The 56292-nt window shown below is 65.0% G+C and carries 55 protein-coding genes (2 of these 55 only partly in view); 28 read left to right on the top strand and 27 right to left on the bottom strand.

Going from position 1 to position 56292, the window contains the following annotated elements:
* The 4 genes in view from RB623_RS14940 to RB623_RS14925 are tightly spaced (at most 8 nt apart) and all read right to left on the bottom strand, a layout consistent with a single transcriptional unit that may run on beyond the window.
* On the bottom strand, positions 1-1004 hold the 5' portion of the coding sequence (locus RB623_RS14940; RefSeq protein ID WP_308057659.1) for a mandelate racemase/muconate lactonizing enzyme family protein. Its footprint begins 160 nt before the window's first position; the window shows 1004 of its 1164 coding nt (coding positions 1-1004); its start codon is at positions 1002-1004; its stop codon lies off the left edge, out of view.
* An 8-nt stretch (positions 1005-1012) separates the two neighbouring features.
* Entirely contained in the window at positions 1013-2002 is a 990-nt protein-coding gene (locus RB623_RS14935) for a transketolase C-terminal domain-containing protein (protein WP_308057658.1), read from the bottom strand.
* Positions 1999-2847: a transketolase gene (locus tag RB623_RS14930; protein ID WP_308057657.1), complete on the bottom strand. Its 849-nt coding sequence runs from the start codon at positions 2845-2847 to the stop codon at positions 1999-2001. Before RB623_RS14930 ends, RB623_RS14935 begins: the two co-directional genes overlap by 4 nt.
* Before the next feature lie 7 nt (positions 2848-2854).
* Positions 2855-3649 (bottom strand): SDR family oxidoreductase, encoded by a 795-nt coding sequence (locus tag RB623_RS14925; RefSeq protein ID WP_308057656.1) that lies wholly within the window; start codon positions 3647-3649, stop codon positions 2855-2857.
* Positions 3650-4101: 452 nt separating this feature from the next.
* On the opposite strand from RB623_RS14925, the gene RB623_RS14920 reads away from it, so the two are divergent.
* The 5 genes from RB623_RS14920 (at position 4102) to RB623_RS14900 (ending at position 9616) form a co-directional block, all read left to right on the top strand.
* On the top strand, positions 4102-5166 hold the full coding sequence (locus RB623_RS14920; protein ID WP_308057655.1) for a substrate-binding domain-containing protein: 1065 nt from the start codon (positions 4102-4104) through the stop codon (positions 5164-5166).
* Between the two features lie 79 nt (positions 5167-5245).
* The gene (locus RB623_RS14915) at positions 5246-6745 is read left to right on the top strand and encodes a sugar ABC transporter ATP-binding protein (protein WP_308057654.1); all 1500 of its coding nucleotides are present in this window, start codon (positions 5246-5248) and stop codon (positions 6743-6745) included.
* Complete coding sequence (locus tag RB623_RS14910) at positions 6745-7752, top strand: ABC transporter permease (protein ID WP_308057653.1); 1008 nt, start codon at positions 6745-6747, stop codon at positions 7750-7752. The genes RB623_RS14915 and RB623_RS14910 overlap by 1 nt, the downstream gene beginning before the upstream one ends.
* A complete protein-coding gene (locus RB623_RS14905; protein WP_308057652.1) occupies positions 7749-8723 on the top strand; it encodes an ABC transporter permease in 975 nt (324 codons plus the stop codon). The genes RB623_RS14910 and RB623_RS14905 overlap by 4 nt, the downstream gene beginning before the upstream one ends.
* Before the next feature lie 11 nt (positions 8724-8734).
* On the top strand, positions 8735-9616 hold the full coding sequence (locus RB623_RS14900) for an SMP-30/gluconolactonase/LRE family protein (RefSeq protein ID WP_308057651.1): 882 nt from the start codon (positions 8735-8737) through the stop codon (positions 9614-9616).
* A gap of 69 nt (positions 9617-9685) precedes the next feature.
* On the opposite strand, the gene RB623_RS14895 is transcribed toward RB623_RS14900, so the two are convergent.
* From RB623_RS14895 to RB623_RS14850, 10 genes are all read right to left on the bottom strand, one after another.
* Entirely contained in the window at positions 9686-10831 is a 1146-nt protein-coding gene (locus RB623_RS14895) for an extracellular solute-binding protein (protein ID WP_308057650.1), read from the bottom strand.
* Between the two features lie 47 nt (positions 10832-10878).
* Positions 10879-11742 carry an ABC transporter permease subunit gene (locus tag RB623_RS14890; protein ID WP_308057649.1) on the bottom strand — a complete coding sequence of 288 codons (864 nt, stop codon included), beginning with the start codon at positions 11740-11742 and terminating at the stop codon, positions 10879-10881.
* The gene (locus tag RB623_RS14885; RefSeq protein WP_308057733.1) at positions 11739-12587 is read right to left on the bottom strand and encodes an ABC transporter permease; all 849 of its coding nucleotides are present in this window, start codon (positions 12585-12587) and stop codon (positions 11739-11741) included. The genes RB623_RS14890 and RB623_RS14885 overlap by 4 nt, the downstream gene beginning before the upstream one ends.
* 5 nt (positions 12588-12592) lie before the next feature.
* The gene (locus RB623_RS14880) at positions 12593-13630 is read right to left on the bottom strand and encodes an ABC transporter ATP-binding protein (RefSeq protein WP_308057648.1); all 1038 of its coding nucleotides are present in this window, start codon (positions 13628-13630) and stop codon (positions 12593-12595) included.
* Between the two features lie 214 nt (positions 13631-13844).
* The gene (locus RB623_RS14875; RefSeq protein WP_308057647.1) at positions 13845-15395 is read right to left on the bottom strand and encodes an alkaline phosphatase family protein; all 1551 of its coding nucleotides are present in this window, start codon (positions 15393-15395) and stop codon (positions 13845-13847) included.
* Between the two features lie 104 nt (positions 15396-15499).
* Positions 15500-16801, bottom strand: coding sequence for an iron-containing alcohol dehydrogenase (locus RB623_RS14870; RefSeq protein ID WP_308057646.1), 1302 nt, complete (start codon positions 16799-16801; stop codon positions 15500-15502).
* Between the two features lie 15 nt (positions 16802-16816).
* On the bottom strand, positions 16817-17488 hold the full coding sequence (locus tag RB623_RS14865) for a class II aldolase/adducin family protein (RefSeq protein WP_308057645.1): 672 nt from the start codon (positions 17486-17488) through the stop codon (positions 16817-16819).
* Positions 17489-17751: 263 nt separating this feature from the next.
* Entirely contained in the window at positions 17752-19191 is a 1440-nt protein-coding gene (locus RB623_RS14860; protein WP_308057644.1) for an FGGY family carbohydrate kinase, read from the bottom strand.
* Positions 19188-20429 carry an FAD-dependent oxidoreductase gene (locus tag RB623_RS14855; protein ID WP_308057643.1) on the bottom strand — a complete coding sequence of 414 codons (1242 nt, stop codon included), beginning with the start codon at positions 20427-20429 and terminating at the stop codon, positions 19188-19190. The genes RB623_RS14860 and RB623_RS14855 overlap by 4 nt, the downstream gene beginning before the upstream one ends.
* On the bottom strand, positions 20426-21859 hold the full coding sequence (locus RB623_RS14850; RefSeq protein WP_308057642.1) for an NAD(P)/FAD-dependent oxidoreductase: 1434 nt from the start codon (positions 21857-21859) through the stop codon (positions 20426-20428). The genes RB623_RS14855 and RB623_RS14850 overlap by 4 nt, the downstream gene beginning before the upstream one ends.
* An 80-nt stretch (positions 21860-21939) precedes the next feature.
* On the opposite strand from RB623_RS14850, the gene RB623_RS14845 reads away from it, so the two are divergent.
* The 6 genes from RB623_RS14845 (at position 21940) to RB623_RS14820 (ending at position 29190) form a co-directional block, all read left to right on the top strand.
* The gene (locus RB623_RS14845; protein ID WP_308057641.1) at positions 21940-22725 is read left to right on the top strand and encodes a DeoR/GlpR family DNA-binding transcription regulator; all 786 of its coding nucleotides are present in this window, start codon (positions 21940-21942) and stop codon (positions 22723-22725) included.
* Between the two features lie 144 nt (positions 22726-22869).
* Entirely contained in the window at positions 22870-24867 is a 1998-nt protein-coding gene (locus RB623_RS14840) for an ABC transporter substrate-binding protein (protein ID WP_308057640.1), read from the top strand.
* Between the two features lie 69 nt (positions 24868-24936).
* Positions 24937-25920, top strand: coding sequence for an ABC transporter permease (locus RB623_RS14835; RefSeq protein WP_308057638.1), 984 nt, complete (start codon positions 24937-24939; stop codon positions 25918-25920).
* Positions 25921-25925: 5 nt separating this feature from the next.
* Positions 25926-27065 (top strand): ABC transporter permease, encoded by a 1140-nt coding sequence (locus tag RB623_RS14830; RefSeq protein WP_308057637.1) that lies wholly within the window; start codon positions 25926-25928, stop codon positions 27063-27065.
* A complete protein-coding gene (locus RB623_RS14825) occupies positions 27062-28084 on the top strand; it encodes an ABC transporter ATP-binding protein (RefSeq protein WP_308057636.1) in 1023 nt (340 codons plus the stop codon). Before RB623_RS14830 ends, RB623_RS14825 begins: the two co-directional genes overlap by 4 nt.
* Entirely contained in the window at positions 28081-29190 is a 1110-nt protein-coding gene (locus RB623_RS14820; protein WP_308057635.1) for an oligopeptide/dipeptide ABC transporter ATP-binding protein, read from the top strand. Before RB623_RS14825 ends, RB623_RS14820 begins: the two co-directional genes overlap by 4 nt.
* 334 nt (positions 29191-29524) lie before the next feature.
* Here RB623_RS14820 and RB623_RS14815 read toward each other — a convergent pair whose 3' ends face one another.
* From RB623_RS14815 to RB623_RS14800, 4 genes are read right to left on the bottom strand one after another with little or no spacing between them, the layout of a single operon-like run.
* Positions 29525-30307 (bottom strand): DeoR/GlpR family DNA-binding transcription regulator, encoded by a 783-nt coding sequence (locus tag RB623_RS14815; RefSeq protein WP_308057634.1) that lies wholly within the window; start codon positions 30305-30307, stop codon positions 29525-29527.
* Between the two features lie 2 nt (positions 30308-30309).
* On the bottom strand, positions 30310-31107 hold the full coding sequence (locus tag RB623_RS14810; RefSeq protein ID WP_308057633.1) for an HAD-IIB family hydrolase: 798 nt from the start codon (positions 31105-31107) through the stop codon (positions 30310-30312).
* A gap of 1 nt (position 31108) precedes the next feature.
* A complete protein-coding gene (locus tag RB623_RS14805) occupies positions 31109-32572 on the bottom strand; it encodes an FGGY family carbohydrate kinase (RefSeq protein ID WP_308057632.1) in 1464 nt (487 codons plus the stop codon).
* 2 nt (positions 32573-32574) lie between these two features.
* Complete coding sequence (locus tag RB623_RS14800) at positions 32575-33255, bottom strand: 4-hydroxythreonine-4-phosphate dehydrogenase (protein ID WP_308057631.1); 681 nt, start codon at positions 33253-33255, stop codon at positions 32575-32577.
* A 164-nt stretch (positions 33256-33419) separates the two neighbouring features.
* Between RB623_RS14800 and RB623_RS14795 the strand changes: the two genes are divergently transcribed.
* The 5 genes from RB623_RS14795 (at position 33420) to RB623_RS14775 (ending at position 38029) form a co-directional block, all read left to right on the top strand.
* Positions 33420-34790 (top strand): sugar ABC transporter substrate-binding protein, encoded by a 1371-nt coding sequence (locus RB623_RS14795; protein ID WP_308057630.1) that lies wholly within the window; start codon positions 33420-33422, stop codon positions 34788-34790.
* A gap of 256 nt (positions 34791-35046) precedes the next feature.
* Positions 35047-35976, top strand: coding sequence for a sugar ABC transporter permease (locus tag RB623_RS14790; protein ID WP_308057629.1), 930 nt, complete (start codon positions 35047-35049; stop codon positions 35974-35976).
* Positions 35976-36806 (top strand): carbohydrate ABC transporter permease, encoded by an 831-nt coding sequence (locus tag RB623_RS14785; protein ID WP_308057628.1) that lies wholly within the window; start codon positions 35976-35978, stop codon positions 36804-36806. The genes RB623_RS14790 and RB623_RS14785 overlap by 1 nt, the downstream gene beginning before the upstream one ends.
* Positions 36807-36812: 6 nt before the next feature.
* On the top strand, positions 36813-37865 hold the full coding sequence (locus RB623_RS14780) for an ABC transporter ATP-binding protein (protein WP_308057627.1): 1053 nt from the start codon (positions 36813-36815) through the stop codon (positions 37863-37865).
* Complete coding sequence (locus tag RB623_RS14775) at positions 37865-38029, top strand: hypothetical protein (protein ID WP_308057626.1); 165 nt, start codon at positions 37865-37867, stop codon at positions 38027-38029. The genes RB623_RS14780 and RB623_RS14775 overlap by 1 nt, the downstream gene beginning before the upstream one ends.
* A 281-nt stretch (positions 38030-38310) precedes the next feature.
* On the opposite strand, the gene RB623_RS14770 is transcribed toward RB623_RS14775, so the two are convergent.
* From RB623_RS14770 to RB623_RS14730, 9 genes are all read right to left on the bottom strand, one after another.
* Positions 38311-39198, bottom strand: a complete 888-nt coding sequence (locus RB623_RS14770; RefSeq protein WP_308057625.1) for an amidohydrolase — start codon at positions 39196-39198, stop codon at positions 38311-38313.
* A gap of 2 nt (positions 39199-39200) precedes the next feature.
* Positions 39201-40340, bottom strand: a complete 1140-nt coding sequence (locus RB623_RS14765; protein ID WP_308057624.1) for a VWA domain-containing protein — start codon at positions 40338-40340, stop codon at positions 39201-39203.
* Positions 40341-40345: 5 nt separating this feature from the next.
* On the bottom strand, positions 40346-41224 hold the full coding sequence (locus RB623_RS14760) for a MoxR family ATPase (protein WP_308057623.1): 879 nt from the start codon (positions 41222-41224) through the stop codon (positions 40346-40348).
* 16 nt (positions 41225-41240) lie between these two features.
* A complete protein-coding gene (locus RB623_RS14755) occupies positions 41241-42245 on the bottom strand; it encodes a molybdopterin cofactor-binding domain-containing protein (RefSeq protein WP_308057622.1) in 1005 nt (334 codons plus the stop codon).
* Positions 42246-42248: 3 nt separating this feature from the next.
* Complete coding sequence (locus RB623_RS14750) at positions 42249-43613, bottom strand: xanthine dehydrogenase family protein molybdopterin-binding subunit (protein ID WP_308057621.1); 1365 nt, start codon at positions 43611-43613, stop codon at positions 42249-42251.
* Between the two features lie 13 nt (positions 43614-43626).
* Positions 43627-44109: a 2Fe-2S iron-sulfur cluster-binding protein gene (locus tag RB623_RS14745; RefSeq protein WP_308057620.1), complete on the bottom strand. Its 483-nt coding sequence runs from the start codon at positions 44107-44109 to the stop codon at positions 43627-43629.
* 81 nt (positions 44110-44190) lie between these two features.
* On the bottom strand, positions 44191-44988 hold the full coding sequence (locus tag RB623_RS14740) for an FAD binding domain-containing protein (RefSeq protein WP_308057619.1): 798 nt from the start codon (positions 44986-44988) through the stop codon (positions 44191-44193).
* Between the two features lie 30 nt (positions 44989-45018).
* Positions 45019-45462 carry an SRPBCC family protein gene (locus RB623_RS14735; RefSeq protein WP_308057617.1) on the bottom strand — a complete coding sequence of 148 codons (444 nt, stop codon included), beginning with the start codon at positions 45460-45462 and terminating at the stop codon, positions 45019-45021.
* Positions 45463-45582: 120 nt separating this feature from the next.
* The gene (locus RB623_RS14730) at positions 45583-46404 is read right to left on the bottom strand and encodes an AraC family transcriptional regulator (RefSeq protein ID WP_308057616.1); all 822 of its coding nucleotides are present in this window, start codon (positions 46402-46404) and stop codon (positions 45583-45585) included.
* Positions 46405-46710: 306 nt separating this feature from the next.
* Between RB623_RS14730 and RB623_RS14725 the strand changes: the two genes are divergently transcribed.
* The 12 genes from RB623_RS14725 to dhaK form a co-directional block, all read left to right on the top strand.
* On the top strand, positions 46711-48042 hold the full coding sequence (locus RB623_RS14725; RefSeq protein ID WP_308057615.1) for an ABC transporter substrate-binding protein: 1332 nt from the start codon (positions 46711-46713) through the stop codon (positions 48040-48042).
* A 128-nt stretch (positions 48043-48170) separates the two neighbouring features.
* Entirely contained in the window at positions 48171-49103 is a 933-nt protein-coding gene (locus RB623_RS14720) for a carbohydrate ABC transporter permease (RefSeq protein ID WP_374121680.1), read from the top strand.
* Complete coding sequence (locus RB623_RS14715; protein WP_308057613.1) at positions 49100-50047, top strand: carbohydrate ABC transporter permease; 948 nt, start codon at positions 49100-49102, stop codon at positions 50045-50047. Before RB623_RS14720 ends, RB623_RS14715 begins: the two co-directional genes overlap by 4 nt.
* Entirely contained in the window at positions 50044-50250 is a 207-nt protein-coding gene (locus RB623_RS14710; protein WP_308057612.1) for a hypothetical protein, read from the top strand. Before RB623_RS14715 ends, RB623_RS14710 begins: the two co-directional genes overlap by 4 nt.
* Positions 50251-50254: 4 nt before the next feature.
* On the top strand, positions 50255-51352 hold the full coding sequence (locus tag RB623_RS14705; RefSeq protein ID WP_308057611.1) for an ABC transporter ATP-binding protein: 1098 nt from the start codon (positions 50255-50257) through the stop codon (positions 51350-51352).
* Positions 51345-52358 carry an ABC transporter ATP-binding protein gene (locus tag RB623_RS14700; protein WP_308057610.1) on the top strand — a complete coding sequence of 338 codons (1014 nt, stop codon included), beginning with the start codon at positions 51345-51347 and terminating at the stop codon, positions 52356-52358. The genes RB623_RS14705 and RB623_RS14700 overlap by 8 nt, the downstream gene beginning before the upstream one ends.
* 14 nt (positions 52359-52372) lie before the next feature.
* Entirely contained in the window at positions 52373-52972 is a 600-nt protein-coding gene (dhaL, locus tag RB623_RS14695; RefSeq protein WP_308057609.1) for a dihydroxyacetone kinase subunit DhaL, read from the top strand.
* Positions 52972-53361: a dihydroxyacetone kinase phosphoryl donor subunit DhaM gene (gene dhaM / locus RB623_RS14690; protein ID WP_308057608.1), complete on the top strand. Its 390-nt coding sequence runs from the start codon at positions 52972-52974 to the stop codon at positions 53359-53361. Before dhaL ends, dhaM begins: the two co-directional genes overlap by 1 nt.
* 17 nt (positions 53362-53378) lie before the next feature.
* Entirely contained in the window at positions 53379-53681 is a 303-nt protein-coding gene (locus RB623_RS14685) for an HPr family phosphocarrier protein (RefSeq protein WP_308057607.1), read from the top strand.
* A complete protein-coding gene (gene ptsP, locus RB623_RS14680) occupies positions 53665-55257 on the top strand; it encodes a phosphoenolpyruvate--protein phosphotransferase (protein ID WP_308057606.1) in 1593 nt (530 codons plus the stop codon). The genes RB623_RS14685 and ptsP overlap by 17 nt, the downstream gene beginning before the upstream one ends.
* Positions 55258-55259: 2 nt before the next feature.
* Positions 55260-55688 (top strand): hypothetical protein, encoded by a 429-nt coding sequence (locus RB623_RS14675; protein WP_308057605.1) that lies wholly within the window; start codon positions 55260-55262, stop codon positions 55686-55688.
* Positions 55689-55737: 49 nt separating this feature from the next.
* A protein-coding gene (gene dhaK / locus RB623_RS14670; protein ID WP_308057604.1) for a dihydroxyacetone kinase subunit DhaK crosses the window boundary here: on the top strand, positions 55738-56292 show its 5' portion. 432 nt of this gene lie beyond the right edge of the window; the window shows 555 of its 987 coding nt (coding positions 1-555); its start codon is at positions 55738-55740; the stop codon falls past the right edge of the window.

Genomic DNA, 56292 nt, shown 5'->3' with positions numbered 1-56292 from the left:
GTCGGATGCCAGGTCACCAGGTCGCGCGTCCACGGGTCGTTGAAGGCGTCGAAATGTTCCTGGATCAGGAAATTCGGAACCGCCGCGGCCAGTTGCAGGCAGACGGCCGTCGCCACCGGACCGCCGCTCTGGTGCGGCGCGATGTGACTGCCATGGGCGAAGGCCAGGTTCGCGACCTGCATCGACGGCCCGATGCCGCCGAGTGACATCGGCTCCGGCTGGAAAATGTTCACGCCGCCGCCGGCGGCCAGGCTGTAGAACTGGCCGACCGTGTCGTACATCTCGCCGGTCGCCACCGGGATCGGCGAGCGATGCGCCACCGCGTGAACCGTCTCCTGCCGGTCGCGCGAGGTCGGCTCCTCCCACCAGTAGATGTCGAGGTCGGCGAATTTCTGCGCCGCCTGCAAGGCGGCGATCTCGGTGAAACGCGCATGCACGTCGATCAGGATGCGCGTGTCCGCAGGCAGTTTGTCGCGCAGCGTCCGGCATATCTCATAGGAAAGATCCAGCTCTTCCCGCGAGATGAAACCCTGCGCCGTGCCGAACGGGTCGAGCTTGAACGCCTTGAACCCCTTCGCCAGCACGACCTTCGCTGCTTCGAGAAAAGTTTCGGGGGTGCGCTCGGTGCGATACCAGCCATTGGCGTAACCCAGAACCGTGTCGCGCACCTGCCCGCCCAGCAACTGGTGGACCGGCACGCCGAGGTTCTTGCCCAGAATGTCCCAGCAGGCGACCTCGATCGCCGCGATCACCGTGCGGTGGATGTGGCCGCCGTCGAGCGAGACGCTGTCCAGCATGCGCTTCGCCAGCGCGTGGATGCGGCGCGGGTCCTGGCCGATCGCCAGATGTTTCAGTTCATGCACGCCGGCTTCCGTCGTCTTGATGAAGCCGTTGAGCGTGCCCTCGCCGATGCCGTGGATGCCCTTGTCGGTGTGCACCTTAACGAACAGCCAGTTCTTCCAGCCGGCGCCGACGGTAAAGGTTTCGATCTCGGTGATTTTCATATCGAACCCTACAGCAATCCGGTGATGGTCGCGACCATCGCCTCCGTCGTCAGCCCGTAACGCGCCTGCAAAGTCGGCACCGAACCGCATTCGATAAACCGGTCCGGCAGGCCGATCCGCGTCACTTTTCGCGACACACCCGCATCGAACAGCGTCTCGACCACTAGGCTACCTAAACCGCCGACAACGACATGGTTTTCCGCCGTCACCACATGGCCGACGCCGGCCGCGAAGTCCGCGACCGCGTCTGCGTCGAAGGGTTTAATAGTCGGCACATGAAGCACGCCGACCGACACGCCGCGGCCTGCCAACCCCTCGGCGGCGTCGAGCGCGCGCTCGGTCATGAAACCGGTCGAGACTATGCCGACATCCGTGCCCTCGCGCAGCTTTCGCGCCTTGCCGATCTCGAACTTTTGGCCCGGCTCCAGCACCACCGGCACGACGCCGCGCAGCAGGCGCATATAGACCGGACCGGGATGGTCGGCGATCGCCTCGGTCGCGGCCTCGATCTCCACCGCATCGCAGGGATCGATGACCGTGAGGCCGGGGATCATGCGCATCAGCGCCAGATCCTCGATGGCCTGGTGGGTGCCGCCGTAGCCAGTGGTCAGGCCCGGCAGGCCGGCGATGATTTTTACGTTCAGATTCGAATGGGCGAGCGCGATGGCGATGAAATCGAAAGCGCGCCGGCTGGCGAAGACGCCATAGGTCGTGGCGAAAGGCGTCAGCCCGGTGCGCGCCAGGCCGGCCGCGACCGCGACCAGGTTCTGCTCGGCCATACCGACATTGAAGAAGCGTTGCGGGAACGCGTCGCGAAACGGCAGGATGTCCGTGTATTTGCCGAGATCGGCGGTGAGGCCGACGATCTCCGGCCGCGCCGCGCCCAGCCGCGCCAGCGCACGGCCGAACGGCGCCTCGACCGTCGGACGCTCGCGCGCCACCGCCTCGTTCTCGCCCATGGCGAGCGTGCGGCCCGCCTCCATCGGTCTGCCGCTCATGCCGTTCCTCCCTCGCTTTTCTCGAAGGCTGCGATGATGCCGTCCCATTCGGACACGTCGACGCGGAAGAAGTGCGATTTCTCGCTGATCTCGATGCGCGGCACGCCCTTGCCGGGCAGCGTGCGCAGCACGATCGCCTTGGGTTTGCCGTTCTTTTCGCGCGCACCAGCGAGCGCGGCGACGACCGCCTGCATGTCGTTGCCGTCGATCTCGACCGTTTCCCAGCCGAAGGCGCGCCATTTGTCGGCGACCGGCTCCATGTCGAGCACCACCGGACCATCGGCCTGGATGCCGTTGCAGTCGATCAGGGCGACGAGGCGGTCCAGCCGGAAATGGCTGGCCGACATCGCCGCCTCCCAGGTCGAGCCTTCCTGCATCTCGCCGTCCGACAGTTCGACGAAGACACGTGCGTCCGACCGGTGGACGCCGAGGCCGAGCGCCTGGCCGACCCCCTGCCCCAGCCCGTGGCCGAGCGAGCCGCCGATCATTTCGACGCCGGGCGTGGTGTCCAGCGTCGACATCTCCAGCCGGCTGTCGTCGGCGCCATAAGTCGGCAGTTCCTCGACCGGGATGATGCCGGCCTCGGCGAGTGCCGCCCACAGCGCAATGGAATAGTGGCCGGTCGACAGGAGAAAACGGTCGCGGTCGGCCCAGCCGAGGTTTTCGGGATCGTAGCGCAGTTCATGAAAATAGAGCGCCGCCAGCAGATCGGCGATGCCGAGGCCCTGGCCGATGTAACCGGCGCCCTGGCCACGCGCCATGGTCAGCATGTGGCGGCGCAGGTTTGTCGCCTTGCGCCGGAGCACGGCGACATCGGCCTCGCCGGAGGGAGAATTCCGCAGCATTTTTTCGTCAGTCCTTGTCCAGGCCGCCGGACATGTTCAGCCGTTCGGCGGTCATGTAAGCGGGGGCATCGAGCGCCAGCCAGACCACCGCCTCGGCGACTTCCGCGATCTCGGCGCGGCGGCCGAGCGGGATGCGCCGCGTGCGCTCGTCGAGGAAGGCCTGGATGTCGTCGCGGCCGTTGACACGGGCGAGGTCGATCTCGGTCGAGCGCTGCATCTCGGTGTCCATCATGCCGGGCGCAACACTGTTGACCAGCACGCCATAGGGCGCCAGCGCCACGGCGGCGGCGCGGGTGATGGAATCGACGCCGGCCTTGCTGGCGGTGTAGGCCGCATAGTCCGGCAGTGCCATGCGCGAGCCCGGCGAGGTGATGTTGACGATGCGGCCAGAACGCTGGTCGCGCATGACGCGCCCCGCCGCCTTGCAGGCCATGGCGAGCGCGGTGACGTTGAGCGCCAGCGTGCGGGTCCAGGCCTTGTGGGTGGCTTCCAGGAACGGCTCGATCACGCCGTAGCCGGCATTGTTGACGAGGATGTCGATGCCACCCCAGCGGTCGACAACCTTTTGCACCGCCGCTTCCGGCGCGCCTTCCAGCGTGAAATCTCCGACGATTTCTTCCGCCTCGACGCCCTGCTCGCGGACCATGCGCGCCGTTTCAGCGGTACCTACGGCGTTGATGTCGGCGACGGCCACGTTGCAGCCGCGCGCCGCAAGCTGCACCGCCACCTCGCGGCCAAGGCCGCCGGCCGCGCCGGTCACCAGCGCACGGCCGCGCACGCCAAAGTCATTTCCAGTGGACAAGAAAGCGCCCTCCCGGTAGCTTTTTTTATTTCTGATACCGGTACCATATCAACCTGTCAACGATCTGATTTGATGGCATCCGCGGCGATGTGCATCCTGATATGTGCGCGACACCGCAGAGCGTTTTGCTCCCCATCAACCGGTCCGGACGACTAACGATCCCATGCCGCGGGCAGCCGAAATCCCACCCATCGGTCCCGCAACACCAGCGCACGGTAATTTTTCGTCGCCAAAATACATGACGGTAAAGTTATAATAGCATTATACCTTGACTTTCCCGCGACACGCCAGCACGCTTCATCGTCCGCGGGCGCCGCATGGGAGTCGAGACTGATGTGCGTTCGGCCCGGCGAAATTGACTTTGGCTACTGGTACCGGTAACAATACCAAGGCATTGCCTGACAAGGCGGCGCAGTCCGCCGGGGCAAGCGAGGAAACGCAGGAGGAGAACCATGCGATTGAAGAATCTGTGCGCCGGTCTTGTGGCGCTCGCGGCTGCAGCCGCGGCCATCGGCACGGCGCCGGCGGTGGCGCAGGACAAGAAACCCTACGTCATCTACCTCTCGAACAATTTCGTCGGTAACGACTGGCGCCAGCAGATGCAGCGCGTCGCCCAGGTGTCGGTCGACAAGGGTCCGCTGAAGGGCCGGGTGGAGCTGCACATCGAGGTTGCCGAAGGCACCGTGCAGGCGCAGATCAACTCGCTGAACAACATCATCCGCGCCAAGCCGGACGCCATCCTCGTCGATGCCGCTTCCGACTCCGCGCTCAACCCGACCATCAAGAAGGCCTGCGACGCCGGCATCGTCGTCATCAGCTTCGACCAGGTGGTGACGGAACCCTGCGCGCTGACGCTGGCCTCCAACTGGGAGCGCATCCCCGCCGTCATGGCCGAGTGGATGGCCGTGCAACTCGGCGGCAAGGGTAACGTGCTGCTCGACCGCGGCCTGGCCGGCGCGCCGATCTCGGCGCAGTTGCAAGAAGGCTACCAGAAGGTGCTCGCTAACTATCCCGACATCAAGGTGGTCGGCGAATACAATGGCGAATACGCGCTCGGGCCGGAGCAGGCCGGCGTGGCCGCGCTGCTCGCCGCCAATCCGCAGGTCGACGGCATTTTGACCCAGGGCTACGGCTCCGGCGCGATCCAGGCGCTGAAGGATGCGGGCCGGCCGATGGTCCCGGTGGTCGGCTTCTCCTACAATGTCGCGGCGCTGACCTGCGTCGAAAGCGGCGCCAAGTGCATCCTCGGCTCGAACCCGGCCTATCTTTCCTCCGAGGCGATCAAGCTCGCCGTCGAAATCCTCGACACCGGCAAGAAGCCCGAAAAACGCTCGATCGAGATCGAGGGCGACTTCGTCACCACGACGCCGTTCGAGAGCAAGCTGTTCCCCGGCACGAAGATGCAGACCATCGAGGTCGGCAAGAACGCCTTCCCCGACCAGGCGCCGGGCCTGACGCTGCCGATCACGCCGGACTGGGTGGAGATCACCGCCGCGGAAGCAGCCGGGACGAAATAATTCGGTTGTAGACAAAAAACCTCCCGGCACGACAATGCCGGGAGGTTTTTCGCAGCGCCGCATCCGTTCGGGCACAGTCATGGACCTCGTCGTCGCCACCGGTCTCACCAAGCGTTACGGCGGCATCGTCGCGCTGAGCGAGGCCGAGTTCAGTGCCCGTGCCGGCGAAGTGCACGCGCTTCTCGGCGAAAACGGCGCCGGCAAAAGCACCTTCATCCAGATCCTGTCCGGCGCGGCGCGCCACGACGGCGGCTCAATCCTCGTCGACGGCCAGGATTTTCGCCCGGCCAATCCCGACGCCGCGCAGGCGCGCGGCATCGCCGCGGTGTTCCAGGAACTGTCGCTCATCCCCGACCTCAGCGTCGAGCAGAACATCTGGTTCCGCCGCGAGCCGCGCACGTTGATCGGCACGGTCGACCGCACCGCACTGCGGCGCAAGACACTGGAGCTGCTCCATAAATATGACTTTCCAGCGATTCGTCCCGACCGGGAACTGCGCCGCCTGACGCTGGCCGAACGGCAGATCGTCGAGGTCGCGAAAGGCCTCGCCAAGGAGCCGCGCGTGCTGATCCTCGACGAGGCGACGTCCGCCCTGCCCGCGCGCGAGGCCGAGTGGCTGCTGAAGCTGACGCGGCGGCTGGCGGCCGAGGGCCGTCTGGTCATCTTCATCTCGCACCGCATGGCGGAGGTGCGCGCCATCGCCGACCGCCTCACGATTTTCCGCAACGGCCGCACCGTCGCCGCGCACGACGCCGGCGCGGTCTCGGACGGCGAGATCGTCACCCAGATGATCGGCCGCAATCTTGACCGCCTCTATCCGGAGCGCTTGCCAACCGCCACGGACCGCGTCGCGCTCCGCGTCGACGGGCTGTCGAGCGGGCGGCTGTCCGGCGTCGGCTTTTCGCTGCGCGAAGGCGAGGTTCTAGGCGTCGGCGGCCTGCAAGGCCACGGCCAGCGCGAGTTGTTCCAGGCGCTGTTCGGCGCCGCTAAGGCAAGCGGCGGCATCGAACTCTGGGGCAAGCCCGCCTCGATCAGCAATCCGCGCGCCGCGCTCACCGGCCGCGACGGCATCGCGCTGGTGCCGGAAGACCGGCGCGGCCAGGGCCTGCTGCTGACCAAGAGCGTGCGCGAGAATTTGACGCTGGCCGTCATCAAGCGCTTCACCGACAAGGGTTTTCTCAGCGCGCGCAAGGAAGAGGCGCTGGTCAAGGAGATGGTCAACTTCCTGCGCATCAAGACGCAGACGCCCGAGCAACTGGCCGGCACGCTTTCGGGCGGCAACCAGCAGAAGGTGATCTTCGGAAAAATGCTGCTCACCGAGGCGCGCGTGCTGCTGCTGTTCGACCCGACGCGCGGCGTCGACGTCGGCACCAAGGGCGAGATTTTTCAACTGATGCGCGACCTCGCGGCCAAGGGTTATGCGATCCTGTTTCACTCCAGCGACATGCCGGAATTGGTTCATGTCGCCGACCGCGTCATGGTCATGCGCAACGGCCGCATCGCAGCCACGCTGGAAGGCGAGCGCATCTCCGAGGAAGGCATTTTGGGCGCTGCCATGCTCGAGAGCGAGGCGGCGTGATGGTGCTCGCCGAGAAAGCGCCCCCGCACGGCGGCACCCACGGTTCGACCAGGGACTGGCGTGGCTGGGCGCTTGACCGCGCGCCGTTCCTCGTCGCGTGCCTGATGCTTCTGGTCATCGTCGGCGTCTACGGCTCCTACCAGACCGGCGTGTTCACACTCGACGAACTCAACCTCGACACGTCAGCCGCCATGACGCTGATGCTGGCCGCCACCGGCCAGACCATCGTGCTTTTGCGCGGCGGCATCGATCTTTCCATCGGCGGCATGATCAGCCTCGGCACGGTGATCGCGGCGACGCGCTTCACCGACGACCCGGCCACCGTGCTGTTCTGGTCGCTGTTCGTGCTGGCGCTGGGCGCGGCCATCGGCGCGCTGAACGGACTGCTGATCTCGGTGCTAAAACTGCAGCCCTTCCTGGTCACGCTGGCGACCTGGTCAATCCTCAACGGCACGGCGATGATCATCCTGCCGACCGATGGCGGCAGCGTGCCGGGCTGGTGGCTTGGTTTCGGCTATTTGACCCTGTTCGGCCTTTCCAGCCCGGTCTGGATGCTGCTTGCGCTCCTCCTGTTCTGGTGGTGGTTCCGCTGGACACGCCTCGGCATCACCATCCAGGCGACCGGCTCAAACGAGAAATCGGCTTTTCTCTCCGGCGTCTCGATCACCCGCGTCAACGTCTTGACCTACGGCCTCTCCGGCCTGTTCGCGGCTGGAGCCGCGCTCTACCTCACCACCCAGACCGGTGCCGGCTCGCCCACCATCGGCAAGGATTATATCCTGCCCTCGGTCGCTGCGGCCGTCATCGGCGGCGTCAGCCTGTTCGGCGGGCGCGGGCACCTGGCCGGCACGCTGGTCGGCGCCTTCATCCTCACGCTCATCGGCAACCTCGTGTTCGTGCTGAAAATCTCCAGCTACTGGCAGCCGGTGGCCTCCGGCGTCATCCTGCTGCTTTCGGTGCTGGCAAGCTCGCTTGCTGAAAAAGCGGCGCGTGGGAGGTCGGCATGAACGCGTTTCTCGCGCGCAACCGGCTGATCCTGCTCGCCTATGCCGGCATGGTGCTGCTGCTCGTCGTCACCGCGCTGTTCTCGCCGGGTTTCCTGTCGGCCTCCAACATGCGCTCGACGGTGGTGCTCGCCGCCTTCGTCGGCATCGTCGCGCTCGGCCAGACTTTTGTCATCGTCGGTGGCGGCATCGACCTGTCGGTGCCGTGGGTGCTGAATTCGGCGGCGATCATCATGGCACTGCTCTGCGCCGGCCAGGATCTTCCACTGATCTGGGTGGCGCCGCTGGTGCTGGCCGGTGGCGCCACCATCGGCCTGATCAACGGCCTCGGCGTGGCGCAGTTCGGCGTGCCGCCGATCATCATGACGCTCGCCACCAACGTCATCCTGCAAGGTCTGATCCTGGTCGTCACCGGCGGCTCGCCCAGCCCCGCCGCGCCCTCCGTCATCAAATTCCTGTCCGTGGGCAGGATCGGAGGGATACCAGTCATCGCCCTGATCTGGCTGGCGCTGACGCTGATCGCCACGCTGCTGCTTTCCAAGGCGGCGTTCGGCCGCCACCTCTACGCGCTCGGCACCAGCGCCACCGTCGCCGAATTCTCAGGCGTGCCGACGGCGCGCACCACCGTGCTCACCTATGTCATTTCCGGCACCACGGCGGCGCTCGCCGGCATGCTGCTCACCGGCTATTCGGGCGTCGCCTATCTCGGCATGGGCGACGCCTACCTGTTCACCTCCATCGCCGCGGTGGCGATCGGCGGCGCGTCGATCCTGGGCGGCAGCGGCCACTATCTCGGCACGGTGGCCGGCGCCATGGTGCTGACCATCCTGACCGGGCTGCTGCCGGCGCTCAACCTGTCTAGCGGCGCGCTGCTGGTCGTCTACGGCGCGGTCATCCTGATCACCGTTTCGCTCGGCAGCGAGGCTTTCGCCGGCCTCGCCAGCACGCTGCGCAGATCCACACGCAAGACCTGAGAGGCTGAACCATGGTCGAGATCACCTGCGTCGTCGACGCCAAAGCCGAACTCGGCGAAGGCACGCTGTGGGACCCGAAGGCCGGCGTGCTGTGGTGGATCGACATCTGGAGCAGGCACATCCACCGCTACGATCCGGCGACGGGCAAGAACGACACATTCGAGGCGCCAAATTATCTCGGCTGCCTCGGCCTGCGCGAGAAGGGCGGGCTGGTGCTCACCATGGCCAATGGCTTTCACTTCTTCGACCCCGAGACCGGCGCCTTCGAGGCGATCACTGATCCGGAAGCCGCCATGCCGGACACCCGCTTCAACGACGGCAAGCCCGACCGGCAGGGCCGCTTCTGGTCGGGCTCGATGTTCGAGGTGCCGGGCCGCAAGGTCGAGTTCGTCGGCTCGCTCTACCGCATGGACCCCGACCTCTCGGTGCATAAAATGATCGAGGGCGTCGGCTGCTCGAACGGACTGGCGTTCAGCCCCGACAGCAAGACCATGTACTTTTCCGACAGCCATTCCGGTCGCGTAGATGCCTACGATTTCGACGCCGCCACCGGCGACATCGAGAACCGCCGCACCTTCATTGACATGACGGTCACCGGCGGCGTGGCCGACGGCGCGACGGTCGACGCCGAGGGCTGCTATTGGGTCACCATCCCGGTCACAGCCAAGGTCTGCCGCTACGATCCCGACGGCAGACTGATGCAGACCGTCGTGCTGCCGACCGACCTGCCGACCTGCTGCGAGTTCGGTGGAAAGGACCTCGACGTGCTCTACGTCACGACAGCCGTGCTGAAACGGCCCGCCGAACACTTCGCCGGTCAGAAGAATCCCGGCGGCCTGTTCGCGCTCGATGTCGGCGTGAAGGGACTGACGTTGCCGGCATTCAAGGGGTGAGGTTGTCAGCTTCCTCGTAAGACGGCGGAGCCGGACCTGTCCGGCCCGGCTCCAGCCAGCGGGAAAGACCTACTTCTGCAGCACTTCCGAAACAAACTGCTGGATGAAATAACCCTTGTAAGCGCCGGGCAGCCACGGCCGGCCGTTCTTCTGGCGCTGGTCTTCCGGGATCAGCGCATTCTCGCCCGAAACGTCGACGCGCGCGAGATAGCTGCCGATGGTGGCGTTGAGTTTTTTCTGCACCTCGGGCTCGATGAGATAGGCGATGAACAGCATCGCCGCCGCCTTATGTTTTGCGTTGGCGGGAATGCCGAGGCTGTCGCCGCCGCCCGGCATGCCGAGCGCCGGCACGTAGAGTTTTGCGCGCTTGAACAACGTGCCCTTGGACAGCGAGACCGCGGTGTCGTCGTCCCAGGCGGCGGCCATCAGCACCTCGCCCTGGTTCACGCGGTCGATGGAATCGTTGTTCGACGCGGTAATGGTGAACTTGTCTTCGTTGGCGTTGAACCACTCCCAGACCTTGCCCCAGTCGGCGACCTTCTCCTCCTTCATCTCGGTGTCGCTGGCATATTTATCCTGGTCGCCCAAAATGTTGACAATCGCCGCCTGCACGAAAGCCTGGCCGGAGCCGCCCTTTGACGGATCGTTGAAAGCGAACTGCGCGGGGTTAGCGTCCAGCCAGGCGGTGAATTCGGCCCAGGTCTGCGGCGGGGCCGGCACTTTTTCCGGGTCGTAAACGAAGCCCGTCTGGTTGCGGTAGACCGGGACGAGATAGCCGTTGGTCGCGTAGCCTTCCTGCTCCTTGGAAAGGGCCGGATCGAGCTTGTCCGAGCCGGGGATAACGCCGACTAGCGGCCCGTAGAGCGCCTTGGCATCGAGCAGCGATTTCAATTCGACGCCGCCGATCAGCAGCGCGTCGATGCTGCCCTCCGCGCTCGGCGCTTCCGACACCACCTTGCCGATGGTGGCGGTGCGGTCGCCGGTGACGACGTCGACCTTGATGCCGTATTTGGCCTCGAAATCCTTGGCGGCGGTGCGCCAGAATTCCTCGCCCCACCAGGCGTAGAAGGTGGCCTGTCCCTCCGCCTTGGCCGCCTCGACAACCTTGTCCCATGGCATTTTCAGCAGATCGTCCGCGGCGGAAGCCGGCTGGTAAGCGCCCAAAAGACCGGCGAGCCCCATGATCGCGGATAGGAATACACGTCTGGTCGTCATGACATTCGTCTCCCTGGTTGCGGTCGGCGCCTCGGCGCGTCCCGATGTCAAAGTTTTCCGAAAGCCGACGAGAGATATTCCGTCTTCAAATAGCGTTCGGCGATGAGAAGAAGCGCGATGCTGGGCACCATCAGCACGATGGACACCACGGCGGCGTTGGTGCGCACAAAATGGTAGCCGAGATAGTCGAACAGCACCGTCGGTATGGTCTGGAAGGTCGGCGTGCCGATCACGAAGGTGAGGTTGAATTCCTCCAGGCTGGTGATGAAGGTGAACACCGACCCAGCCATCAGGCCGGGCAGCACCATCGGCACCAGTATGTGGCGCACCAGTTCCAGCCGACCGGCGCCAAGATTTCGCGCCGCATCGATCACGTCCTGCGGGATCGCCTCGAAGGCTGTGGCCAGGATCCGCAGCATATAGGGCATCGACAGCAGCGTGTGGCCGAGCACGAGCCCGAGAAAGGTCTGCGCCAGCCCGAAAGCATAGAAGGTGCGGCTCAGGAACATGGCGATCACCATGGCCGGCAGCACGATCGGCAGCAGGATCAGCAGCCGCAGGGCCTCCTTGCCGCGAAACGACAGCCGGCCGATCGCATAGGCGGTCGGCAGCGACAGTATGAAGGACAGGATGGTGACCACTGGCGCCAGGACAAAACTGGTGACGATCGCCTTGCCGATCTCGGAGAAAGTGAAGACATATTCCCACTGCGCCAGCGAGAAACTCGGCGGCAGCACGGCCGGCGGCGACCACGGGTCGTCCGGGTTCACCAGCGACCACATCACCGCCATAAACAGCGGCACCGCCGTCCAGACCAGCAGCAGTGCCACGCTCAGGCCGACGAGGAACCCCTTCAGGCCGATCCTCCGGCGTATATGCGGCGGCGGGATTGCGAGAGCCATGTCGGTCATTGGCCGATCTCGGCGACGGCGCGGGCGGCGCGCGCATAGATGGCGACGAACAGCAGCGAGGCGAAGGTGATGACCACGCCGATGCAGGCGGCCGAGCCCCATTGCTGCAGCGTGAAGGCTTCCGTGTACATCAATACCGACAGCGACGAGGGATAGACCGGGCCGGCCACCTTGGTGATCGCGTAGTCGCCGAAGGTCAGGATGAACACCAGCACCACGGCGATCAGGATGCCCGGCGCCGACAGCGGCAGGATGATGTGGCGTATCACCCGCCAGGGGCTGGCGCCGAGATTGCGGGCCGCGTCCTCGATGTCGGTCTGGATCGATTCCAGCGTCGCCGCCAGGATCAGCAACTGGAACGGCAGATTCTTCCAGATCTGGATGATGAGCACGTTCCAGCCGAACTTGTCGTTCAGCATGCGCAACGGGCGGTCGATGATGCCGAGGCCGAGCAGCGTGCTGTTGAGAATACCGTGGAAGGCCAGAACGTTGAGGATCAGGAAGGCCGCGACGAGCGCCGGCACGAACAGCGGTATCTTTATGATCGAGCCGATCAACTGCGTGCCGTAGCGGCGACGGCGCAGGAACAGCGCCAGCGGATAGGAAAAGACCAGCGTGCCGAAGGCGCTGCCGACGCCGACCTTCAGCGAGAACAGGAAGGAATCGACGAAGGTGCGGTCGGCCAGCGAAAACCAATGCTCGAAGGTCAGTTTCGATTCGCCGACCAGCGAATAGAGCCCGACGCTCTGCAGCACGGTCATGGCGATAGCGGCCGCGAGAAACAGGAAGATAAAGCCGGCACCCGGCAGGATCAGCAGGAGAAGCGTGAGCCGATCGGTCCGCATGGCGCTCACGCGACCACCCGGATGCGGTCCGAGGGAACCGCGAAATCGAGCAGGTCGCCCTCGCGCCCCCTAAAGCCGGTATCGACCTGAGCGCGCAACTGCTGCCCGGCAACGTCGAGCACGAGTTCGGTGAAGCTGCCGCAGAAGACCACGCCACGCACCCTGGCGCCAACGATGTTGGCTTCCGCGCCGGGGGCGGCGACGCGCATGTCTTCCGGGCGCCAGCTTATCTTCACCGGGCCGCTGCCGAGTTTCCGTTCCGGCCCCACCGAAAACCGGCCGATCGGCGTGGTCACGAGATGGTCCCCCGCCGCCGTTCCGGAGACGATGTTGGCCGCGCCGAGAAAATCGGCGACAAAGCTGGTCAGCGGCTGCCGGTAAAGCGCTTCCGGCGCGCCCACCTGCTCGATGCGGCCCTTGTTCATCACCACGACGCGGTCGGAAATCGCCAGCGCCTCGACCTGGTCGTGGGTGACATAGAGTGTTGTGACGCCCAGCCTTTTCTGCAATTCGCGGATTTCCAGCCGCACTTTTTCGCGCAGTTTTGCGTCGAGGTTGGACAGCGGTTCGTCAAAGAGAAGGATGTCAGGCTGGGTGACGATGGCGCGCGCCAGCGCCACCCGCTGCTGCTGGCCACCGGAAAGCTGTCCGGGACGGCGCGCCTCGAGACCGCGCAGGCTGACCGTGTCGATCGCCTCGCCGATGCGCCGCATCTGCTCAGCCGCCGGAATTTTGCGCATTTTCAGGCCGAAGGCGATGTTCTCGGCGACCGTCATATGCGGGAACAGCGCGTAACTCTGGAACACCATGGCGGTGTTGCGCCGGTGCGGCGGCACGTCGTTCATGCGCCTCTCGCCAAACAATATGTCGCCGCTGTCGGGCGCCATGAAACCCGCGACCATGCGCAGCGTCGTCGTCTTGCCGCAGCCCGACGGCCCCAGCAGCGTCACCAGTTCGCCCTTGGCTATGTCGAGATCGACGCCGTCCACGGCGGTGAACCCGCCATAGTGGCGGACCACGTTGCGAAGGCGAAGGCCGCTCACGGCTGGAAAACCGGCCTTGCCGGGATGCAAAAACGAGCAAGGGCAGACACCTTGCCCGCCACGGCCGTCGCCGCAGCCACGCCATCATGCCGCATGCAAAAGTCCTCAGAGAGTGGAGGATCGCCCTCGATCTATTTTGGACTTACCACATACAATGTTGACCTTGCAACATTTGTGACAGGCGTATCAGGCGGGTCGCCAGCCGCTGCACGCGTCACTCCCGCGAAAACACTCCCCCCTCGCCCAAGTGCATGTTGGTCATCGTCCGCTCCGCCGAGGTCAGCCGCCAGTTCAGCATTTTTTGCGCATATTTCAGCATCACGGATGCATAGGCGGTATCGGTCGCCAGATTTTTCGTCTCGTGCGTATCGGCCTCGAGGTCGAACAGCAGCGGCGGCAAGGCCGCGAAATGTATGTATTTGAACCGCTTGTCGCGAACCACCGCGTAGCAGCACTGGTCCGAATTGATGCCGAGCATGGTTTCCGGCCGCTGCAGCCGCACGTCGCGAAAATCCTGCTCGAAATAGACCGCATCGCGCCAGTCCGTCGGCTCCTCGCCGCGCAGGAACGGCATCAGCGAAGCGCCATCACAGGTGCGCGGAACCTTGAGACCGATCCAGTCGAGCACGGTCGGCATGATGTCGATCGCCTGCGTCAGTGCCTCTACCTGGGTGCCCCGCGTGACATCCGCCGCGGGGCGCGGATCGCGGATGACCAGCGGCAGGTGGAACGACTGGTCGAAATAAATCTCCTTGCCCCAGACGAAATGCTCGCCCAGCATCTCGGCGTGGTCGCTGGTAACGATGATCAGCGTGCGGTCGTACTGCCCGGTCGCCTTCAAATGCGCGACGATGCGGCCGAGATGGAAGTCGACCTCGTTGACCAGCCCGTAATAGGTCGCCCGCATCTGGCGGATTTCCAGTTCGTCGGTGGTCACGATGTTGAGCGGCGTATGCTCGTCATAGGCGCCGACGCGGTTCAGCCGGCTGATCTCGTAGGCCAGCATCGGATGCTGCGCCGCTTCCGCCTCGTGGGTCGCGGCCCGATGCGGGAATTCCACCTCGGCCGGATGCACTGCATCATTGTAGGGCACAGGGGCGATCAGCGGCGGATGCGGCCGAAAGAACACGAAATGCGCAAACCAGGGTTTCTGCTCGCGCACCAGCAGCCATTTCAGGAACTCGTCGGTGAGATAGGCGGTCTCGCTTTCCTCCGCCGGAAACTCCGTCGGGATGTAACGAAACCCGCGATCCGCCGGCTTTTCAAAACCCTTCTTTGGACGAAACACGTCGTCGCGGCCGTTGGGGAAATCGTAGCCGTTCTTGATCAACTCGGCGACCCAGTCGCCCATGTCCTCGGGCAGGTGCAGCGGCGCGCGGAATCCTGGCAGCACACCCTCGTCATAGGCGGTCAGCGCCGGATCGTTCGGGTGTTTTCCGCGCGGATCGACCGAGTTGTCGGTGTAGCCGAACAGCGACGGGTCGTAGCCCGCCTTGCGCGCCTCCAGCGCGATGTTGGTGTGGCGGGCATCCAGCGGCGTGCCGTTTTTGCCCGACCGATGGTTCATCAGGTAGAGGCCGGTCAGTAGGCTGGTGCGCGACGGGCCGCAGGGCGTGCATTGGCCGAAATGGTTGCGGAACAGCACACCCTCGCGCGCCAGCGCGTCGAGGTTCGGCGTTTTGACGTTCGGATGCCCGAGCGCGGAGATGCAGTCTGCCCGCCACTGGTCGGCGCAGATCAGAAGAATGTTCGGCTTTTCGCTCATGTCGTCCCTTGTTCTTCCCGGCCGCCGCGCCATCGCCTGGACCGCGCCGCGCAATGGTGCCCTGCCCTCATGTCAGGCATGATGCAACGGCCTAATGTCCACAATCAAATTGCGCTGATTGCGCCCTCCAGCCTGCCGGCATTCGCCGCGAGGTCGAGGAACGTATAGCGGTTGCGGATTTCGCGGCACCTCAGCAACGCGCCGTCGTAGAATTTGCGCGGAAGATGGATCGCTTCCGGCGTCAGGTCGGCGCCCGCCGCCTTCAGCACACCCGTCAGATAAGACGATTTCAGCAACACGCCGGCGATACGTTCGCGCATGTCGTGCCAACGCTCGGCGAGCCGCGCGTTCAGCGCTTCCGCCTTGCGGGTGTCGATGCGTTTTCCCTGGAATTCGGCCCAGCACGAGGCCCCGAGCTCGTCACCATAGCGTGCCTTGAAACCAGCCTCGGTCTCGGTGTCCGGCCAGATCACCGGCGTCTCGTCAAGCATGCGCTCCTGCAGGCGCACCATCGACAGCGTCGTCACCCCGACCTGCTCGCCATGGTAGATCAGCGGGCGGTTCCCGTCGGCGAACATGTCGATATAGTGGCTGATCAGGTGCTCGCCCTGCGAGGCCGGCTGGCTGTTGCCGACGATCGCCGTACCAAAACCGGCCAGCACCAGCGTATTCACCAGCCGCTCCATGACCTCAAGATCACCCGCCATAAGTGCTGCGGCATTGTCGAACAGCGGACCCTCGTCATCCTCCAGCAATTCATAAGGCAGTTCGCGGAACGGCAGGCCGTGCAGCAGGTGCGCCAGCAGCCAGTCGGCTTCCGCCGTGGTGCGGCACAGGCTGTCGCCCAGCCCGGCGCGGATCAGCCGGGCGGGCGCCGCCGACAGCACGGCGAGATCGAAGAACGCCCCGGCCGGCGCCTGCGCCGGCAGCGACATCTTGTGCCCGTGCTGGGTGATCGCCGCGTTGACCGATGTGTAGCCGTTCATCGACGGCGCGGTGGCAAACACCGCATAGGGTTTTCGATCCTGCGCGCTGGCATATTTGCACACGTCGTTGATGGTGCCGGAGCCAACCGCGACGATCGCATCGGCGCCCGCCGTCTCGCGCCGGATCTTTTCGGCGCTCGCGTCGTCCGGATAGGGCGGCTCGGGAAAGACTATGCTCTGCACCGCGTGCCGGCCGTCGAGCGCCTGTTCCACCCGTTTGCCGAGAACGGCGTGCGTCGTGCGGTCGCTGACCACGGCGACCTTTTTTCCGAAGCCAAGCGCCGCGACAAGGTCGCCTTCCATGCCGGCCAGCGACGGTTTGATCACCAGCGACTTCGTCGCCACGCCTATCGCCTTTCCGGTATCACGGTCGACATAGGTTCCCGCGAGCAGCCGCTCGATCTTCTTTGCCCCGTCCATGATGGTCCCCGCCCCTCAGCAGCAGCTTGGCATGATGCGGCGTGCCCCGTCGTCGCCCTGCCCGTAACTCTTGAATCGCTCCGCCACCCGCGCGATTTCCTCGTCGGGCAACACGTAGGGCACGCCGACCTGCAAGGCGTGCCAGTATTGGCAGGCGAGCGCCTCGATCTCGACGGCCAGCCAGGCGGCCCGTTTCAGGTTGGGCCCGACCGCGACCATGCCGTGATTGGCGAGAAGGCAGGCAAACCGGTCCTGAAGCGCACCGAGGATCAGGTCGGCAAGCTCCTGCGTGCCCCAGGTCACGTAGGGCACGCAAGGCACGGTCGGCCCGCCGGCCACGGCCATCATGTAATGCACCGCCGGGATTTCGCGCCGCAGCATCGACAGCGAGGTGCAATAGCGCGAATGCAGGTGGATGACGGCGCCTACCTCCGGCTTTTTCTCCATGATGTCGCGGTGAAAGCGCCATTCGGTCGACGGCTTGCGCACGCCGTCATGCGAGGCGTCGATGTGCATGGTGACGATGTCTTCCGGCACCATCTCCGGATAGGGCACGCCGGAGGGCGTGATCAGAAATCCCTCCGCGACACGCACGCTGATATTGCCCGCCGTGCCCTGGTTGATGCCGCGGTCGACCATGAAGTTGCAGACCGAAATCATCTCCTGGCGAATTTCCAGATGTCTCATTGTCAGGCTGTCTCCGGTAGCCGATTTCGGCGGAAAGGCGGGGCGGGTTCGACGGCGTCCGCCTCGCACCTGACGGACGCCATCCTCAACGAGTGGGTACTACCACACAATATGTTGAACTTACAACATTTCATTGCGCGAAGGTTTGACATTTTTGAACATTTTCAAGCTTCCAAAAGTCGGTCAGCCGGCACCGAGACGCGGCGGCGAGGCGGACGTTGCAGCGTTCCGCCGATCGTCATGACCTCCGACAGGTTCGGCCCTCACCGCCACCCCTTGGAGCGGGCCAGCGCCTCGGCGAAGCGGTCGCGCAGGGCGGTGGTCGCGCCGGCCTCCACTTCCGGATGAGCCGTCGCCTGCAAACCGGAAACGGTCAAGGGCTCGGACGGATCGCGCTTGCTCGCAATCGCCTGGGCGAGATGCGCGGCACCCAGAGCAGTCACCTCCGCCTCGCCCCGCCCGATCAGCGGCCGCTGGCAAATGTCGGCGAGGAATTGCATGAAGTAGCCTGAGCGTGTCAGCCCGCCGTCGACCGAGATCGCTGTACCGGCGGCAAAGCCCAGAGTATCGACGACCTCGGCGATCCGAAAGGCCACGCCTTCCAGCACCGCCTTGATCATGTCCTCTCGGCTGGTGGCGGTGTCCATGCCGATGAACAGCCCGGCCGCGCTCCTGTCCCAGTGCGGACAGGCGAGGCCCGCCAGCGCCGGCACGAAAAACACCTGGCGGCTCGCCGCGCTTGGCCCCGACAGCGCGTCGATCTCGCCAAGGCCGCCGAGCAGACCGATCCGCATCAGCCATTCGACGGCTGCCGCCGCCGTATAGACGCCACCGTCCGCCGCATAGGCGCGGCCATTCGCGGTCGGCCATGCGGCCGTCGGGACGATGCCCTCGCCCAGCCCGGCAGGCCGCTCGAAGCCGGTGAGCATCAGCGCGAAGGCGCCGGTGCCGATCGTGACCTTGCCGTCGCCGGGAGACCGGCAGCCATGACCATAGAGCGCCGCGACCTGGTCGACGACGGAGGCGAGCAGCGGCAGCGGCCCGGACGGCGTCGCGACAGTGCCGATCGGCTCCTCCCCCGAGACGATCTCCGGCAGCAATTCCATGGGAACGCCGAACAGATCGCAAAGCGCCCGGTCCCAGGCGCATGTGCCGAGATTCATCAGCGACGTGCGCGAGGCGGTGGTGACGTCGGTGACGTAGCGCCCCGTCAGCCGCTCGATAAAAAAACTGTCGGACGTGCCGAGGCCCAGCCGGCCGCGCCGCGCCAGTTCGGAGGCGCCGTCGACATGATCGAGCATCCAGCGCAGCTTGCTGGCCGAAAAATACGGATCGAGCGGCAGGCCGCTCAGCGCGCGCACCGCTTCGGCCTTGCCGTCCGCCGCCAGAGATTCGATCCTGGCCGCGGTGCGCTGGTCCTGCCAGACGATGGCATTGGCCAGCGGCGCACCGCCGGCGCGATCCCAGGCAACCACGGTCTCGCCCTGGTTGGCGAGCGCAATGCCTTGCGCACCCCTCGCCGCGCCTTCTTCGATCAGAGTGCGTACATTCTCCAGCAGTTCGGTCGCGTCATGCTCCACCCAGCCGGGACACGGCAGGATTTGGCGGTGCCGGACAGCGCCGACGATCTCCTCCTCGCCTCCTTCGGCGACAAGCAGCCCTTTGGTCGACGTCGTTCCCTGGTCGACGGAGACGATTTTCATGGCTGCGCCTCGAAGCCCATGCGGAGTTCGCCGACCTTTTCGAGATCTGGAAATTTTGGATCGAGCACGATCCGACGTTCCGGCATGATTTTCATCGTAACCGATCGCCAAACGATCATGCCATCGGCGGAAAGCGTGAAGCGGCCGCGCGCCGCCGCCTTCACCCGCACCGCCAGCCGTAGCGGGCCAAGCGCCGGCCCCGGCACGGTCAGGCAGGATGGCGTCGAAAAGGCAACCAATCCATCGGTCCGGATCGGCACGCGCCGTTCCCCGAGCGGCGCGCCGCCAGAATGATCGTCGGCGATGGCCTGTCCCGCCAGCGCCCCCTCGCGCGCCGACCAGGCAGCGGTCTCGACCGGTCGCAGTACATTGCCGGCGGCATAAAACCCGGGTTCGGCGAGCCGCCAGAACTGGTCGACGGCCGGTCCGCGCGTGCCGGCGTCACGCAGATCCGGCCGGCGGCCGAGCAACGAGGCTTCGGGCGTAAAACATCCGGTGAAGATAACGGCGTCACAGGCTACATCCTCGCTCCGGCCGGATGCGTCGTCGATCGTGACGGACGCCATCCGCCCGGCATCGTGGGGCGTCGCGTTGATGCGAATGACATGCGAACGGTAACGGATGGGCGTACCGAGCACGGCGCGGGCGAACAGGTCGGCGGGCCGCCGCGCGACGATGCGCTCGCCCGGTTCGATCATGGCAACCGCCCTGACGCCGGCTTCGCGCAGGCTGAGCAGCGCTGAGAACGAGACAAGCTCCGTGCCGACGATCAGCGGCCGGCGAAACGGCAGGCCTTTACCCTCGGAAAGGACGCGCTGGAGTGCGCCGGTGGTCAAGATGTTGCGCGGGCGGTCGCCGGAAACCAGCCGGGCGGCGCGCGGCGTCTCGCGGATGCCGGTCGCCAGCAGCAGGCTTTTCGGCCGCAGGACGATTTCGCCGCGTTCGCTGGACAGCGTCGTTTCCAGGCCCGGCCCCAGCGCGGTCACCGTGGTCGCGTTGGAGATCATGGCGGGGTCGACCATCGACCGCAGTCTTGCGGCATAGGCCGGGCCGGACATCGGCCTGTAGAAATCCGCCAGCCCGAAGGTCGGATGCGGACAGAAGCGCGGAATGCCGCCGGCCTCGGTCTCGCGGTCGACCACCAGGATATTGTCGATGCCGAGGCGCGCGAGTTCACGTGCGGCCGAGAGGCCGGCAGGTCCGGCGCCAACGACCAGGACTTCCGGTTCGCGGTTCATGCCGCGACGTCGGCCGCGGCCGTATCGAGCAGATGCGGCGCCAGCCGGGCGAGCGCGCCGCTGCATCCAAAACCCTGGCAGCGCCCCATGGCGATGCGGGTGCGGCGCTTCAGCCCGCCCAGCGTGCCCGCAGGTGCCAGACCGGCAAGTGCGGCCTCGACCTCGCGCTCCGTCACCCATTCGCAATGGCAGACGATGGGGGAGCGATCCGGCTGGCGATAAGGCCGTGGCAGGGCTTCGGAGATCGCCGGCATTTTCGGCCAGTCGAGATCGTCGTCCGACGGCGCTTCGCGTGTCTCGCCGAGCACGTCGGAGCCCTGGCCGGCAACCCACTCGCCAATGCCGAGCGACGCCGAAAGCCCGGTCGAACGGATGCCGCCCACCGTGATCCAGCCATTCTCGGCATCGACCTTGAGCACGTAGTCGCGATGCTCGGTGGCTGGCCGCAAGGCGGCGAACGTCGCGGTTATGGTCTGCCCGGCGAGGTCGGGCAGCATCGCCTCGCCTTCCGCGATGATGCGCCTCAGAACCGCCTCCTCGCAGGCCGCATGGATGCGGTCGTCCTGGTCCTCGGCGGTCGGTCCGAGCAGCAGATTGCCGAAGACAGTGCGGGTGAGCAGCACGCCCTTGGTGCGCTCGGTCGGCACGCGCAGGATGATGGCATTAACGAGATCGTGGGCAGGCTTGTCGTAAACCACGAACTGGCCTTTTCGCGGCTTGATGGTGAAGCCCGGCAGACGGCCGGCCAGAAGCTCAATGTAGTCGCCAAAGAGACCTGCGGCGTTGACCACCAGCCGCGCCGCGACTTCGCCCCTAGCTGTTTCGACGCGCCATACGCCCTGCTTGCGCGAAAGGCCCGTCACCTGTGCGCCGGTCAAAAGCTCGGCGCCATGCATCATCGCCTGCCTTATGTAGCCCAGCGGCGCGCTCCACGGATCGATGATCGCTTCCTCCGGCACATCGACCGCGCCAAGCGCCTTAAGCGACAGAAAAGGCTCCCGCCGACGCAACGCCGCCTGGCCGACCACCGAAGCGGCGACGCCATTCGCATCCGCGTGGGCGGCGATCCCGTCGAGCCTTGCCAGTTGCTCCTCATCCCAGGCGACGACCAGCGCCGCCGTCTCTACCAGCGGCAGGTTCATGCGCCAGTGGATCCGCCGATAGGTCGCACAGCCCGCCTTGATGAGTTTCAGTTCCGCGCTGCCCGCCGGCTCGTCGAAACCGGTATGCAGTAGCGCGCTGTTGCCCTTGCTGGCGCCTTCCAGAATATCGCCGCCCTTCTCCAGAACGATCGCCTTCCAGCCGCGAATCGCGAAAGAACGCGCTATGGCGCAGCCGACGACACCGGCGCCGACGATGGCGACGTCGTAAGCGGTCTTACCGGTGTTCGCGTGGGCGGCGGGAGGAACGGAAGCGGCTTGGGAAGGCATGGGAAAATACGCGCTGCGTTTGACCGAACGGTCATTTTTATGTCACACAGTGACCGAACAGGCAATGGTGGTTTTGCAACATGAAGCCGGAAGAACGCCGCGAACGAATGGCCCTGCTGGTCAAGGAAGCGACCAGGATCAGCGTCGACGAGTTGGCCGCGCTGCTCGAAACGTCCCGCGAAACGGTACGGCGCGACCTGACGCTGCTGTCCGAACAGGGGCTGCTGCGGAAAGTGCATGGCGGCGCGGTGTACACGCAGACAGCTCAGGAAAGCCCGCTCGGCGACCGGCGCGCAGCGGCGCGCGCCGAGAAGATCGCCATCGGCCGGACCGCAGCCGGATTGTTCCGGCAAGGCGACAGCCTGCTGATCGACGCGGGCTCGACCACCGCCTATTTCGCGGAAGCGTTGAAGAATTCCGGCAGTTTCACGGTCATCACCAACTCCACCGTGGTGGCCGCGGAGATGTGGTCGTCCCCCTCGCCCAGCGAGGTCTATCTGCTTGGCGGCCGCTATTTCGGCGGCGGGCATGAGGTGCTGGGGTCGCTGGTCGTCGACCAGATCCAGCGCCTGCACACCGACCACGCGGTGCTTACCGTCGGCGCCGTCGACCAGGGCGGCACCTTCATGGACTTCAATGCCGACGAGGCTTTCATCGCGCGGGCGATGATCGCCAGCGCCCGCCGCGTCACCGTGCTGGCCGACAGCAGCAAGCTCGGCAGGCACGCCTTGTTCCAGGTCTGCAAGGCAGATCGGGTGCATCGCCTGGTGACCGAGCGCGCGCCGGACGATGCCGTCGAGAACGCACTCCGGGCGGCCGGCGTGGAAATTATCATAGCAGACCCAGCCCAAAGCACGATCCGATGACGTCTTCATGACATTTCATGTGGCGGGTTCAACAAATTTATGCCCGACCAGGCATTCTTGCGATTGACACGATGACCATTTAGTCATTCTATTTCTCCATTCTCGCAATCTGGCGTTCAACGCCGTAACCGGGGGAGTGGAAGCATGACGCTTTTTGACAAGCGAAGGGCCGCGCTCGGCATCTCCGTCCTTTCTCTGGCCTTGCTGAGTTCCGTGGCAGCATTCGCGGCCGCATGCCCGACCGTCGCCGACCCGCAAAATTTGAAGGGAGCGTTTCCACAGCAGGTCGAGATTGACGAGGCCGCCGCCGCTGGCGTCAGCCTGACGCTCACCGAAAACCCGCTGTTCGCGGAGGATGTCAAAACCGGCAAATTGAAGCCGGTGGGCGAGCGCCTGCCCGAACAGCCGCTGGTCGTCCTGCCCTATGTCGAATGCGGCAAATATGGCGGCACGATCGAAGGTACGTCGCGCGCGCCGACCTCCGGAACCTCCGACATATTGAGCTGGCGGCAGGCGGTGCTGGTGCGCATCTCCGACGATCTGCAGACCATCGTGCCGAACGTCGCGCGCTCCTGGAAATGGGCCGACGACCACAAGTCGATCACCTTCGAGTTGCGCAAGGGCCACAAATGGTCGGACGGCACGCCGTTCGGCGCCGACGACGTGGTCTTCTTCTTCGAGGACATTATCCAGAACAAGGACCTGAGCCCCGAGACGACCACCGAATGGGGCGTCAACGTGCATGCGAAAAAGATCGACGACCAGCATGTCGAGGTGTCGTTCGACGAGCCGTTCCCCGGCTTCCTCACCTACATGGCCACCAACGGCTCGTATTTCAGTACCTTCGCGCCGGCGCATTTCTTCAAGAAATTCATGCCGAAATACAATCCGAAGGCGAACGAAGAGGCCAAGGCCGCCGGCTTCGAGGATTGGAAGAAGTGGTTTGCCAACTACTACAACAAGTACCATGACGATGCGTCGATCTCGGCCGCCGCGCTCGAGGTGCCTACGCTGGAAGCCCATGTCATCGAGATCGCGCCGGACACCCAGCAGCGCCTGCTGAAGGCCAATCCCTACTACTTCAAGGTCGATAGCTCGGGGCAGCAGCTCCCCTACATCGACCGGGTGCGCGAGCGCTTCCTCAACGCCGACCTGCAGGTGCTGGCGATCCTCAACGGCGAGGTCGACTTCAAGGCGCAGGGCAACGAACTCAGTTCCTATCCGACCTTCAAGGAGAACGAGGCGAAGGGCGGCTTCGCGGTGCTTCTGCCGCCCGGCTCGATCGGCAACGCGCTGGCCTTCAACATCACTCATGTCGATCCGAAGCTCAGGGCCGTCTATGGCGACCTGCGCTTCCGCCAGGCGATCAGCCACGCGATCAATCGCGAGGAGATGAACCAGGTCCTGTATTTCGGCCTCGGAAAACCCAGCCAGGCATTGCCGGCTCAGCTCTCCTTCGCCACCGAGGCCGACGCCAACTTTATGATCGACTACGACGTCGCAAAGGCGAACGCCCTGCTCGACGAAATGGGCATGAAGCGCGGCGAAGACGGCATGCGCAGCTTCCCGGACGGCTCGCCCTTCACCATCCTGTGGGAGTATTCGAGCCAGTTCGCCAACGCCGAATTCGTCAAGCTGATGACCGACTACCTCAAGGCGGTCGGCCTGAACGTCAATCCGAAGGAACTGACCAGCGAGGCGACGCGCGAGAACGCCAGGACAAGCCGCTCCGACATCAACATGGAGTGGGACGTTCCCTACGAGCCGACGCTCATTGCCAATATCGGCCTCTACGTTCCCTACTACTCCGACCTTTCGCCGCTGTTCGGCGTGCAGTGGCGCGAATGGGACATGACCGGCGGCACGAAGGGCGAAGAACCGCCGGCCTGGGCCAAGCGCATGTATGAGATCGCGCGCGAATGGAAGACGGTGCTTCCGGGCACGGATCGCTATGTGGAACTCGGCAAGGAACTGATCAAGCTCAATCTCGAGAACATGACGATCATTGGCACGATCGGCGAGCTTCCAAAACCGGTCGTCGTCAGCAACCGCCTCAAGAACGTCAAGACCGACATGAAGACGGTGCACTACAACTTCGGTTATCTTTATCCCTACCAGCCGGACACCTGGTTCAAGGAATAGTCCTAGAATCCGGCCGAGCGGCAGTCTCGCTCGGACCCAAAGTCAGATCCACGACAGGCAGGGAGCGCGATGATCTCGTTTCTGTCACGCCGGCTTGCCTACATGGCGGCGACGCTGCTGCTCGTCTCCTTCGCCTCCTTCGTCATCATCCAGGCCGCGCCCGGCGACTATGCCGAGATCGTCGCGGCCAAGAAGGCGGCGACGGGCGCCATCATCAGCGCGGCGGACGTGCAGGCGGTGCGCGTCGAACTCGGCCTCGACAAGCCCTGGCACGAGCAATACTGGCGCTGGCTCTCCGGGGCGGTGCAGGGCGATTTCGGCTTCAGTTGGGCGTGGCGGCGTCCGGTCGGCGAGGTCATCGCCGAGCGCATGCCGCTGACGCTGGCGATCGCCTTCTCCACCCTGCTTTTCATGTATGCGGTGTCGATCCCGATCGGCATCTATTCGGCGGTTCATCGCTATTCCTTCGGCGACCATGCCTCGTCGCTGATCGGTTATCTCGGACTTGCCATCCCGAATTTCCTGCTGGCGCTGGTGCTGATGTATCTCGGCCAGAAATATTTCGGGCAGAGCGTCGGCGGCCTGTTCTCGCCGGAATTCGCCAACGCGCCTTGGAGCTGGGCGCGGGTAAAGGATTTCCTCGCCCATCTGGTCATCCCGGTGCTGGTGCTCGGCACCGCCGGCACCGCCTATCTGATCCGCTCGATGCGCGCCGCCGTGCTCGACGAACTCGACAAGATGTATGTGCTCGCCGCCAAGGCGAGCGGCCTGTCGCCGATGCAACTGCTCATCCGCTATCCCGTCCGCATGGCGCTCAATCCGATCGCCGCGACGCTCGGCTGGCGGCTGACCTACGTCATCTCGGGCGCGCCGATCGTCGGCTATGTTTTGGCGCTGCCCGACACCGGCCCGCTCTTCCTCAACGCGCTGCTCAACCAGGATATGTACCTCGCCGGCGCGCTCATCTTCCTCTATTGCCTGCTCACGATCATCGGCACCTTCGTGTCGGACCTGCTGCTCGTGCTGCTCGATCCGCGCATCCGGCTGGAGTGACGGCGATGTCCCTGCTCGAAAGCCTCGCGCCGTCGCGTTTCCTGTTCCGCCGCAAGCGCTACCGTCCCGATCTCGCCAGCCAGTGGCAGTTGATGTGGTGGAAGTTCCGCCGCCACAAGATGGCGATGGTCGGCATGGCGCTGCTCGGCGTTTTCCTGGCCATGACGCTGTTCGCCGAGACGATCAGCCCCTACCCGCCCGGCCAGCGCAATCCGAGCTATGTCGCCGGGCCGCCGATGCTGCCGCGGATGATCGACGAGACCGGCGCCGTCCATCTGCGTCCCTTCGTCTATGGCAGCAAGGCTGTGCGCGACATGGTCACGCTGCGCATGACGCACCAGGCCGACATCTCGCAGAAATGGCCGATCCGCTTCTTCGTGCGCGGCACGCCCTACCGGCTGTTCGGCATCATCCCGACCGACATTCATCTGTTCGGCACGGACGAAGGTTTTGTCCACCTGTTCGGCACGGATTTTACCGGGCTCGACCTGTTCTCGCGAACCGTGCATGCAACGCGCGCCTCGCTCGGCGTGGCGCTGGTCGGCGTCACCGTTTCCTTCATCCTCGGCGCCGCGATCGGCGGCATCGCCGGCTATTTCGGCGGGTGGATCGACAATTTCATCATGCGGCTGATCGAGTTCATCCGCTCCATCCCCACGCTGCCGCTGTGGCTGGCGCTGGCGGCGCTGATGCCGCGCGACTGGGGGCCGCTCGCTACCTATCTCGCCATCACCACGATCCTGGCGCTGCTCGGTTGGACATGGCTGGCCCGCACCGTACGCAGCAAGCTGCTCGCCACCCGCCACGAGGATTTCGTGCTCGCCGCGCGGCTCTCCGGCTGCTCGGACGCGCGCATCATCCGCCGCCATTTGCTGCCGTCCTTCCTCAGCTACCTGATCGTCGATGCCTCGATCGCGTTTCCGGAAATCCTGCTGGCGGAAACCTCGCTCTCCTTCCTCGGCCTTGGCCTGCGCGAGCCCGTCGAAAGCTGGGGCGTGCTGCTTTTCGCCGCGCAAAGCATCCGCGCCATCGACCAGGCGCCGTGGCTGATGATCCCCGGCGTCTTCGTCATCATCGCCGTGCTCGCCTTCAACTTCGTCGGCGACGGCCTGCGCGATGCCGCCGACCCCTATTCGAAATCATGATGATCGCACCCATCGACACTCCAGTTCTTTCCGTGCGCGGCCTGTCGATCGCGCTGGACACGCGCGACGGCCATGCCGTGCCGATCACCCAGGACGTGTCATTCGACATCGCGCGCGGTGAGGTGCTGGCGCTGGTCGGCGAAAGCGGCTCGGGCAAGAGCGTGACGGCGCTTGCGCTGATGCAACTGCTCGGCGCCAACCTGAAGGTGGCGCGCGGCGAGATCGCTTTGCACACCCAAGACGGTTTCCGTGCCGACGTGGCGAAGCTGGGTGCACGCGGCAAAGGCATCGAGGCGATCCGCGGCGCGCGCATGGGCATGATCTTCCAGGAGCCGATGAGTTCCTTCTCGCCCATCCACACGATCGGCCAGCAGATCGCCGAGGTCGTGACCGTACATGAGGACGTCGGCCGCAAGGCGGCCCGCGCCCGGGCCGCCGAACTGCTCGGCAAGGTCGGCATCCCCGATCCCGTCGGGGCGCTCGACCGATACCCGTCGGAATTCTCCGGAGGCATGCGCCAGCGCGCCATGATCGCCCGGGCGCTCATCTGCGGACCGAGCCTGCTCATCGCCGACGAGCCGACCACCGCGCTCGACGTCACCATCCAGGGCCAGATCCTCGAACTGCTGCGCAGCCTGCAGCGCGACCTCGGCATGGCGATCCTGTTCATCACCCACGATCTCGGCATCGTCGCCCAGATGGCCGACCGGGTGGCCGTCATGTATTCCGGCCGCATCATCGAGAGCGCCCCGGTGCGCGACATCTTTCGCAGGCCCGCGCATCCCTACACGCGGGCTTTGCTCGACGCGGTTCCGCGCCTCGGCGACATCGATCGCGGCCGGCGCATCCGTCCGATCGCCGGCTCGGTGCCAAACATATTCGACGTGCCGCCCGGCTGCCGCTTTCATCCGCGCTGTCCGGTCGCCGTGCTGCCGCGCTGCGCCGAGTTGCAGCCGCCGCGTTATGCCAGCGGCCGCCACGAGGTCGAATGTGTCCATGGCGAGAAGGTTTTGGCATGACGACTGAAACTGCTTCGAGGCCACAGGCTGCCGAAGGACCTTCGGCGACAGCCCTGCTGACGGTGAAAAACCTGTCGGTACGCTTCCCCACCCGCACCAAAGGCTTCTTCGCAAAACCGGCCGGCTATGTCAGCGCGGTCGACCACGTGTCGTTCGAGATCGCGCGCGGCGAGACGCTCGGCCTGGTCGGCGAAAGCGGCTCCGGCAAGACGACGCTCGGGCTGGCGGTGCTGCGCGGCGTCGAACCGACCGCCGGCACGGTCGAACTGGCCGCGGGTGGCGGCACGCTTGCCGTCACCAGCCTCGACAAGCAGGCGCTGCGCCGCTCGCGCCACCACATGCAGATGATCTTTCAGGACCCCTACGCGTCGCTGAATCCACGCATGACGGTGCGTGACATCGTCTCCGAGCCGCTGATCGCCGGCGCGGGTGACTGGGGCCGGCTGTCGCGCAGGCAGATCGACGACCGCGTGCTAGACATCGCTGTGAAATGCGGCCTGTCGAAGGACCAGTTGAAGCGTTTCCCGCACGCCTTCTCCGGCGGCCAGCGCCAGCGCATCGCCATTGCCCGCGCGCTGGTGCTCAATCCGGCGCTGGTGGTCTGCGACGAGCCGATCTCCTCGCTCGACGTGTCGATCCAGGCGCAAATTCTCAACCTTCTCGCCGACCTTCAGGAAAGCCTGGGGCTCACCTACCTGTTCATCGCCCACGACCTCGCCGCCGTCGCCTATGTCTGCAACCGCGTCGCGGTCATGTATCTCGGCAAGATCGTCGAAGTCGGTACCACTCGCCAGGTCTATTACAAGCCAAAGCATCCCTACACCGAGGCGCTGATGTCGGCGGTGCCGGAACCCGACCCGGACGCTCCGCGCCGGCCGATCCTGCTCACCGGCGAGCGCCCCGACCCGGCCAACCCGCCCTCCGGCTGCCGTTTCCGAACACGCTGCATCTACGCCACCGCGCTCTGCGCCGAGCGTGTACCCCCGCTTCGCGACTTGGCCGACGGCCACATGGTCGCCTGCCATCATGCTGACCAGTTGAAACTTCGCGGTGCGCTGGATTTCGCGGGGTCGGAGCGGCAGGAGGCGACTGATGATCGTTTTTGATCGGCAGGGCTGCCTCGCCAACGGCACATCTCAAACCGCTAACAGCGTGGCAATCGCAAATGGGCATCGTCGTATTTCGTCCAACACCCCTCATCCGACCTCGCTTCGCTCGGCTACCTTCTCCCACAAGGGGAGAAGGGGGAGTTCGGCCGCTTCGCTTCTGCAAATCTCCAACGTTGGCGATTGGCGGCGAGGCTACCGCGAAACATCCCCTTCTCCCCTTGTGGGAGAAGGGGGCCGAGCGAAGCGAGGTCGGATGAGGGGTGTTGGACGGAATACGACGACGACCATCTGCGGTTGCTCCGCTAGACGGTGAACACTTGTAGCAAATCCCTCACCGCCCCGCGAACACGTGCAACTCCGACCCCACCTGCTGCATCGCCTCGCGGAACCCGGCCGGCGGCTCGGCATCGGTGACGATGTCGGAAATGTCGCCGAGCTTGCAGACGCGCTGCAGGCTGGCGCGGCCGAACTTGTCGTGGGTGACGACCAGCACCGTCGACATGGCCTGGTCGATCATCGCCCGCTTCACGGCGACCGCCCCGGAAATCATGTCGTTCGGTCCGTCCACCGTTATGCCGGACGCCCCGATGATGGCGACGTCGGCATTGTAGCGGCTGACATATTCGACCGTGTCCTCGCCAAGCACGCTGCCCTCGCGATTGTCGTAAGTGCCAGGGCAAAGGATGACGCGGAAGGTGGGGTTGCCGCCGGAGACCGAGGCTATGCCGGTCGAATTGGTGATAATCGTCAGGTCGCGGCTGAACTGCGCCAGGTTGCGCGCCGCCTCGTAGGTGGTCGAGCCGCCGTCGATCATCACGATCTGGCCCTTCTCGACCAGCCCGACCGTGCCGCGGCCGATGCGCGCGCGCTCATCGACCAGCGTCAGGCCGCGTTCGGAGATCGCCGGCTCGCTGGTCACCAGCGAGATGGTGGCGCCGCCATAGGTGCGGTTGATCAGCCCGGCGTCGCCAAGTTCGATCAGGTCGCGGCGGATGGTCTCGCCGGCGACGCCGATCCGCTTGGCGAGTTTCGAGATGCGGATGGCGGCCGAGGTTCTTATCTCGGAAAGGATGAGCTCGTGCCTTTCCTTCTTGGTCAGCCTGCCGTTGTCCATTCCTACCCCTTTGCCGCGATCAGCATGTCCGCGAGTTCGGCGAATCCGTCAGCGCCTCGACCTTTAGCCACATACGCCGGCGGCGCGGGCAAATCAGCCCCGAAATCAAGCACATTAGCTACACCGACGCTGTTGGGGAAGAAGCCGAACATGGGGGAATCGTTGGGACTGTCGCCAGCGAAGACGATCCGGTCACGATCTTGGTCGATATCGATGCCGAAACACTCGCGCAGGAACAGCCGGCTGGTCGACAATTTGTCGTATCCGCCGAACCAACCGTTGACGTGGATCGACGAGACTTTTGCGGTGGCGCCGAAGCGCTCGAAGATGCCGACGATCCTTTTGACGTCCGCCTTGGCCAGCGGCGGCACATCCTCGCAGAAGTCGATGGCGAGATCGGCCTCGCGGTAAGCCTGATCGGCTGCCACTGCCGCGCCGGGCACTTCCGCCAGGACCGCATCGCGGATCTGCGCCAGAAGCGCCGCATCGCACCGACGCTCGTCAAAACTCTTGGCGTAGTGGCGGGTGAGCCGCCTGCTCTCGTCTTCGTAGCGGAAGAAGAATGCGCCGTTTTCGCCCACCACCCCGTCCACCGGCCATTGCCGGGCGATCAGGTCGCACCAGCCGGCGGGCCGGCCGGTCACCGGGGCAACAATAAAACCCGCCTGCTTCAGCCGCTCCAGCGCGCAATAGGCTTTTGCCGGCAGCCGGCCGTGCTCGGTCAGCGTGTCGTCGATGTCGGTCAGCACCACCGAAATCTTCCGCCGCTCCTCCATCGGCATCCCGGCGAGCGGCCGCATGTCACGCGCCTTCCGCGTAGAGCGGCGCCAGCGCCTCGAACAGGGTGCGGTAGCGGCGATAGCAGCGGTCGTAGAGGTCGGCGCGCGCCGGGTCGGGCATGATGGTGTCCAGCGTGCGCGGTACCGCCGCCGCGGCTTCTGCGACGCTGGCCGCGCCACCCACCGCGACGCTCGCCAGGATGGCGGCGCCGATCGGCGAGGTGTCGGCGGCGTTCAGCACCTCAACCGGCCGGCGGCTGACGTCGGCGCGGATCTGCGCCCAGATGCGGCTCTTGGCGCCGCCGCCGCACAGGCGGATGCGGCCGGCCCCGACGCCCATCGCCTCCAGCCGGTCGACCACGTCGCGCATGGCGAAGGCGCAGCCTTCCAGCAAGGCGCGGGCGCAGGCGGCCCGGCCGTGGGCGGGCGTCAGCCCGTAGAAGGCGCCGCGCGCGCCTTCTATCCATCGCGGGGCCATCGCGCCGTTGAGCGCCGGCAGGAACAACAGGTCGCCGCTTCCGGGCGCAGCGCTCGCAGCCAATGCCGAAAGCTCGGCCGGCGTACCGGCGCTGAAGGTCGACAGGAACCAGGTGACCGCGCCACCGGCCAGCCAGCCCGGATTGCCGAGATAGAAGCGGCCGCCGACATAACCGTGGGTCTGGAGCAGGCCCTCGCCGTCCAGCCTGGGATCATCCGACACCGCGCCGATGACTTCTCCCGTGCCGAGGCTCACCGACACCGTGCCCGGCTCGACCACGCCGGCGCCGATTGCGTTGGTGAAATCGTCGCCGGTGCCGACCGCCACCGTGATGCCTTCCGGCAGCCCGGTGAGGTCCGCGCCAGCCCTCGACAGCATGCCGGCCGCCGAAGACGCCTCGCCAATCGCCGGCATCTTTTCCCGATCAACGTCGAACAGGTCGAGCAGGTCGTCGGCATAACCTCGCTCCTTGAGGCCGTAGAGCATGGTCGTCGAGGCCAGCCCATGGTCCATCATCGCTTCGCCGCACAATCTCTGCAGCATGTACGACACCGGTTGGTGCCACATGCGGCAGGCCGCCGTCTCCGGCAGGTTTTGCTTCATCCAGCGAATCTTGGCAGCCATATGCGAGGCGTCGAGCACCAGCCCGGTCCGCTCTCGGATGTGACCGGCATCGATGCCGGCTACCTCCGCCACCGCGCGCCGGTCCATCCAGATGATGCAGGGCGCCAGCGCGCGGCCATCGCCGTTCACCGGCACGCAGCCGTCGAGCTGGCCGCTGACGGCGATGCCCTTGATGTCGCGCGGCTTCAGCTTGCTCGCCTCCAGCGCCTTGCGGATCGCCGGCCGCAGCGCGCCGAGCCAGAGCGCTGGATCCTGTTCCGCCCATCCTGGCGCCGGGAAGCTCGGCTGGTAGCTCACGCCCGCCTCGCCGCGCAGCCTGAAATCGCCGTCGACGACGACCGCCTTCAGGCTCTGCGTACCGAGATCGACGCCGACGACCGCCACGCTCAGGCGCTCTCGCAGTCGGCGAGAACGTCGCGGAGCTGCGAGATGATCGAGCCCTTCGACGGCGAGTAGGAGCCGTTGAACACCGCCGTGCCGATGGTGAAGGCGTCCGCGCCCGCCGCCTTGACCGCCCTGATCCGCTCCGCCGAGGTGACGGCACCGGCGACGATCAGATACTTTTCCGGCCCCAGCCCCTTTCGGGCGGCGCGCACCAGGTCGATCGGCTCGGCTTCTGTCGCGCGATATGCAAGGATGTCGCAGCCGGCACAACCCTTGCCGACAAATCCCCGGCAATCCGCTTCCACATCGGCCGCCGTGCCGCCGAGTTTCGTCGGATGGCCGGCCGGCTTGCCGGGGAAGGGAAAATAGCTGGTCCCGCTGCCGCCGAGGATTTCCAGGATTTCGTCCACCTGCGTGCCGCCGAGCAGCCGCTGCACACCGAGCTCGCGGGCGATGCGCGCAGATTGCAGGCAGGCCTCCGGCGTGGTCGAGACCACCTCCATGTAAGAGACCGCGCCGGCCCGGTGGATGTCCGCGACCAGCGTCTTCAGCACAGAGGGCGGCACGCCGATATCCTTGAAGCCGACATGCTTCAGGCCGACCGGCTCGATCAGCCTCATCAGGTCGAGGCTGTCCTCTACCGTGCGGTCGTCGCGCGTCAGCATGAATATGAAATCCATCACGATCCGGCACCCTGCATTCTTTTCGGTTGCGCGTCCATTCCGGCCCGCTGAGACGGTCATAACACCGTTCCACAGAAATTTGCAAGTTGCCACATTTTTGTTTGCGACATGGCACATTCTATGCCACAAAGCCATCAGCCAAGGGGAACAATCGGGAGATCGTCATGAAGACTTTTGCAGGTCGCCTCATCATGGGAGGCATCGCCTCAGTCCTGTTGCAGGTTGCGCAGGCTGGGGCATGGACACTGGAAGAAGCCGCCAAGCCCTATAGCGGTGCCACCGTCCGCGTCGTCGGCGAGGCGCTGCCGCCGCTGGAGGCGCTGGCGAAGCTGGCGCCACAGTTCGAGCAGGCCACCGGCATCGACGTCGAAGTCGAGATGTACGAGCACTCGGAAGCGGTCAACAAGGTGCAGCTCGACCTCAACTCCAGGCGCGGCCGCTACGACGTCATCATCCAGCCGCATCGCGAACTCGGCAAGTTCGCCACCAACGGCCATTTGCTCGACCTTGCCGGCTTCATGAACGACGCCGCCCTGCGCGACCCGACCTTCAAACCGGAAGAGCAGCTCTACGAGAAGCCGTGGAAGGAGATCTCCTGGTACGACGGCAAGATGTACGGTTTCCCGTTCACCGTTCTCAACCTTTTCATGTGGTATCGCACCGACCTGCTCTCCGATCCCAAGGAGATGGAAGGTTTCAAGGCAAAATACGGCTACGACCTCGCCCCCGCCCAGAACTGGGACCAGTATCGCGATATCGCCGAATGGTTTTATCGGCCCGACCAGGGCCTCTACGGCACCGCGCTGCAGGCCAAGCGCCACGAGGCGCTGTGGTATGAATGGCTGAACTTCCTCTATTCCTTCGGCGGCGATGTGCTCGACGTGAAGAGCGGTTCCGAATGCGGCCCGGTCATCGTCAACAGCCCGCAAGCCGTTGCTGCGCTTGACTACTACAAGAGCCTGCTCGCCTATTCGCCGCCGGACAGCCTGAACTATTTCTGGGACGACGTGATGGCCCTCATGCAGCAGGGCAAGGTCGCCGAGCTGATCATGTGGAACGACGCCACCTACGCCGTCGCCGTCGACGAGACCGCCTCGACGGTGGTCGGCAAGGTCGGCTTCGACATCACCCCGCAGGGCGAAGGCGGCAAGGTCGGCCAGATCGAAGGCTGGTCCTATCTTGTGCCGACCTATTCGAAGAACCAGCAGGCGGCCTTCCTGTTCATGCAGTGGATGATGGGCTACGACCGCCAGTTGGAGCAGCATCTCAATGGCGGCGCCACCGGTCGGCCCGACGTCTACGCCGCGGCCGAAGTGCAGAAGCTGCCCTACTCCAACGCCTCGATGGCCGCGCACGAGGCCGGCAGGCCGAAGGCGACGCTGCCGCAATCCTCCGAGATGACCGACATCCTGGTGCGCGAGCTTTCCTCCTCGCTCACCGGGGAGAAGAGCTCCAAGGCCGCACTCGACACGGCGGCCACGGAAATCTCGAAACTTCTCGGCTCCTGCGCGCCGATGAGCTATCCGGCACTATAGGCTCGTCAGGCAGCGCGACGGCCGCCTTTTTGGGGCGGCCGTCTGTCTTAGGCACCCCCTCACCGGCCCTTCGGGCCACCTCTCCCCCCTAAGAGGGGTAGAGGAAAGGCGCTGCCGCGATGCCGGCGCTTCTGCAGCCTGGTTTCCTCTACCCCTCTTAGGGGGGAGAGGTGGCCCGAAGGGCCGGAGTGGGGGTGCTTTATCGGCCAAGATGACTCCCTATGATATTGCACCTTTCTTGAGAGCCGGTTTGCCCATGACCGCCAGCACCCGTGGAACGCTCCTGCTCGACCGCGGCGTCGGACCGCTGCTGGTCCTGCCTGCGACGCTGCTTGTCGTCGTGTTCCTCGTCGGCCCGTTCTATTACATGATGTACACGGCGCTGACCGATCTCAGCTTCGCCGACGCCAGCCGCAACGGCAACTTCGTCGGCCTCGACAATTTTCGCAAATTGATGCGCGACGACCCGCTGTTCTGGGACTCGTTCCTGCTCACGCTGAGGTTCGTCGTGCTCGCCGTCTCGATCGAATTCGTGCTTGGCTTCGCGCTCGCCTTCCTGATCTTCAGATTTGTCGCCCGCCAGCGGCTGCTGACCACGCTGCTGCTCATCCCGATGATGATCGCTCCCGTTGCCGTCGGCCTGATCTGGCGCCTGCTGCTGCAGGGCGATTTCGGCATGGTCACCTATTACATGCGCAAGGTCGGCCTGCTGTCGCAGAACGCCGCCGTGCTGTCGTCGCCGGACCTCGTCTTCCCGGCCATCGTCGCCATCGACGTCTGGCAGTGGACGCCCTTCGTCACGCTGGTCATGCTGGCCGGGCTGATGAGTCTGCCGCGCTCGCCCATCGAGGCGGCGATGATGGACGGCGCCGGCCCGGTCCGCGTCTTCCTCGACGTCATGCTGCCGCTGCTGAAGCCCATCATCGCGCTGGTGCTTTTGCTGCGCGGCATCGACGCCTTCAAGGAATTCGACAAGGTGTTCATCATGACCGGCGGCGGGCCGGGCACGCTGACCGAACTCGTCTCCATCTATGCCTACCGCGTCAACTTCCGGAACTGGGACCTCGGCTACGGCGCGGCGGTGGCCTTCATGGTCTATCTGGTCGTGCTGATCCTCTGCTCGATCTTTTACAAGGCGATCTACTGGTCGGCCAACAGGCCGGCGCCGCTCGGAGGGCATGGCTGATGGATCGCCCGGCAAGCCGTCCGTGGGTCGCCTTCGCCTGGGCCGTTCTGGCCGTCGCGGTGGTGGTTGCGCTCACCCCCTACCTCTGGATCGTGCTGGCGTCGTTCAAGAACCGGGTCGACCTGTTCGCCTCGATTCCCAAATGGACGTTCACGCCGACGCTCGCCAACTATCCCGCCGTCTTCATCGGCAAGGACTACTGGCCGCTCGCCATAAACTCGCTGGTCATCTCTACGTCCTCGACCGCGCTCTGCATCGCCATCGGCGCGCCGGCGGCCTATGTCTTCGCCCGTATGGATTTTCCGGGCAAGGAAGACCTGTTCTTCTTTTTCCTGACGACCCGCATGGCGCCGCCGATCTCGATCGCCGTGCCGCTGTTCCTGTTCTTCACCGCGCTCGGGCTGATCGACACGATCTATGCCGTGGTCATCGCCCACACCTCCTTCAACCTGTCGCTGGTGGTGTGGATGATGCGCGGCTTCTTCGCCGACATCCCGAGAGAGATCGACGAGGCGGCGGTCATGGACGGGCGCTCGCGGCTCGGCGCCTTCCTGTTCATCGTCGTGCCGCTCGCCGCCCCCGGCCTCGCCGCCACGGCTGTGCTGTGCTTCATCCTGTCCTGGAACGAGTTCCTCTACGCCTTCATCCTGGTCGCCTTCGAGGGCCGGCCGCTGACCGTGGGCATTCCCGGCCTGGTGACGCCGCACGGCACGCTATGGGGCCAGGTGGCGGCGGTCGCGATCGTCGCCACGCTGCCGATCGTCGTCTTCACCTTCATCGTTCAGCGGCAACTGGTCCGCGGACTGACATTTGGCGCCGTCAAGGGCTGATCGTGCATGGACATCGTTTTCGAGGGCATATCGAAGGTATTTCCGGACGGCACCGCTGCCCTGCACGGGCTTGATCTCGCCTTCGAGACCGGCGAGTTCATCGTGCTGCTCGGGCCGTCCGGTTCCGGCAAGACCACGGCCTGCCGGGTGCTGGCCGGACTGGAGAACCCGACCGGCGGCCGCATCCTGGTCGGAGGGCGCGACATCACCGCCCTGCCGCCACGCCTGCGCGGCATCGGCATGGTGTTCCAGAACTACGCGCTCTACAGCCACAAGACGGTTTTCGAGAACATCGCCTACCCGCTGCGCGTGCGAAAAATCCCGCGCGCCGAGATCGAGCGCAGCGTCAAGGCCATGGCCGACCTGCTGCAGATCGGCCGCTACCTCAACCGGAAGCCCGGCCAGCTCTCCGGCGGCCAGGCGCAGCGCGTGGCGGTCGCCCGCGCGCTGGTCTGGCAGCCAGACATCTGCCTGATGGACGAGCCGCTCTCCAACCTCGACGCGCTGCTACGGCTGCACATGCGCACCGAATTGAAGCGCCTGCACCGCGAGTTGCGAAAAACCTTTGTGTTCGTCACCCACGACCAGGAAGAGGCGATGACGCTCGCCACCCGCGTCGCCGTCCTGCGCGACGGCGAGTTGGTCCAGTTCGACACGCCGCAGACTGTCTACCGCAAGCCTGCCAGCCGCTTCGTCGCCGAGTTCATGGGCCGGCCGGCGATGAATACTTTTGACGGCGCCGTGGCCGGAGGCAATTTCAGGGCAGCCGGCTTCGACCTGCCCGTGACCGGATTGCCGGACGGCCCGATCACGCTCGGCATAAGGCCGGAGCAGATCGAGCTGGTCGACGCCTCGGCTGCGGATGCCGTCGTCTTCGAGGTGGACGTGGTCGACCATGTCGAGCCGGACATGCTCATCTTCGCACGGCGCGGCGCGAGCGGCCTGATCGTGCGCACCCCCAACGGCACGCGCGGCCCCGAGCACGGCGCGCTGCTGCATTTGCGTTTCCCGTCGGGCGCCATGCATGCCTTCGACGCCAAGACCGGACAGCGTCTTTGATGGGCTCGCTGCTGACCTTCCTGCCGGTCCCGGCCGCCGCCCTGTTCGCCTGGGCGTTTCAACGCTTCAACCGCCGCCGAAAATGGTTCACTGTCGGCGAGCTGATCTTCTGGGACATCGTCGTGCTGGTCGTCCTGCAGCTTGTCTGGCTGATCTGGTTCTGAGCGGACGCATGCTCCGGCTTGTCCGGCATCAGGGGCGCCCTCATCGTACTGCCAGCATCAGGTGGACCAGTACCGACGGCTGCCGACAAGCTCCACGACAGAGCATTTCCGATGAATGCGAAACGCCGTCACGCGAACGCGAAATGCCCACTTGTGAAGCGCGAAGTCCCAAAAATCGGCGCGGAATGAAGCCAATCGCGCTACCTTCGATGTCCCATCCCATTAAGCCTCTGAAATCGCTCGATATTCAGGACTTCACAGACTTGAGTTTTCGTGCAGTTTCACACCGGCCGATAGACTTTCTCGGCCGTGTTCCCGAAAATATTCTCCTGATCTTTCAAGCTCTTGCGCGCCGCCGCCGCGCGATGCGCGGCGATCAGCTCGGCATGGCTGGTCCACAATTTCTCGATCGGGAAATTCGAGCCGAACATCAGCCTGTCGCTGCCCAGGATCTCGATCGCCGCGTCGTAAATCAGCGCGATCAGCTCCGGGTCGTTGCGATGCACGAACGTGCCCAGGCCGGACAATTTCGCGAATAAATTTGGGGCCTTAGCTAGCGTCCGCAGACCTTGCTTCCATTCCTCTATCGTCTTTTCGTCGCTTGCCGTCAGCATGCCGGCATGGGTCAGAATGAAGTCGGTTTGCGGATTCTCTCCAACCAGTTGCAACCCGTCCTTCATCTGCGCCGGAAACAGTTGCAGGTCGAAGGAAAGGCCGTAATCCTTTAACCGGGCTACGTTTTTCCGAACCGTCGGGTCGATCACCTGGTCGGCTGATCCGGCGAAACGGAAGGCTGGTGTCTCGTGCCAATGCAGTTGCATCCGCACCCCGCGCAAAAGCGGATATTTGATCAGCCGGTCGATCTGCGGCCGGACGTCGTCGACGGTAAAATCCGCATATCCGACAATGGCATGCGGCCATCCGCTGCGCTCCGCCGTCTCGCTCAGGAAAGCAACTTCCTTCTCGAAATCCTCCTTGGCCCAATTGGTCTGGACGTACACCGCCTTCCCGACGCCGGACCCCTCCTGGTCGGCCAGAAACTCCTCGATCGGATAGTCCCGCCGGATCGGTTCGTAGGGCCCGAAGATGCGCGGAACCATCGGCCCGACCAGCCACGGCTGGTCCTTTTGCCGCCAGATGTGGAAGTGAGAATCGATGGCTTTCCGCATGGTTACGCTCTTTTGTTCCACAAATGTTCCGCCCTCGGCGCAGGCCGGGCAAGGGCCAGAATGAACTTTGTCAGAGCCGCGATTGACGAGCCATCGACCAGATCGTCGAGAACCGGCAAAATCGCTTTCAGGGCTGCGGTTTGTGGCCGGAACCTTAAGTCGCCGGCGAGTGGTGTCGCCAGCGACAGCCGCCAGGCGCGCGCCGAAAGCCGGCGTATCGCCGTCTCCATCTCGGCATGGTCTCCCCGCTCCAGCCCGTCCGACAAGATCACCACCGCCGCCCCTCGCGCGAACGCCGAAAACCTTGGCACCGCCAAAAAAGCCAATAAAACCGGGCCGATACGCGTGCCGCCGTCCCAATCTTCCGCCAGCGCCGAGGCGCGGGCTAGCGCCTGTTCTCGGTCGCGGATGCGCAGAGGCGAGGTGATCCGGGTGAGCCTTGTGCCGAAGGTGAAGATTTCCGCGCCCGCCGCATGCACGGCAGCATGCGCCAGCCGCAGATAGTCCTCGGTCCAGAGCTTCATCGAGCCGGAAATATCGATAAGGATCAAAAGTTTGCGAGGCACGAGCTGCCGCTTGCGAAACAATGGTATCGGGACGTCGCCGTCCGCCTGCACGATCTCGCGCAGCGAGCGCCGCAGATCCAATTTTCCGCGCGCATGGGTGCGCACGTTGCGAAACGACCGCCGCACCGGCAGCACCGCCGGCAGTTCGCGGCGGAAGCTCGCAAGCGCATCCTCGGTATTTCTCCGGAAATCGCGCAGCCCGAGCCTTTCGGCGGCTGAGGCGCTTTCGCCGCTCTCGTCGTCCCGGCGGATGTCGACCTCCTGCCGCTGATCGCCGCCATCGTCCTTGATGCCGGTTTCTTCCTCCCCGTCGACTTCGATAAAATTCTCGACCTCGCCATGAAAAAAGGCGCGAAAGTGCGCGTCGAACTCGCCACGCCGGTCCGGCGGCGGAGCCAAGGTCGCATAGGCCGCCTCGCGGATGTCGTTCATCGAACGGGGACCGAGAAGGGCGACAGCCTGCATGAAACTGGTCACCTGCCCCGGCGAGATGGCGAAGCCGAAACCGCGCAAATGGCGCGCAAAGCCGAGGAACGGCGCGGCGGCACATGGCAGCGTCGAAGTGCGCGGTGCCATGCCGTTCACCCCAGCGCCTCCTCGACGATCCTGCCTAGTTCGGGCGCGATGTAGGAAAGATCCTCCTCGTCCTTGATCAGCACACCGATGGCGCGGCGGAAGGCGAGCGGCCAGGGACTTCCGGTTTTTTCCAGCATGGTCGCAGCGTTGGCCCATTCGACCGCCTCGGCGATGCCGGGCGGTTTTGCCAGCGGGTGGGCGCGGATGCCGCCGACCGCCTTGGCCACCGCGTGCGCCGTGGCCTCGGCGACGTCGCCGGCACGTAGCATGATGATCGCCGCCTCTCGGCTTGCGTCGGGATAGGCGATCCAGTGATAGACGCAGCGGCGGCGCAGCGCTTCCGCAAGTTCGCGCGTGCGGTTTGAGGTCAGCACGACGATCGGCTGGCTGGCGGCGGTCAGCGTGCCGCGCTCCGGAATGCTGATCTGGAAATCCGACAGAAATTCGAGCAGCAGCGCCTCAAACTCGTGATCGGAGCGGTCGATCTCATCGACTAGCAGCACGCGCCGCTCGGGCGCGCGCAGCACCCGCAGCAGCGGCCGGTCGATCAGGAAACGGTCGTCATAGATATCGATCTCCTGGTCGCCGGCGTGGCGGATGGCAAGCAATTGCCGCTGATAGTTCCACTCGTAGAGCGCATGCGCGGCGTCGATGCCCTCGTAGCATTGCAGCCGCACGAGATCGCGCCCGAGCACGGCGGCGATGGCCTTGGCGGCCTCCGTCTTGCCAATGCCCGGCGCCCCCTCCAAGAGCAGCGGCTTTCCCAAGCGGATCGCCAGGAACACCGCGGTGGCAAGACCTTCGTCGGCGATGTAGCGGGCATCTTCCAGTGCCGCCGCGATGGCTTCCGGCGAGGCTGCGATCTGTTCGGCGGATGCGCTCATCGGACCTTGCTTCGGGCTACGCCGCCCGCTGTTCCTTCAGCGCCCTGAGAATCCGCTCGGGCGTGATCGGCAGCATGTCGATGCGCACGCCGACGGCGTCGAATACCGCGTTGGCCACCGCCGGGATCTGCGGGTTGGCACACATTTCGCCCGGTCCCTTGGCACCGTACGGACCGTCGGCCGCCGGCCGCTCCAGCACGATGATCTCGGTATCCGCGAGATCGCCCGGTCCCGGCATCAGATATTCGTTGAAGTCCGTGCCACCGTGCTCGCGGCTGGGATAATAGGGTTCGGTCGTCTCGTAGAGCGCATGCGAAATGCCCATCCACGAGCCGCCGACAAGCTGCTGCTCGACCATTTTTGGATTCAGCGCGCGGCCGATCTCAAAAACGTTCTTCACCGAAACGACCGTCACCTCGCCCGTCTCGTCGTCCACCTCGACATCGACCACCGTGCAGGCATGAGCGTAGCAGGTGGACGGTTTCATCGCGCCGGTTTCCACCTCCGGATAGGAGCGCGGGACCAAAAACATGCCGCGCCCGGAGATCGAGCGCCCGAGCTTGAAATGCGCCGTGAGCGCGGTGTCGAAGATCGAGATGGATTTCTGCGGCGCGCCCTTCACGTGGATGTTGCCGGTGCCGTCTGTCTCAAGGTCGGAGGCGTTCACCTCCAGCGCTTCCGCCGCGACTTCCAGCATCACCTGCCGCGCCTCGCGCGCCGCCTGCACTACCGCATTGCCGATGCGATGTGTGCCGCGCGAGGCGAAGGTGCCCATGCAGTGCGGACCGGTGTCGGTGTCGGCGGTGTCGATGATCACCTGCTCAGTCGGCACGCCGATCGTCTCGGCGCAGATCTGCGCCATCACCTGCTTCAGCCCCTGCCCCAGGTCGACGGAGGACAGCGTCACCATGAAATTGCCGGTCGGCGTCGAATGCACAAGCGCCTGGCTGGGATCGCCGCCAAGGTTCATGCCGGTGGGATAATTGATCGCCGCCACGCCGCGGCCACGCCGGATCGCCATCGCTCAGCCTCCCTTGTACGAGGACATTTGCAGGTATTTTTCCGCGACCGGCCAGTTTGCCGCGCGCGACGCTTCCTGCATGCACTCGATCAGCGCGGCACCCGTCGTCGGCTGGCGATGCGCCTTCATGTCGCCGTCGCGATAGGCGTTGACAAAGCGGAATTCGAGCGGATCCATGCCGATCAGCCGCGCCAGCTTGTCCATCTGCACCTCCAGCGCAAAGTCGGCGATGGTTACGCCGAAGCCGCGCATGGCCGAGGACGGCGTGCGGTTGGTGTAGACGCAGTAGGTGTCGATCCAGACATTCGGCACCGTGTAGGGGCCGGGATAATGCGCAGCACCTTTCTGCGCGCCGTAGGGCGAGTGCCGCGAATAGGCGCCGGCGTCGGTGTAGCCGGTCACCTTGCGGGCGACGATTCGCCCATCCTTCATCACGCCGTCCTTGATGATGATCTTTTCGGCTGCGCGCGGCGACGAAATCTGCATCTCCTCGTAACGCCCATAGATGAAGGAGACCGGCCGGCCCGTAAGCCTTGCGGCAAGAATGGCAATCGGCTCGACGATGACGTCGACCTTGCCGCCGAAACCGCCACCCACCGTGCCGCCGACCATATGCAGCTTGTGGCCCGGCATCTGCAGGATGATCGAGGTGTTGTCGAGCGTGAAGAACATTGCCTGCGTGTTGGTGTGGCAGGTGAAGCGGTCGTTGCCTTCCGGCATGACGACGCAGCCGGTGGTCTCGGTCGGCGCCTGCTCGATCGGCGACGACGCATAGGTCTGCTCGAGGACGTGGTCGGCTTCGGCAAACCCTTTTTCGATGTCGCCGAACCGGACCTTGCGGTGATCGCCGCTGTCGTAGAGATAAAAATTGCCGGGATGAAATTCGTTGACCAGCGGCGCGCCGGGCTTCAGCGCCTCCTCCATGTCGAAGACTGCCGGCAAGACCTCGTAGTCGACCTTGACCTTGTCGACCGCCTCCTGCGCCGCGCGCTCGGTCTCGGCGACGACTGCCACCACCGCCTCGCCCTTCCAGCGCACCTTGTCCTCGGCCAGCACGTATTCGTCTTCCGGCCCCACCTGGATGAGGATCAGGATGGTGTAGAGATTGTGCGGAATGTCCTTGGCCGTCAGCACCCTGACCACGCCCGGGTGCTTTAGCGCCTCCGACGTGTCGATGCCTTTGATGCGCGCATGGTGATGCGGACTGCGCACCATCTTCAGATGCAGCAGCCCCGGAAAGGTACGGTCGGCGAAATAGGCGGTCTTGCCGGTGACATGGCCCGGCGCGTCGGAACGCGGCCGGCTCTGGCCGATCTCGTGCAAATCGTCCTTGCGCTCGTCGGCGAAGTAGTTTTTGCGCAGTTCCATTGCGGAAAACTCCTCAGGCCGCGTGATGCGAATTGGAGCGCGCCGCCGAAAGGATCGCGCGGATGATCGGTTCGTAGCCGGTACAGCGGCAGATGTTGCCCGAAATGGCGTCGACCACTTCCTCGCGTGTCGGGTTTGGCACGCGGTCGAGCAGCGCCTTGGCGGCCATGATCATGCCCGGCGTGCAGAAGCCGCATTGCGTGGCGAACCCCTCCTGGAAGGCGCGCTGCAACGGGTGCAGCACGCCGCCCTCCGCCAGTCCGGCCGTGGTGGTGACGCTCGCGCCTTCACAGGTCTCGGCAAGCGTGAGACAGGACAGCCTGAGTTCGCCGTCGACCAGCACCGAGCAGGTGCCGCATGTACCCTGGTGGCAGCCGCCCTTCGGCGAGGTGTCGCCGAGTTTTTCGCGCAGCACTTTCAGAAGCGTCGAGCCGCTCTCGACGAACTCGGCCTTCTCGTCGCCGTTGAGCACGAACTGGATGGGTACCTTCGCCATTCTTTTTTCCTCCCGCGCCACTCCCATGCGGGCGGCGCTCCTCCGGCGATTCCCTTTAGGCCCGTCGATTTCGGACAGGCTTTACGACAGCAGCAGCCGGCCGAGATGCACCGGCAGAACCTCGGCGCGATACCAGGCGCTGGCGATGGCATCGGTGATCGGCGCGGTGCCCTCGCCAGCGACGGCGAGCGCCGGCGCGATGCCCTCCGCAGTGCGTTGACGACCGACCAGCGCCTGCTCGGCAGCAGCCGCCCGCATCGGCCGGTTGGCCATGCAGCCCAGCGCGATGCGCGCGGCGCGGATGGTGCCGTCGCTCGCCTCGTCGAGTAAAACCGCGATACTCAGCACCGACACGCCCTTCGGCTTGACCCTCGCTACCTTGACGAAGCGGAATTTTTTCGGCTCCGGCACGTCGAAACGCACCGCGCTGACGATGCGGCCAGCCGCGGCGTCCCGGGCCTTCAAGAAGGCGTCGATCGGCGTCGCCTGGTCGCCCTCCAGAACCTCGGCGTCCAGCGCCAGCAGCGCCACAGCAAAATCGCCATATGGCGCCGGCGCGAACAGATTGCCGCCGACGGTCGCCATGTTGCGGATTGCCGGCCCGCCGACGGCGCGCGCCGCCGGTGCAATAGCGGCGAGATCAGGATGGCGCGCGATTGTCGACATGGTCACCGAGGCGCCGATAGTCGCCCGGCCGCCCTCGACAGAAATCGAGAACAGGGCCGGATCGGTCGAGCGGACAAAGGTGGTGAGTGACACGTCGCCTTCATTGGCGGCGCGCACGACCAGCGTGCCGCCGCCGAGATAACGCGCACCGGCGGCTTTCAGCGCCGCGTCCGCGTCGTTCAGAGTCGCAAATGTCTTGAGTGCAAGCGGCATCGTTTCCTCCCCGAGCCGGCCGCGAAAACGTCAGCCGTTGCCGGCGAAATGGTTCTTCAGCGCATTGAACCCGCCCTGGAAGACGTTTTCACCCATGCCCTTGGCGATATCGTCCGCCTTGTCGGCCGGCGCGTCGAACTCCGCCGTCCAGACCGCGTAGGTGCGGTCGCCATCTGTGACGCGCTCCAGCCTCAGCGTCGACGTATGGCTCGAGATGGGGGCGGGATGGCCGATGATCGAATAGGTGGTCAAATGATCGCCGTCCGAGAACGCGACGAGTTTTTCGCGGATGGTCGCCCCCGAGGCAACCTTGAAGTTGCGCACGGCGCCGATGTCGGTCGCCGCCTTGCCGTCCTCGATATGGCTCTCGACCATGCGCGGATGCCAGGCGGGCAGGCCGTTGAAGTCGCGGATGCGCGCCCAGACCTTTTCCACCGGCGCGTCGATGACACTCGAAATCCTGACTTTCGCCATGCGGCGCTCCTCCCAGATTGCACGTTGGGGAGGAGGTTATGCCTGATGATCAGCCTGCGCTTATCAATCAGTCTTGGGCGCTTATCGATGCGTCTGAAAAACGCGCATGCGACCGGAATGCTACGCCGTCGCCCGCGCCGCCTCGCGATAGAGCGTCGGCGGCACGCCGGCATGGTCGCGGAAAAAGCGAGTGAAATTGCCCTGCGAGGTAAAGCCGAGGTTGCAGGCGACGGAGGTCAGCGAATCCTGCGACTGGAGCTGTTTCAGCGCCTCCTCCATGCGCAAAGTGTTCCAGTAGACATTGGGTGTCAGATTGGTCTGCTCCTTGAACAGCGCGAAGAAATGCGGACGAGACAGGCCGACGCTCCTCGCCACATCATCGAAGCAGATGCGCTCGCAGACGTTGGTTTTCATCAACTCGATGGCCTTGCGCACGCGGTGGTCCAGCAAGGCGCCCGCGCCGGCCGGCACCTTGCGGGGCCGCGCCATGTCGGCGGCGTCGATCAGGCTGTCCACCAGCCGCTCGGTCTCGTAGCTCGCCAATTCGTCGCCGGCGCCGTCGTTGAGTTCGTCGTAGAGGCTCACCGCCGCGCGGTAGAGCCAGCCGTCGAGCGGCAGTGCAGGCATGGCGAACAGCGGCACCTTCGGCGGCAATCCCAATCGGCGGCGCGCCCAGTCGGGATCGATGTAGAAGGCGAGGAAACGGCCCGGCGCGCCGCCATCCGACAGCGCGTGGCTGTGCGGTTGGAACGAATTGATGCAGGCGGCCATGCCGGCGCCGAGGCTCACAACGTCGCCGCCGATCGTCATCTCGCCGGCGACGCCGTCCAGCCAGATGATGATGTGAGCCTCGGCATGGGCATGGGTGACGAAATTGCTGCTGACGTTCAGCATGGAGACATGGCCGAACGTGCCCCGGAAGAGCCTGATCGAGCTCGACATCATTTCCTCCCAGAGCTTCGTTTCATCCGATGCGTGGCTCTGATTTCTTTTTGCCGCAAATCTTGATGCCGCTCGGAGGGACCGTCAAGAGCGCCGTGCGCTTGTCGCGCCGCCCGCCACTCGAAGATGACCCTGCGGAAATCTTTGTGCAGCGCAGCACATTTTACCCCTTGCGTGTTTAGTAAATTCTGCTTCAACTAAACAAAATTACTCAACACGCCGTGATGCGTGTGGGCGCCCTCGGGAGGGGCGGACTGGTCTTTTTTGAGACCGTCATCCGGACGGTTTCGTTAATGGGAGGTAGGCATGAAATCGACATTGAAAGTGTCGCTCGGCCTGGCTACGGGGCTTGCCGCCTCGACGGCCATGACGGGCGTTTCGCAGGCCGAGGACTTGACGCTCTGCTGGGCCGCCTGGGACCCGGCGAATGCCCTCGTCGAACTGTCCAAGGATTTTACCGCGCAGACCGGCATCGGCATGAAATTCGAGTTCGTGCCATGGACGAACTACGCCGACCGCTTCCTCAACGAACTCAACTCCAAGGGCAAGCTCTGCGACCTGATCATCGGCGACAGCCAGTGGATCGGCGGCTCCGCCGAGAACGGCCATTACGTCAAGCTCAACGATTTCTTCGACAAGGAAGGGATCAAGATGAGCGATTTCGTCGACGCCACCGTCGTCGGCTATTCGCAGTGGCCAAAGAACACGCCGAATTACTGGTCGCTGCCGGCCTTTGGCGATGTGGTTGGCTGGACCTATCGCAAGGACTGGTTCGCCAAGCCGGAACTTCAGGCCGCATTCAAGGAAAAATACGGTCGTGATCTGGCCGTGCCCGCGACCTTTGCCGAGTTGAAGGACATTGCGGAATTCTTCCAGGGCCGCGAGGTCGACGGCAAGAAGGTCTACGGCGCCTCGATCTATACCGAGCGCGGCTCCGAGGGCGTCACCATGGGCGTCATGGACGTGCTCTATTCCTTCGGCTTCAAATACGAGAACCCGGACAAGCCCTACGAGATGGAAGGTTTTGTCAATTCCGAGAAATCGGTGAAGGGCCTCGAATTCTACAAGGCGCTCTATGACTGCTGCACGCCTCCCGGCGCCTCCAATAGCTACATGGGCGAAGGCATCGACTCCTTCAAATCCGGCCAGGTGGCGTTGCACATGAACTTCGCCTTCACATGGCCGGGCCTGCAGAAGGACGAGATGGTGGGCGGCGAGAAAGTGGGCTTCTTCGCCAATCCAGCGGGTCCGGACGGCGAGAAGCTCGCCCAGCTCGGCGGCCAGGGCATCTCGGTCGTTTCCTACTCAGATAAGCAGGACGCCGCGCTGCAGTACATCAAGTGGTTCGCAACGGCCGATGTGCAGAAAAAGTGGTGGTCGCTCGGCGGCTTCTCCTGTTTGAAGGCTGTCGTGGAAGACCCTGGCTTCGCGGCCAGCCAGCCCTATGCGCAGACTTTCCTAGACTCCATGGCGATCGTGAAGGATTTCTGGGCCGAGCCCAGCTACGCCTCGCTGCTCCAGGCCTCGCAGAAGCGCTTCCATGACTACGTCGTCGCCGGCCAGGGCACGGCCAAGGAAGCGCTCGACGGCCTGGTCAAGGACTGGACCGAAGTGTTCGAAGACGACGGCAAGATGTAACCGCGTCCTCCCAACTCCGCCCCGCGCCGTGTTAGTCTGGCGCGGGACGGAGACCGCTCATCATGCAAGACCTGCCCGCCGGAAAGCCCGTCGTGACCGACACCCACCCTTCCCTACTGGATCGGACCATGGAGGCCGCCGCCCGGGCAACGCCGGAGCCGCTGGCCAATACGGTCCGTGGGCTGTCCGACCGGATGGTCGCCTGGCTGTTCATCGCGCCGACCATCCTGCTGCTGCTCGCCATTAACATCTTTCCGCTGATCTGGGCGATCCAGCTCTCCTTCACCAACTACCGGGCCAACCGCCCCAACGAGGTGGTGAAGAACATCGGCCTGCAGAATTATGAGCGCATCCTGACCGACACCGATACCTGGATCGCGATGCAGACCACCGCGCATTTCGTCTTCTGGACGATCCTTTTGCAGACACTGATCGGCTTCACGCTGGCCTACCTGATCGACCGCAAGTTCCGCGGTCACGCCTTCTGGACGACCATCATCCTCGTGCCGATGATGCTGTCGCCGGCGGTGGTCGGCAATTTCTGGCGTTTCCTCTACGAGCCGCAGATCGGCCTTTTCACCTACATCGTGTCCTTCTTCACCGGCATCGCGACCACCGACATTCTGATGCTTTCCAATGTGAAGCTGGCGCCTTGGTCGATCATCATCGTCGATACCTGGATGTGGACGCCCTACGTCATGCTGATCTGCCTCGCCGGGCTGCGCTCCATTCCCGACTACATCTATGAGGCGGCCGAAGTCGACCGCGCGTCGAACTGGCGGCAGTTCTGGTCGATCACCCTGCCGATGGCGCTACCCTTCATCATGCTCGCGGTGCTGTTCCGCGGCATCGAGAATTTCAAGATGTTCGACATGGTGAACCTCTTGACCGGCGGCGGGCCGGGATCGACCACCGAGGTCGCCTCGATCACGCTGAAGCGCGAAGCCTTCGAGAAATGGCGCACCGGCTTCTCGTCCGCCTTCGCCATCATCCTGTTCGTCGCCGTCTTCGGGCTGGCCAACATCTACGTGAAAGTCCTGAACCGGGTGAAGAGCCGATGAGCGCCGCCGCCCATTCCGTCGTCGAGCCGAGCACGACGTCCAAGCGCGTCGCCGCCACGCTGGTGATCGTCTATGCGGTCGTGTCGATGATCCCGCTGTTCTGGATCTTCGCCACCAGCTTCAAGACGCCGCCGGATTCGATCGCCTACCCGCCGAAGGTGGTCTTCACGCCGTCGATCGAGGGCTATTGCAACCTGTTCACGACGCGGACAAGGCAGACGGCCGAATATATCAACTCGCTGCCGCCGGCGACGAGTTTTTGCGACGAGACCACACGCAAGCGCAACATGGTGATCGCCGGCCCGTCGAATTTTTTGCCGCGTTTCCTGAACTCGATCGTCATAGCCTTCGGCTCGACCTTCCTTGCCGTGTTCCTCGGCACGCTGGCCGCCTATGGTTTTTCGCGCTTCAAGGTTCCGCTGGCCGACGATTTGCTGTTCTTCATCCTGTCGACGCGCTTCATGCCGCCGATCGCCGTCGCCATCCCGATCTACCTCATGTACCGCGAGATCGGCCTCTCCGACACGGCGCTCGGCATGATCCTGCTCTACACCGCCGTCAACGTGTCGCTCGCGGTGTGGCTGCTCAAGGGTTTCATCGACGAGATCCCGCGCGAATACGAGGAGGCCGCGATGATCGACGGCTACACGCGGCTGCAGGCCTTCTGGCGCGTGGTGCTGCCGCAGGCCACGACCGGCATCGCCGCCACCGCCATCTTCTGCCTGATCTTCGCCTGGAACGAATACGCGTTCGCCGCGCTGCTTACCTCCGGCACGGCGCAGACCGCCCCGCCCTTCATCCCGACCATCATCGGCGAAGGCGGGCAGGACTGGCCGGCCGTGGCCGCCGGCACGACGATCTTCCTCGTGCCGATCCTGGTCTTCACCATCCTTTTGCGGAAGCAATTGCTGCGCGGGATAACCTTCGGGGCGGTGCGGAAATGAGCGCAGTCACGACAAAGAAACGCCGCTCGGCTTGGCCCCGCATTTTACGGAGGGGCCTGCTCGAAAACATCGCGACCGTGGTGATCGGGCTCGGCTTCCTGATGCTGTTCCAGCCCTTCGCGATCACGCTCTACACCTGGTCGTTCGTCACCATGCTCGCCGGCACCGTCATGTTCATCGTCGTCTCGAAATTCCCGGAATAGGACGATGGCCGAAATCCGCGTGCAGAACCTTCGCAAGGAATTCGGATCGTTCATCGCGGTCCAGGATTCCAACTTCGTCGTCGAGGACGGCGAATTCTTCGTCATGCTCGGGCCGTCGGGCTGCGGCAAGACCACGACGCTACGTATGATCGCCGGGCTCGAACTGCCGACCGGCGGGCAGATCCTGCTTGACGGCGAGGACGTCACCATGCTGCGCGCCCGCGAGCGCGATATCGCCTTCGTGTTCCAGCTTTTCGCGCTCTATCCGCATATGAACGTCAGGAAAAACATAGGCTTCCCGCTGCTTGCTCAGGGCATGCCAAAGGCCGAAATCCGCCAGCGCGTCGAGGAGACGGCCAAACTGCTGCGCATCGACCATCTGCTCGACCGGCCGGTGTCGGGACTGGCCGGCGGCGACCGCCAGCGCGTGGCGCTCGGCCGTGCCATCGTGCGGCGGCCGAAATGTTTCCTCATGGACGAGCCGCTCGGCACGCTCGACAGCGAATTCCGCGACGTGATGGTCCACGAGTTGCGCGAGTTGCACAACCGCATCCGCGCCACCACCGTCTACGTTACGCACGACCAGTTGGAAGCCATGTCGATGGCCGATAAGATTGCTGTGATGAATCAAGGCTTTATCGAGCAGTTTGGCACACCGAAGGAGATCTACGACCGGCCCGCATCGATGTTTGTCGCCGACTTCATCGGTTCGCCGCCCATGAACTTCCTGAAATTCGAAAGCGGGCTGCGCAGGGGGACGAAGGAAATCGTCGTGCAGGGCGCGACCGTTTCGGTGCCTGAAATCTGCGAGGACTTTTCTTCGGCGGAGTTCGCGCTCGGCGTCCGGCCGGAACACATCCGTTTCGACGATGCCTCAAAACTCCGCGGCGCGATCTACGGCACCGAATATCTCGGCACGACGCAGATCGTGGCGGTCGAGACGGCCGGCGGAATGGTCAAGGCGCGTGTGCCGGCGGAGATCCAGCTGCGGACCGGCGAGCCGGTGGGACTGGCCTTCAACGCGGTGCGGGTTTCACTGTTCGAGCGGCAATCCGGCCGCGCCGTCCGCACCGGACTGCATGAGGGGGCGGCGCATGGCTGATATATCGCTGCGCAGCGTCACGAAACGCTTCGGCGAGACCGAGGCCGTCTCCGAACTCAACCTCCACATCGCCAATGGCGAGTTCGTCGTGCTGCTCGGTCCGACCGGCGCTGGCAAGACGACGACGCTGCGGCTCATCGCTGGGCTGGAGCGGCCCGAACAAGGTTCAATCGTGATCGCCGGGCGCGACGTCACCAAACTGGAGCCGGCGGTGCGCGACGTCGCCTTCGTCTTCCAGCAATACTCGCTTTATCCGCATCTTACCGTCTACGAGAACCTCGCCTTCCCGCTACGCTCGCCGACGCGGAAGCGATCCGAGGCCGAGATCAAGGCGCGCGTCGCCGAGATCGCCAGACTGGTTCGCATCGACCACAAGCTGGAGAACAAGTCGACGCGGCTGTCCGGCGGCGAGATGCAGCGCGTCGCCATCGGCCGGGCACTGGTGCGGCGGCCCGCCATCTACCTGATGGACGAGCCGCTTTCCTCGCTCGACGCAAAACTGCGCGCCGACCTGCGGCTGGAACTGAAACGCATCCAGACGGAACTGGGCTCCACCCTGCTCTACGTCACCCACGACCAGATCGAGGCGATGACCATGGCCGACCGCATCGGTATTCTGGCTGAGGGGCAGCTGGTGCAGATCGGCACGCCGCGCGAAATCTACACCCAGCCCGCCAACCTGCATGTCGCGGCGCGGCTCGGGCAGCCGGCGATCAACCTGCTGCCGGCCGGCCTGCTGCCGGACGCCGCGCCGGCGGGAACCAAGACGGTCGGCGCGCGCACCGAGCACCTGACGATCGAAAAAGTGGCGAACGGCCACGCCGACGGCACAGTCGACTGGATCGAGCATCTCGGCGACCAGAACCACCTGCATCTGACCGTCGGCGACCGCAAACTGGTGACCTTGACGGACCCCGACACAGCCTTCCAGAAGGGCGACCGCGTGACCGTGCGGTTCCGCGCGCCGCTTTATTTCGACGGTGCGGGCAACAGGATCGGGGGATGAGTGTGGATGAGACCATGAGCAGGATCGACCTCTCAGCCCTGATCGCGGCCGTCGCGGACACGGTGTCGGCGCATGCCGAGGAACTGACTGCGCTCGACCAGGCGATCGGCGACGGCGACCACGGCCTCAACATGAAGCGCGGCTTCGAGGCGGTGCGCGCCGAGAGCGTGGCGCTTGCCGAAAAACCTCTGCCCGATGCGCTGAAAGCCATTGGCACGAAGCTGGTCATGACCGTTGGCGGCGCGTCCGGTCCGCTGTTCGGCACGCTGTTCCTCACCCTCGGCAAGGAACTGCCCACCGAGCCCGACCGCACCGAACTGGCCGCGGCCTTCGGCAAGGCCGTCGATGCGGTGGCGGCGCGCGGAAAATCGCAGGCGGGGCAAAAGACCATGCTCGACGTGCTCTATCCCGTGCAGGCAGCACTTGCCGCAGGCCGGACCGGCGCCGAAATCGCCGACGCGGCGGACACGGCCGCCGAAGCCACCAAGCCGCTGAAGGCGATCCGCGGCCGTGCGTCCTTCCTCGGCGATCGCTCGATCGGCCATGTCGACCCCGGCGCGCGTTCCTCGGCGCTGATCGTGCGCGCCATCACCAAAACCCTGGAGCGCGGCTGATGAAAAATGTCGGCATCGTCATCGTCTCGCATTCGGCCAAGGTCGCCGAAGGCACCGCCGACATGGTGCGCCAGATGGTGGGCGACGAGGTGCCGCTCGCCTGGTGCGGCGGTAATCCGGAGGGCGGGCTCGGCACCAGCGTGGAAGCGATCATGCAGGCCATCGACCGCGCCTGGTCGGAAGCCGGCGTCGCCATCCTGGTCGATCTCGGCGGCGCCGAGACCAACAGCGAGATGGCGATCGAAATGATTGGCGAACCTAGGGCGAATCGGATCGTTGTCTGCAACGCGCCGATCGTCGAGGGCGCGGTGATGGCTGCGACGGAGGCTTCGGGAGGAGCGTCGCTTAGGGAAGTCGTGGCGACGGCGCACGAACTGGCGCCGGCTTGAATGGATCGGAATTTTTGATGACGGCGCTCGCACAAAAAGCGGTTGAGATCACGCATGAGGTCGGCCTGCATGCCCGACCCTCGGTGAAGTTCACGAAACTGGCGAAGTCGTTCCCCGCCGCGATCGAGATGGCGCTGGCGCCGGAGGGGCCGTGGTTCGACGCCAAGAGCATCGTCAAGGTGATGGCGGCGAAGGCGCCCAAAGGCACAGTGCTCCACCTGCGCGCCAGCGGCGATGAGGCGGAACTCGCAGTGGACGCGCTGGTCGCGCTGGTCGAGCGCGATTTCGACGAGGCCGACGCCCATGTCCGGACCGCATAGGCTCACCGGAATCCCCGCTTCGCACGGCTATGCGAAAGGCCCGATGGTGGGCCTGGACGCCGGAACGAAAGCCTATGCCGCCAAGGGGTCGCCTGCTGCGGAGGCACGCGCGCTCGCTATCGCCATCGAGGGCGCATCCGAGCAACTGGCTGCGCTCGCTACGCAAATGCTTGGCGAGGCGGCCGACATGCTGGAGTTCCAGCTTGCCATGCTCGCCGACGAATCGCTCGCCGCACCCGCCTTCGCCGCGATCGAGGACGGCGCGCTCGCCGACCGGGCATGGCTTGATGCGCTAGACGTCGAGATCGCCGGCTACGAGGCCTCCGAGGACGATTATTTCCGCGCCCGCTCCGCCGACCTGAGGGACATCCGCCAGCAGGTGCTCGATGTGCTGGCGCCGGCGGGCGATCTCGCGGTCCCGTCCGGTGCGATCCTGGTGGGCGACGACATCGCCCCGACGCGTTTTCTCGCGGTCGACTGGTCGCAAGGCGGCGGCATCGCGTTGGCGAAAGGCAGTTCGGCAAGCCATGTCGCCATGCTGGCCCGGGCGCGCGGCGTGCCGATGGTGGTCGGCCTCGGGCCGGTGCCGAGCGATTTCGATCTTCCCGTCTTTCTCGACGCGGAGCACGGCCACGTCCTGCTCGGTCCGGGCGACGAGGCCGAGGCGCTTTTCCACCGGGCGGCGGAGGCTTTCGCGGCGCGCTGGCGCGCTGCGGAGGAAAACTCGGCGAAGCCAGCCGCGACCGCCGACGGAACGCCGGTGCGCGTGCTGATCAACGTCGCCGACCCATCCGACGTCGAACGCATCGACGTCGCCACCTGCGACGGCATCGGGCTGATGCGCACGGAATTCCTGTTCGGCAAGTCGGAAGGGCTGCCGGACGAGGAGACGCAGTACCGCGCCTACCGAAAAGTGCTGGAATGGGCGGCCGGCGAGCCGGTCACGATCCGCACCGTCGATGCCGGCGGCGACAAGCCGGTGCCGGGTTACACGGTGGAAGAAGGCAATCCGTTCCTCGGCCTGCGCGGTATCCGCTTGTCGCTGGCGCGGCCGGAAATCTTTCGCGTGCAGATACGCGCGCTGCTGCGAGCCGCCGTCCACGCCAACCTGAAGGTCATGTTTCCGATGATCTCGGTGCCGGAGGAATACACCCTTGCCGCCGCGCTTTTCGCGGAGGAGGCGGACCGTCTGGCCAAGGCCGGGATCGAGTACGCCATGCCGCCGCTCGGCATCATGGTCGAGGTGCCATCGGTGGCAATCGCGCCGGAGCTTTTCAGCGATGTCGCCTTCTTCTCCATCGGCTCCAACGATCTCACCCAGTACGTTATGGCAGCGGCGCGCGACAACACGGCGGTGGCGGCGCTCAATTCCGTGCATAATCCGGCGGTGCTGCGGCTGATCGCTTCCGTAGCAGCCTTCGGGCAAAAAGACGGCATTCCGGTCAGCCTGTGCGGCGACGCCGGCGGCGATCCAGCCGCCATTCCCGCCCTGCTGGAAGCCGGCCTGCGCGACCTCTCGGTCGTGCCCGCGCAGCTGGCGCTCGCCAAGACGGCGGTTGCCGGTGTTTCCCTCTGACAATGGCGAAGCGACCGCAGCCCGAGCCGAAGGACGCCGAGGCGGCGATCCGCGCCTACAAGACCATTTTGTCCACCGTCATCGACCAGCGCCCGTCCGGCACACGACAACGGCTGGCCGATACGCTCGGCAAACACCGCAGCTTCGTCACCCAGATCACCAGCCCAACCTATTCGACGCCGATCCCGTCGAAACATCTGCAGGCGATCTTTTCCGTCTGCCATTTCAGCGGCCAGGAACGCGACGCCTTTCTCGCGGCCTATCACGCCGCGCATCCCGGGAAAGCGTCCCACGATTCCGGCCTGCGGCGCAGCCGCCACATCTCGCTGGTCGTGCCCGACCTCGGCGACGACAGGCAGAACGCCGCACTCGACCGCGCCATCAACGAGTTCATCCACAAGATTACCAGCATCGCCGGCAAGAGCGGTTAGCGCAGCCGAAACCAGACCGTCGCAGGCCCGGCAACCGGAGGAGGAAAAAATGAAAAAATTCATCAACGCGGTCGACACGGTGCTCACCGAGAGCCTCGACGGGTTCGCCGCCGCGCATTCCGACATTCTTTCGCTGGGCGGCGGGCACAAATTCATCCGGCGCAAGGCGCTGAAGCCCGGCAAGGTGGCGCTGATCTCCGGCGGCGGCTCCGGCCACGAGCCGCTGCATGGAGGGCTGGTCGGGTTCGGCATGCTCGACGCGGCCTGCCCCGGCCAGGTCTTCACCTCGCCGACCCCCGACCAGATGATGGAGGCGGCCGCCGAGGTGAACACCGGCGCCGGCTGCCTGTTCATCGTCAAGAATTACGAGGGTGACGTGATGAACTTCGACATGGCGGCGGAAATGTCGGAAGGCGTCATGCAGGTCGTCACCAATGACGACGTGGCGGTGGAGGATTCGCTCTACACGACCGGGCGGCGCGGGGTCGCCGGCACGCTTGTGGTGGAAAAGATCGTCGGCGCGGCGGCCGAGGAAGGCCGGGCGCTGAAGGACCTCAAGGAGCTCGGCGACCGGGTCAACCGGGCGACGCGATCGATGGGGGTG

Origin of the sequence: Mesorhizobium sp. LHD-90 (assembly GCF_030929505.1) — a bacterium.
Taxonomy (GTDB): domain Bacteria; phylum Pseudomonadota; class Alphaproteobacteria; order Rhizobiales; family Rhizobiaceae; genus Kumtagia.
The sequence above is the reverse complement of the archived record's forward strand: the minus strand, read 5'-3'. Positions and strand labels throughout refer to the sequence as shown.

Excerpts from the sequence above, each read along its gene's own strand:
- RB623_RS14935 (WP_308057658.1), bottom strand. The coding sequence starts at position 2,002 with ATGAGCGGCAGACCGATGGAGGCGGGCCGCACGCTCGCCATGGGCGAG.
- RB623_RS14930 (WP_308057657.1), bottom strand. The coding sequence starts at position 2,847 with ATGCTGCGGAATTCTCCCTCCGGCGAGGCCGATGTCGCCGTGCTCCGG.
- RB623_RS14920 (WP_308057655.1), top strand. The coding sequence starts at position 4,102 with ATGCGATTGAAGAATCTGTGCGCCGGTCTTGTGGCGCTCGCGGCTGCA.
- RB623_RS14915 (WP_308057654.1), top strand. The coding sequence starts at position 5,246 with ATGGACCTCGTCGTCGCCACCGGTCTCACCAAGCGTTACGGCGGCATC.
- RB623_RS14910 (WP_308057653.1), top strand. The coding sequence starts at position 6,745 with ATGGTGCTCGCCGAGAAAGCGCCCCCGCACGGCGGCACCCACGGTTCG.
- RB623_RS14905 (WP_308057652.1), top strand. The coding sequence starts at position 7,749 with ATGAACGCGTTTCTCGCGCGCAACCGGCTGATCCTGCTCGCCTATGCC.
- RB623_RS14900 (WP_308057651.1), top strand. The coding sequence starts at position 8,735 with ATGGTCGAGATCACCTGCGTCGTCGACGCCAAAGCCGAACTCGGCGAA.
- RB623_RS14895 (WP_308057650.1), bottom strand. The coding sequence starts at position 10,831 with ATGACGACCAGACGTGTATTCCTATCCGCGATCATGGGGCTCGCCGGT.
- RB623_RS14890 (WP_308057649.1), bottom strand. The coding sequence starts at position 11,742 with ATGACCGACATGGCTCTCGCAATCCCGCCGCCGCATATACGCCGGAGG.
- RB623_RS14885 (WP_308057733.1), bottom strand. The coding sequence starts at position 12,587 with ATGCGGACCGATCGGCTCACGCTTCTCCTGCTGATCCTGCCGGGTGCC.
- RB623_RS14875 (WP_308057647.1), bottom strand. The coding sequence starts at position 15,395 with ATGAGCGAAAAGCCGAACATTCTTCTGATCTGCGCCGACCAGTGGCGG.
- RB623_RS14870 (WP_308057646.1), bottom strand. The coding sequence starts at position 16,801 with ATGGACGGGGCAAAGAAGATCGAGCGGCTGCTCGCGGGAACCTATGTC.
- RB623_RS14865 (WP_308057645.1), bottom strand. The coding sequence starts at position 17,488 with ATGAGACATCTGGAAATTCGCCAGGAGATGATTTCGGTCTGCAACTTC.
- RB623_RS14860 (WP_308057644.1), bottom strand. The coding sequence starts at position 19,191 with ATGAAAATCGTCTCCGTCGACCAGGGAACGACGTCGACCAAAGGGCTG.
- RB623_RS14855 (WP_308057643.1), bottom strand. The coding sequence starts at position 20,429 with ATGAACCGCGAACCGGAAGTCCTGGTCGTTGGCGCCGGACCTGCCGGC.
- RB623_RS14850 (WP_308057642.1), bottom strand. The coding sequence starts at position 21,859 with ATGCCTTCCCAAGCCGCTTCCGTTCCTCCCGCCGCCCACGCGAACACC.
- RB623_RS14845 (WP_308057641.1), top strand. The coding sequence starts at position 21,940 with ATGAAGCCGGAAGAACGCCGCGAACGAATGGCCCTGCTGGTCAAGGAA.
- RB623_RS14840 (WP_308057640.1), top strand. The coding sequence starts at position 22,870 with ATGACGCTTTTTGACAAGCGAAGGGCCGCGCTCGGCATCTCCGTCCTT.
- RB623_RS14835 (WP_308057638.1), top strand. The coding sequence starts at position 24,937 with ATGATCTCGTTTCTGTCACGCCGGCTTGCCTACATGGCGGCGACGCTG.
- RB623_RS14830 (WP_308057637.1), top strand. The coding sequence starts at position 25,926 with ATGTCCCTGCTCGAAAGCCTCGCGCCGTCGCGTTTCCTGTTCCGCCGC.
- RB623_RS14825 (WP_308057636.1), top strand. The coding sequence starts at position 27,062 with ATGATGATCGCACCCATCGACACTCCAGTTCTTTCCGTGCGCGGCCTG.
- RB623_RS14820 (WP_308057635.1), top strand. The coding sequence starts at position 28,081 with ATGACGACTGAAACTGCTTCGAGGCCACAGGCTGCCGAAGGACCTTCG.
- RB623_RS14815 (WP_308057634.1), bottom strand. The coding sequence starts at position 30,307 with ATGGACAACGGCAGGCTGACCAAGAAGGAAAGGCACGAGCTCATCCTT.
- RB623_RS14810 (WP_308057633.1), bottom strand. The coding sequence starts at position 31,107 with ATGCGGCCGCTCGCCGGGATGCCGATGGAGGAGCGGCGGAAGATTTCG.
- RB623_RS14795 (WP_308057630.1), top strand. The coding sequence starts at position 33,420 with ATGAAGACTTTTGCAGGTCGCCTCATCATGGGAGGCATCGCCTCAGTC.
- RB623_RS14790 (WP_308057629.1), top strand. The coding sequence starts at position 35,047 with ATGACCGCCAGCACCCGTGGAACGCTCCTGCTCGACCGCGGCGTCGGA.
- RB623_RS14785 (WP_308057628.1), top strand. The coding sequence starts at position 35,976 with ATGGATCGCCCGGCAAGCCGTCCGTGGGTCGCCTTCGCCTGGGCCGTT.
- RB623_RS14780 (WP_308057627.1), top strand. The coding sequence starts at position 36,813 with ATGGACATCGTTTTCGAGGGCATATCGAAGGTATTTCCGGACGGCACC.
- RB623_RS14775 (WP_308057626.1), top strand. The coding sequence starts at position 37,865 with ATGGGCTCGCTGCTGACCTTCCTGCCGGTCCCGGCCGCCGCCCTGTTC.
- RB623_RS14770 (WP_308057625.1), bottom strand. The coding sequence starts at position 39,198 with ATGCGGAAAGCCATCGATTCTCACTTCCACATCTGGCGGCAAAAGGAC.
- RB623_RS14765 (WP_308057624.1), bottom strand. The coding sequence starts at position 40,340 with ATGGCACCGCGCACTTCGACGCTGCCATGTGCCGCCGCGCCGTTCCTC.
- RB623_RS14760 (WP_308057623.1), bottom strand. The coding sequence starts at position 41,224 with ATGAGCGCATCCGCCGAACAGATCGCAGCCTCGCCGGAAGCCATCGCG.
- RB623_RS14755 (WP_308057622.1), bottom strand. The coding sequence starts at position 42,245 with ATGGCGATCCGGCGTGGCCGCGGCGTGGCGGCGATCAATTATCCCACC.
- RB623_RS14750 (WP_308057621.1), bottom strand. The coding sequence starts at position 43,613 with ATGGAACTGCGCAAAAACTACTTCGCCGACGAGCGCAAGGACGATTTG.
- RB623_RS14745 (WP_308057620.1), bottom strand. The coding sequence starts at position 44,109 with ATGGCGAAGGTACCCATCCAGTTCGTGCTCAACGGCGACGAGAAGGCC.
- RB623_RS14740 (WP_308057619.1), bottom strand. The coding sequence starts at position 44,988 with ATGCCGCTTGCACTCAAGACATTTGCGACTCTGAACGACGCGGACGCG.
- RB623_RS14735 (WP_308057617.1), bottom strand. The coding sequence starts at position 45,462 with ATGGCGAAAGTCAGGATTTCGAGTGTCATCGACGCGCCGGTGGAAAAG.
- RB623_RS14730 (WP_308057616.1), bottom strand. The coding sequence starts at position 46,404 with ATGTCGAGCTCGATCAGGCTCTTCCGGGGCACGTTCGGCCATGTCTCC.
- RB623_RS14725 (WP_308057615.1), top strand. The coding sequence starts at position 46,711 with ATGAAATCGACATTGAAAGTGTCGCTCGGCCTGGCTACGGGGCTTGCC.
- RB623_RS14720 (WP_374121680.1), top strand. The coding sequence starts at position 48,171 with ATGGAGGCCGCCGCCCGGGCAACGCCGGAGCCGCTGGCCAATACGGTC.
- RB623_RS14715 (WP_308057613.1), top strand. The coding sequence starts at position 49,100 with ATGAGCGCCGCCGCCCATTCCGTCGTCGAGCCGAGCACGACGTCCAAG.
- RB623_RS14710 (WP_308057612.1), top strand. The coding sequence starts at position 50,044 with ATGAGCGCAGTCACGACAAAGAAACGCCGCTCGGCTTGGCCCCGCATT.
- RB623_RS14705 (WP_308057611.1), top strand. The coding sequence starts at position 50,255 with ATGGCCGAAATCCGCGTGCAGAACCTTCGCAAGGAATTCGGATCGTTC.
- RB623_RS14700 (WP_308057610.1), top strand. The coding sequence starts at position 51,345 with ATGGCTGATATATCGCTGCGCAGCGTCACGAAACGCTTCGGCGAGACC.
- dhaL (WP_308057609.1), top strand. The coding sequence starts at position 52,373 with ATGAGCAGGATCGACCTCTCAGCCCTGATCGCGGCCGTCGCGGACACG.
- dhaM (WP_308057608.1), top strand. The coding sequence starts at position 52,972 with ATGAAAAATGTCGGCATCGTCATCGTCTCGCATTCGGCCAAGGTCGCC.
- RB623_RS14685 (WP_308057607.1), top strand. The coding sequence starts at position 53,379 with ATGACGGCGCTCGCACAAAAAGCGGTTGAGATCACGCATGAGGTCGGC.
- ptsP (WP_308057606.1), top strand. The coding sequence starts at position 53,665 with ATGTCCGGACCGCATAGGCTCACCGGAATCCCCGCTTCGCACGGCTAT.
- RB623_RS14675 (WP_308057605.1), top strand. The coding sequence starts at position 55,260 with ATGGCGAAGCGACCGCAGCCCGAGCCGAAGGACGCCGAGGCGGCGATC.